The sequence below is a fragment of the Cupriavidus gilardii genome, assembly GCF_013314895.1.
Classification (GTDB): Bacteria; Pseudomonadota; Gammaproteobacteria; order Burkholderiales; family Burkholderiaceae; genus Cupriavidus; species Cupriavidus gilardii_C.
Window position 1 is genome coordinate 226550 of record NZ_JABTYE010000001.1, and the last position, 56342, is coordinate 282891.

Annotated in this window: 51 protein-coding genes (1 of these 51 cut by a window edge); 22 read left to right on the forward strand and 29 right to left on the reverse strand. The window is 67.5% G+C overall.

The annotated features are described in order from the left end of the window. The 3 genes from dnaJ to HTY53_RS01055 form a co-directional block, all read right to left on the reverse strand. Positions 1–875, reverse strand: partial view of a molecular chaperone DnaJ gene (gene dnaJ / locus HTY53_RS01045; RefSeq protein ID WP_006575623.1) — the 5' portion only. The gene continues 259 nt to the left of window position 1, outside the view; only the first 875 of its 1134 coding nucleotides appear in the window; it begins with the start codon at positions 873–875; its stop codon lies off the left edge, out of view. Positions 876–1060: 185 nt separating this feature from the next. After that, entirely contained in the window at positions 1061–3016 is a 1956-nt protein-coding gene (gene dnaK / locus HTY53_RS01050) for a molecular chaperone DnaK (protein WP_174104531.1), read from the reverse strand. 197 nt (positions 3017–3213) lie between these two features. Further along, the gene (locus HTY53_RS01055) at positions 3214–3765 is read right to left on the reverse strand and encodes a cob(I)yrinic acid a,c-diamide adenosyltransferase (RefSeq protein ID WP_053822473.1); all 552 of its coding nucleotides are present in this window, start codon (positions 3763–3765) and stop codon (positions 3214–3216) included. 198 nt (positions 3766–3963) lie between these two features. On the opposite strand from HTY53_RS01055, the gene HTY53_RS01060 reads away from it, so the two are divergent. From HTY53_RS01060 to HTY53_RS01095, 8 genes are all read left to right on the forward strand, one after another. Further along, positions 3964–5382 carry an FAD-binding oxidoreductase gene (locus HTY53_RS01060; RefSeq protein ID WP_174104532.1) on the forward strand — a complete coding sequence of 473 codons (1419 nt, stop codon included), beginning with the start codon at positions 3964–3966 and terminating at the stop codon, positions 5380–5382. Between the two features lie 10 nt (positions 5383–5392). Continuing rightward, entirely contained in the window at positions 5393–6283 is an 891-nt protein-coding gene (locus HTY53_RS01065) for a LysR substrate-binding domain-containing protein (RefSeq protein ID WP_174104533.1), read from the forward strand. A 169-nt stretch (positions 6284–6452) separates the two neighbouring features. After that, the gene (locus tag HTY53_RS01070; RefSeq protein ID WP_174104534.1) at positions 6453–7976 is read left to right on the forward strand and encodes an FAD-linked oxidase C-terminal domain-containing protein; all 1524 of its coding nucleotides are present in this window, start codon (positions 6453–6455) and stop codon (positions 7974–7976) included. Positions 7977–7993: 17 nt separating this feature from the next. Next, positions 7994–8938 (forward strand): ion transporter, encoded by a 945-nt coding sequence (locus tag HTY53_RS01075; RefSeq protein ID WP_174104535.1) that lies wholly within the window; start codon positions 7994–7996, stop codon positions 8936–8938. Positions 8939–9059: 121 nt separating this feature from the next. Continuing rightward, entirely contained in the window at positions 9060–10166 is a 1107-nt protein-coding gene (gene glcE / locus HTY53_RS01080; protein WP_174104536.1) for a glycolate oxidase subunit GlcE, read from the forward strand. A 122-nt stretch (positions 10167–10288) separates the two neighbouring features. Next, positions 10289–11533 (forward strand): glycolate oxidase subunit GlcF, encoded by a 1245-nt coding sequence (gene glcF / locus HTY53_RS01085; protein ID WP_174104537.1) that lies wholly within the window; start codon positions 10289–10291, stop codon positions 11531–11533. A 67-nt stretch (positions 11534–11600) separates the two neighbouring features. After that, entirely contained in the window at positions 11601–11999 is a 399-nt protein-coding gene (locus HTY53_RS01090; RefSeq protein ID WP_174104538.1) for a CidA/LrgA family protein, read from the forward strand. Further along, the gene (locus HTY53_RS01095) at positions 11996–12718 is read left to right on the forward strand and encodes an LrgB family protein (RefSeq protein WP_006578593.1); all 723 of its coding nucleotides are present in this window, start codon (positions 11996–11998) and stop codon (positions 12716–12718) included. Before HTY53_RS01090 ends, HTY53_RS01095 begins: the two co-directional genes overlap by 4 nt. A 36-nt stretch (positions 12719–12754) precedes the next feature. On the opposite strand, the gene HTY53_RS01100 is transcribed toward HTY53_RS01095, so the two are convergent. Further along, positions 12755–13249: a glutathione peroxidase gene (locus HTY53_RS01100; RefSeq protein WP_174104539.1), complete on the reverse strand. Its 495-nt coding sequence runs from the start codon at positions 13247–13249 to the stop codon at positions 12755–12757. A 91-nt stretch (positions 13250–13340) separates the two neighbouring features. Here HTY53_RS01100 and HTY53_RS01105 point away from each other — a divergent pair, with 91 nt between their 5' ends. Together HTY53_RS01105 and proC are read left to right on the forward strand one after the other, a co-directional pair. Beyond that, positions 13341–14039 (forward strand): YggS family pyridoxal phosphate-dependent enzyme, encoded by a 699-nt coding sequence (locus HTY53_RS01105; protein WP_174104540.1) that lies wholly within the window; start codon positions 13341–13343, stop codon positions 14037–14039. 55 nt (positions 14040–14094) lie between these two features. Beyond that, complete coding sequence (gene proC / locus HTY53_RS01110; protein WP_174104541.1) at positions 14095–14934, forward strand: pyrroline-5-carboxylate reductase; 840 nt, start codon at positions 14095–14097, stop codon at positions 14932–14934. A gap of 81 nt (positions 14935–15015) precedes the next feature. Here the strand turns inward: proC and ubiA are convergent, their stop codons facing one another. From ubiA to recG, 5 genes are all read right to left on the reverse strand, one after another. Continuing rightward, positions 15016–15873, reverse strand: coding sequence for a 4-hydroxybenzoate octaprenyltransferase (gene ubiA / locus HTY53_RS01115; protein WP_174104542.1), 858 nt, complete (start codon positions 15871–15873; stop codon positions 15016–15018). Between the two features lie 200 nt (positions 15874–16073). After that, positions 16074–16559, reverse strand: a complete 486-nt coding sequence (locus tag HTY53_RS01120) for a Dps family protein (protein ID WP_006577618.1) — start codon at positions 16557–16559, stop codon at positions 16074–16076. A gap of 159 nt (positions 16560–16718) precedes the next feature. Beyond that, positions 16719–18182: a catalase gene (locus tag HTY53_RS01125; protein ID WP_174104543.1), complete on the reverse strand. Its 1464-nt coding sequence runs from the start codon at positions 18180–18182 to the stop codon at positions 16719–16721. 455 nt (positions 18183–18637) lie between these two features. Continuing rightward, positions 18638–19588 (reverse strand): LysR substrate-binding domain-containing protein, encoded by a 951-nt coding sequence (locus HTY53_RS01130; protein ID WP_174104544.1) that lies wholly within the window; start codon positions 19586–19588, stop codon positions 18638–18640. A 282-nt stretch (positions 19589–19870) separates the two neighbouring features. Beyond that, positions 19871–22081 carry an ATP-dependent DNA helicase RecG gene (gene recG / locus HTY53_RS01135; RefSeq protein WP_174104545.1) on the reverse strand — a complete coding sequence of 737 codons (2211 nt, stop codon included), beginning with the start codon at positions 22079–22081 and terminating at the stop codon, positions 19871–19873. Between the two features lie 277 nt (positions 22082–22358). On the opposite strand from recG, the gene queA reads away from it, so the two are divergent. From queA to secF, 5 genes are all read left to right on the forward strand, one after another. Next, positions 22359–23396 (forward strand): tRNA preQ1(34) S-adenosylmethionine ribosyltransferase-isomerase QueA, encoded by a 1038-nt coding sequence (gene queA, locus HTY53_RS01140; protein ID WP_174104546.1) that lies wholly within the window; start codon positions 22359–22361, stop codon positions 23394–23396. A gap of 78 nt (positions 23397–23474) precedes the next feature. Beyond that, the gene (tgt, locus tag HTY53_RS01145) at positions 23475–24605 is read left to right on the forward strand and encodes a tRNA guanosine(34) transglycosylase Tgt (protein ID WP_174104547.1); all 1131 of its coding nucleotides are present in this window, start codon (positions 23475–23477) and stop codon (positions 24603–24605) included. 134 nt (positions 24606–24739) lie between these two features. After that, positions 24740–25069 carry a preprotein translocase subunit YajC gene (yajC, locus tag HTY53_RS01150; protein WP_149316660.1) on the forward strand — a complete coding sequence of 110 codons (330 nt, stop codon included), beginning with the start codon at positions 24740–24742 and terminating at the stop codon, positions 25067–25069. Between the two features lie 209 nt (positions 25070–25278). After that, complete coding sequence (secD, locus tag HTY53_RS01155; RefSeq protein ID WP_174104548.1) at positions 25279–27153, forward strand: protein translocase subunit SecD; 1875 nt, start codon at positions 25279–25281, stop codon at positions 27151–27153. Between the two features lie 86 nt (positions 27154–27239). Next, entirely contained in the window at positions 27240–28211 is a 972-nt protein-coding gene (secF, locus tag HTY53_RS01160; RefSeq protein ID WP_174104549.1) for a protein translocase subunit SecF, read from the forward strand. A gap of 114 nt (positions 28212–28325) precedes the next feature. Here the strand turns inward: secF and HTY53_RS01165 are convergent, their stop codons facing one another. The 10 genes from HTY53_RS01165 to purB all read right to left on the reverse strand — a co-directional run bounded on the left by HTY53_RS01165 (position 28326) and on the right by purB (position 38093). Next, on the reverse strand, positions 28326–29312 hold the full coding sequence (locus tag HTY53_RS01165) for a response regulator (protein WP_174104550.1): 987 nt from the start codon (positions 29310–29312) through the stop codon (positions 28326–28328). Next, on the reverse strand, positions 29309–30457 hold the full coding sequence (locus tag HTY53_RS01170; protein WP_174104551.1) for a hybrid sensor histidine kinase/response regulator: 1149 nt from the start codon (positions 30455–30457) through the stop codon (positions 29309–29311). Before HTY53_RS01170 ends, HTY53_RS01165 begins: the two co-directional genes overlap by 4 nt. 7 nt (positions 30458–30464) lie before the next feature. After that, on the reverse strand, positions 30465–31796 hold the full coding sequence (locus HTY53_RS01175; RefSeq protein WP_174104552.1) for a sensor histidine kinase: 1332 nt from the start codon (positions 31794–31796) through the stop codon (positions 30465–30467). Positions 31797–31816: 20 nt separating this feature from the next. Then, entirely contained in the window at positions 31817–33208 is a 1392-nt protein-coding gene (locus tag HTY53_RS01180) for an SAM-dependent methyltransferase (RefSeq protein WP_174104553.1), read from the reverse strand. Positions 33209–33714: 506 nt separating this feature from the next. Beyond that, positions 33715–34305, reverse strand: coding sequence for a YceI family protein (locus HTY53_RS01185; RefSeq protein ID WP_174104554.1), 591 nt, complete (start codon positions 34303–34305; stop codon positions 33715–33717). Positions 34306–34438: 133 nt separating this feature from the next. Next, positions 34439–35011 carry a YceI family protein gene (locus tag HTY53_RS01190; RefSeq protein ID WP_174104555.1) on the reverse strand — a complete coding sequence of 191 codons (573 nt, stop codon included), beginning with the start codon at positions 35009–35011 and terminating at the stop codon, positions 34439–34441. 94 nt (positions 35012–35105) lie between these two features. Next, positions 35106–35654 carry a cytochrome b gene (locus HTY53_RS01195; RefSeq protein ID WP_174104556.1) on the reverse strand — a complete coding sequence of 183 codons (549 nt, stop codon included), beginning with the start codon at positions 35652–35654 and terminating at the stop codon, positions 35106–35108. A 170-nt stretch (positions 35655–35824) separates the two neighbouring features. Further along, on the reverse strand, positions 35825–36226 hold the full coding sequence (locus HTY53_RS01200; RefSeq protein WP_174104557.1) for a type II toxin-antitoxin system VapC family toxin: 402 nt from the start codon (positions 36224–36226) through the stop codon (positions 35825–35827). After that, on the reverse strand, positions 36226–36468 hold the full coding sequence (locus HTY53_RS01205; RefSeq protein ID WP_174104558.1) for an antitoxin: 243 nt from the start codon (positions 36466–36468) through the stop codon (positions 36226–36228). The genes HTY53_RS01200 and HTY53_RS01205 overlap by 1 nt, the downstream gene beginning before the upstream one ends. Positions 36469–36701: 233 nt before the next feature. Next, positions 36702–38093: an adenylosuccinate lyase gene (gene purB, locus HTY53_RS01210; RefSeq protein ID WP_174104559.1), complete on the reverse strand. Its 1392-nt coding sequence runs from the start codon at positions 38091–38093 to the stop codon at positions 36702–36704. 437 nt (positions 38094–38530) lie between these two features. Between purB and HTY53_RS01215 the strand changes: the two genes are divergently transcribed. Then, entirely contained in the window at positions 38531–39145 is a 615-nt protein-coding gene (locus tag HTY53_RS01215; RefSeq protein WP_174104560.1) for a glutathione S-transferase family protein, read from the forward strand. Between the two features lie 60 nt (positions 39146–39205). On the opposite strand, the gene mnmA is transcribed toward HTY53_RS01215, so the two are convergent. Together mnmA and HTY53_RS01225 are read right to left on the reverse strand one after the other, a co-directional pair. Further along, positions 39206–40354, reverse strand: a complete 1149-nt coding sequence (mnmA, locus tag HTY53_RS01220) for a tRNA 2-thiouridine(34) synthase MnmA (protein WP_302480460.1) — start codon at positions 40352–40354, stop codon at positions 39206–39208. Then, positions 40351–40854, reverse strand: a complete 504-nt coding sequence (locus tag HTY53_RS01225; protein ID WP_170265882.1) for an NUDIX hydrolase — start codon at positions 40852–40854, stop codon at positions 40351–40353. The genes mnmA and HTY53_RS01225 overlap by 4 nt, the downstream gene beginning before the upstream one ends. A gap of 230 nt (positions 40855–41084) precedes the next feature. On the opposite strand from HTY53_RS01225, the gene HTY53_RS01230 reads away from it, so the two are divergent. The 6 genes from HTY53_RS01230 to HTY53_RS01255 all read left to right on the forward strand — a co-directional run bounded on the left by HTY53_RS01230 (position 41085) and on the right by HTY53_RS01255 (position 47023). Continuing rightward, on the forward strand, positions 41085–42206 hold the full coding sequence (locus HTY53_RS01230) for a Re/Si-specific NAD(P)(+) transhydrogenase subunit alpha (RefSeq protein WP_174104561.1): 1122 nt from the start codon (positions 41085–41087) through the stop codon (positions 42204–42206). A 156-nt stretch (positions 42207–42362) separates the two neighbouring features. Then, positions 42363–42725: an aspartate 1-decarboxylase gene (panD, locus tag HTY53_RS01235; protein ID WP_006577190.1), complete on the forward strand. Its 363-nt coding sequence runs from the start codon at positions 42363–42365 to the stop codon at positions 42723–42725. Positions 42726–42729: 4 nt separating this feature from the next. Next, positions 42730–43917, forward strand: coding sequence for an HAD family hydrolase (locus HTY53_RS01240; protein ID WP_174104562.1), 1188 nt, complete (start codon positions 42730–42732; stop codon positions 43915–43917). A 76-nt stretch (positions 43918–43993) separates the two neighbouring features. Continuing rightward, the gene (locus HTY53_RS01245) at positions 43994–44338 is read left to right on the forward strand and encodes an NAD(P) transhydrogenase subunit alpha (RefSeq protein WP_174104563.1); all 345 of its coding nucleotides are present in this window, start codon (positions 43994–43996) and stop codon (positions 44336–44338) included. Further along, a complete protein-coding gene (locus HTY53_RS01250) occupies positions 44335–45798 on the forward strand; it encodes an NAD(P)(+) transhydrogenase (Re/Si-specific) subunit beta (protein WP_174104564.1) in 1464 nt (487 codons plus the stop codon). Before HTY53_RS01245 ends, HTY53_RS01250 begins: the two co-directional genes overlap by 4 nt. Before the next feature lie 187 nt (positions 45799–45985). Further along, a complete protein-coding gene (locus HTY53_RS01255; protein WP_174104565.1) occupies positions 45986–47023 on the forward strand; it encodes a response regulator in 1038 nt (345 codons plus the stop codon). 52 nt (positions 47024–47075) lie between these two features. On the opposite strand, the gene HTY53_RS01260 is transcribed toward HTY53_RS01255, so the two are convergent. From HTY53_RS01260 to dapB, 8 genes are all read right to left on the reverse strand, one after another. Then, positions 47076–48332: a THUMP domain-containing class I SAM-dependent RNA methyltransferase gene (locus tag HTY53_RS01260; protein WP_174104566.1), complete on the reverse strand. Its 1257-nt coding sequence runs from the start codon at positions 48330–48332 to the stop codon at positions 47076–47078. Between the two features lie 129 nt (positions 48333–48461). Then, on the reverse strand, positions 48462–49067 hold the full coding sequence (locus HTY53_RS01265) for a 2-hydroxychromene-2-carboxylate isomerase (RefSeq protein WP_174104567.1): 606 nt from the start codon (positions 49065–49067) through the stop codon (positions 48462–48464). A gap of 73 nt (positions 49068–49140) precedes the next feature. Further along, positions 49141–49563, reverse strand: coding sequence for a CopD family protein (locus HTY53_RS01270; RefSeq protein WP_174104568.1), 423 nt, complete (start codon positions 49561–49563; stop codon positions 49141–49143). Positions 49564–49587: 24 nt separating this feature from the next. Then, the gene (locus tag HTY53_RS01275) at positions 49588–50868 is read right to left on the reverse strand and encodes a glutamate-5-semialdehyde dehydrogenase (RefSeq protein WP_174104569.1); all 1281 of its coding nucleotides are present in this window, start codon (positions 50866–50868) and stop codon (positions 49588–49590) included. Between the two features lie 159 nt (positions 50869–51027). Next, entirely contained in the window at positions 51028–52068 is a 1041-nt protein-coding gene (gene holA, locus HTY53_RS01280) for a DNA polymerase III subunit delta (RefSeq protein WP_174104570.1), read from the reverse strand. A gap of 60 nt (positions 52069–52128) precedes the next feature. Further along, positions 52129–52635 carry an LPS-assembly lipoprotein LptE gene (locus tag HTY53_RS01285; protein WP_174104571.1) on the reverse strand — a complete coding sequence of 169 codons (507 nt, stop codon included), beginning with the start codon at positions 52633–52635 and terminating at the stop codon, positions 52129–52131. 64 nt (positions 52636–52699) lie between these two features. Next, complete coding sequence (leuS, locus tag HTY53_RS01290) at positions 52700–55324, reverse strand: leucine--tRNA ligase (RefSeq protein WP_174104572.1); 2625 nt, start codon at positions 55322–55324, stop codon at positions 52700–52702. Between the two features lie 176 nt (positions 55325–55500). Next, on the reverse strand, positions 55501–56298 hold the full coding sequence (dapB, locus tag HTY53_RS01295) for a 4-hydroxy-tetrahydrodipicolinate reductase (RefSeq protein WP_174104573.1): 798 nt from the start codon (positions 56296–56298) through the stop codon (positions 55501–55503). Positions 56299–56342 lie beyond the last annotated feature (44 nt).

The window sequence follows — 56342 nt, forward strand, 5'->3', positions numbered from 1 at the left end:
TTCAGCGTCGGCACTTCGAGGTCACCGCCCAGTGCGGCGGTGGCGTACGAGATCGGCATCTGGCAATGCAGATCGTCGCCGTCGCGCTCGAACACCGGGTGCGGCTTGATATGGACTTCGACATAGAGGTCGCCCGGAGGCCCGCCGTTGATGCCGGGTTCGCCGTTGCCGGTCGAGCGGATCCGCATGCCTTCGTCGATGCCGGCCGGGATCTTGACCTCGAGGGTCTTCTGCGTCTTGATCTTGCCCTGGCCGTGGCATTTGACACACGGCTTGGGGATGTACTTGCCGGTGCCGTGGCACTTGGGGCAAGTCTGCTGCATCGTGAAGAAGCCCTGCGACACGCGGACCTGTCCGATGCCTTTACACGTGGGGCAGGTCTCGACGTGCGAGCCGGGCTCGGCGCCGTTGCCGTGGCAGTGGTCGCAGTCGTCCCAGTGCGGCACGCGGATCTGCGCCTCGTGCCCGTGCGCGGCCTGCTCGAGCGTGATCTCCATGCTGTAGCGCAGGTCGGCGCCGCGATAGACCTGCGGACCGCCGCGTTGCCGCCCGCCGGCCGCCTGGCCGAAGATGTCGCCAAAGATATCGCCGAAGGCCTCGGCGAAGCCGCCGTAGCCCTGGGCACCGCCGAAGCCGCCCGCCATGTTCGGGTCCACGCCCGCGTGGCCGTACTGATCGTAGGCCGCCTTCTTTTCGGGATCGGAGAGCATCTCGTAGGCCTCCTTGGCCTCCTTGAATTTCTCCTCCGCATCCTTGCTGTCGGGATTGCGGTCCGGGTGGTACTTCATCGCGAGCTTGCGATACGCCTTCTTGATGTCGTCGTCGCTCGCGTTCTTGCCCACCCCGAGCACTTCGTAGTAGTCACGTTTTGCCATGGTGGCTCAAACCCTGATTGGCCGGCCGGTGCGCACATGCGCGCCGGCCGACGAATAGCAAAAAGCCGAGCGGGGAAATCCGACGGCGCCGGCCCGCAGGTCCGCGCTTGGTCCGATATCCGCCGCCCGGCGTCGGGACAGGCATGGCGCCGGCGCAAGGCCCGCGCCATCCCATGTCCGTCGCATTACTTCTTGTCGTTGACTTCCTTGAACTCGGCATCCACGACGTTGTCGTCCTGCGGCTGCGCTTCGTGCGCCCCGCCAGCCGCGCCAGCGCCGGCAGCAGCACCGGCGGCGCCGGTTTCGCCGGCCTTGGCCTGCATGTCGGCGTAGACCTTCTCACCGAGCTTCTGGCTGACCTCGGACAGCGCCGCGACCTTGGCGTCGATCTCGGTCTTGTCGCCGCCGCGTGCGGCGTCTTCCAGTTCCTTGATCGCAGCCTCGATCTTTTCCTTCTCGCCCGACTCCAGCTTGTCGCCGTACTCGGTCAGCGCCTTGCGGGTCGAGTGCACCAGTGCGTCGGCCTGGTTGCGCGCGTCGGCCAGTTCACGGGCCTTGCGGTCTTCCTCGGCGTTGGCCTCGGCGTCCTTGACCATGCGCTGGATCTCTTCTTCCGACAGGCCCGAGTTCGCCTTGATCGTGATCCGGTTTTCCTTGCCGGTCGCCTTGTCCTTGGCGCCGACGTGCAGGATGCCGTTGGCGTCGATGTCGAACGACACCTCGATCTGCGGCATGCCGCGCGGCGCCGGCGCGATGCCTTCCAGGTTGAACTCGCCCAGCAGCTTGTTGCCGCTGGCCATCTCGCGCTCGCCCTGGTAGACCTTGATGGTCACCGCCGGCTGGTTGTCGTCGGCCGTCGAGAACACCTGTGCATGCTTGGTCGGGATCGTGGTGTTCTTGCTGATCATCTTGGTCATCACGCCGCCCAGCGTCTCGATGCCCAGCGACAGCGGGGTCACGTCGAGCAGCAGCACGTCCTTGCGGTCGCCGGACAGCACCGAGCCCTGGATCGCGGCGCCGACGGCAACGGCTTCATCCGGGTTCACGTCCTTGCGCGCCTCACGGCCGAAGAACTCGCGCACCTGCTCCTGCACCTTGGGCATGCGGGTCATGCCGCCGACCAGGATCACGTCGTCGATGTCGCTGACCTTGACGCCCGCGTCCTTGATCGCGATGCGGCACGGTTCGATGGTGCGCGTGATCAGTTCCTCGACCAGCGCTTCGAACTTGGCGCGCGTGATCTTCAGGTTCAAGTGCTTCGGACCCGAGGCATCGGCGGTGATGTACGGCAGATTGATTTCGGTCTGCTGCGAGCTCGACAGTTCGATCTTGGCCTTCTCGGCGGCTTCCTTCAGGCGCTGCAGTGCGAGCACGTCCTTGGAGAGGTCGACGCCCTGCTCCTTCTTGAACTCGGCAATGATGTAGTCGATCAGGCGCTGATCGAAATCCTCGCCGCCCAGGAAGGTGTCGCCGTTGGTCGACAGCACCTCGAACTGCTTCTCGCCGTCAACGTCCGCGATCTCGATGATCGAGATGTCGAAGGTACCGCCACCGAGGTCATACACCGCGATCTTGCGGTCGCCCTTCTCGTTCTTGTCCATGCCGAAGGCCAGCGCAGCCGCGGTCGGCTCGTTGATGATGCGCTTGACCTCCAGGCCGGCGATGCGGCCCGCGTCCTTGGTGGCCTGGCGCTGCGCGTCGTTGAAGTACGCCGGCACGGTGATGACCGCTTCGGTCACCGGCTCGCCCAGGTAGTCCTCGGCGGTCTTCTTCATCTTGCGCAGCACTTCGGCGGAAACTTGCGGCGGGGCCAGCTTCTGATCGCGCACCGACACCCAGGCGTCGCCGTTGTCGGCCTTGACGATCGAGTACGGCATCAGGCCGATGTCCTTCTGGACTTCCTTTTCCTCGAACTTGCGGCCGATCAGCCGTTTGACGGCGTACAGGGTGTTGCGGGGATTGGTCACTGCCTGGCGCTTGGCGGGGGCGCCGACCAGGATCTCGCCGTCTTCCATGTAGGCGATGACCGAGGGGGTGGTACGCGCCCCTTCCGAGTTCTCGATCACCTTGGGCGTGTTGCCCTCCATGATCGCGACGCAGCTGTTGGTGGTACCGAGGTCGATACCGATGATCTTACCCATTTATTCTCTCCTCTTGAGCCATCGCTATCCGCGCGGCCTCAACTCAACCTGAGGCCGAAGTGTGGCCGGCCGGCACCTTTTCAAGGGCGGAACCGGCAAATCCGAGTAATTTTGTTGGTTTTTAGGGCGCCAGGCTTGGCAGAAACCCGTGGCACCGCCGGAGGCGAGAATCCGCCCCAACCGTCACTTATGTCAAATCAATTCTTGCGGCCGCGTTGCCATTGCACGTCGGTCTGCCCGCCGGCCCGGTTCGCCACGCGGGCCAGCACGAACAGCAGGTCGGACAGGCGGTTCAGATACTGGCGGGGCGCCTCGTTGACCGCTTCCACGGCGCCCAGTGCGACCAGCGCCCGCTCGGCGCGCCGGCAGACGGTGCGGCAGACATGGGCCAGCGCCGCCGCGCGGGTGCCGCCCGGCAGGATGAATTCGGCCAGCCGCGGCAGATCGGCGTTGTAGTGCGCCAGCCAGTCGTCGAGCTGGGCGACCTGCTCGGGCTTGACCAGGGTGTAACCGGGGATCGACAGCTCCCCGCCCAGATCGAACAGGTCGTGCTGGATATGCAGCAGCGCGGCGCGGATGTCGTCGGGCAACGCCTCGGTCAGCAACACGCCGAGCTGCGCGTTCAGTTCGTCCACCTCGCCGATCGCGGCGATGCGCAGGCTGTCCTTGCCGGTACGGCTGCCGTCGCCCAGTCCGGTGGTGCCCGCATCGCCGGTACGGGTGGCGATCCGGCTCAATCGATTGCCCATGGCAGTTCTCCCTGTCGATCCCGCATTATGGCGCGGCATGCACGCGGCGTAGAATAACGGGATCCGCAACACCGGGCCGCGCACGCCGCGCGGCCGCACCGAGACACCGGGTAGCGGCTCGCCGGGTCGCCGTAAAGGCCCACCGCCGGGGAACACCCGAACAGAGCGCAGCCCGCCCAAGCCCCGCCGGAGACCAGCATGAACCATCCCACGCCCCACGCCGCCCTGACCCGCCGTCCGCTGCCGCCGGAAGTGGCCGACGCCCTGCAGGCGCGCTTCGGCGATCGCTTCACCACCTCGGCCGGCGTGCGCGAGCACCACGGCCGCGACGAGTCGCCGTTTCCGCCGGCCGCGCCCGATGCGGTGGTGTTCGCCCACAGCACCGAGGAAGTGGCCGAGGTGGCCAGGCTGTGCAACGCGCATGGCGTGCCGCTGATTCCCTACGGCGCGGGCTCGTCGCTGGAGGGACATCTGCTGGCGGTCGCGGGCGGCATCAGCCTGGACCTGTCGCAGATGAACCAGGTGATCGCGGTCCAGCCGGAGGACCTGACCGTCACCGTGCAGCCCGGCGTCACCCGCAAGCAGCTGAACCAGGAAATCAAGGACACCGGCCTGTTCTTTCCGATCGACCCGGGCGCCGACGCCTCGCTGGGCGGCATGTGCGCGACGCGGGCGTCGGGGACCAACGCCGTGCGCTACGGCACCATGCGCGAGAACGTGCTGGCGCTGACCGTGGTGACCGCCGACGGCCGCGTGATCAAGACCGGCACCCACGCCCGCAAGTCGTCGGCCGGCTACGACCTGACCCGGCTGTTCGTCGGCAGCGAAGGGACGCTCGGCATCATCACCGAGATCACGGTGCGGCTGTACCCGCAGCCCGAGGCGATCTCGGCCGCGGTCTGCGCCTTCCCGGACATGGGCAGCGCGGTGCGGGCCGTGATCGACACCATCCAGCTCGGCGTGCCGGTGGCGCGCGTCGAATTCGTCGACGCGCTGGCGATCCGCGCGATCAACCGTCACGACCGCCTGACGCTGCCCGAAAGCCCCCATCTGTTCTTCGAATTCCACGGTACCGAGGCCGGCGTGCGCGAGCAGGCCGAGACCGTGCAGCAGATCACCGCCGAGCATGGCGGCCAGGGCTTCGAATGGGCGACGCGGCCGGAAGACCGCAGCCGGCTGTGGAATGCCCGCCATACCGCCTACTTCGCGATGCTGCAGCTCAAGCCCGGCTGCCGGGCAGTGACCACCGACGTCTGCGTGCCGATCTCGCGGCTGGCCGACTGCGTGGTCGAGACCGAGCGCGACCTGATCGCCTCGGGCCTGCCCTGCCCGATCGTCGGCCATGTCGGCGACGGCAATTTCCACGTGGCGATCCTGACCGATCCCGACAAGCCCGAAGAACTGGAACAGGCCGAGGCACTGAACGCGGCAATCGTCTCGCGTGCGCTCGCCATGGGCGGCACCTGCACCGGCGAGCACGGCGTCGGCCTGCACAAGATCGACTTCCTGATCAGCGAGCATGGCGAGGACGCGCTGGACGTGATGCGCGCGATCAAGCGGGCGCTGGACCCGAACGGCATCCTGAACCCGGGCAAGATCTTCCGCCCGAACCGCTGAGCCGATCCCCATGGCCGCGCTGTTCAACCGCATCCCGCCGCTCCATCTGCTGATCGCCTTCGAGGCGGCGTCGCGGCTGGGCAGCTTCGCCCGCGCCGCCGAGGAGCTGTCGGTGACGCCCAGCGCGGTGTCGCACCGGATCAAGAATCTCGAAGAGCTGTGGGGCGAGGACCTGTTCGTGCGCGCCAACACCGCGCTGCGGCTGACGGCGGCCGGCACGCGCTATCTGCGCAATGTCCAGGACGCCCTCAAGTCGCTGAACGAGCTGGCGCGCCCCGAGTACAACAAGATGCGCACCCGGCTGCGGGTCGCGACGCCGCCGACCTTCGGCCGCCAGCATCTGGTGCCGCGGCTGCCCGAGTTCGGGGCGCTCTATCCGCATATCGACCTGGAACTGCAGCTGGCGATCCCTTTTCTCGACGTGAAGGCCGAGGACGCCGACGTGGAGGTCCGCTATGGCACCGGGCGCTATCCGGACCTGAAGACCACGCGGCTGCTGGTCGAGCCGGTGTTTCCGGCCTGCGGGCGCGAGTACTATGAACGAATCGACGGACGCTCGATCACGCGCCCCGAGCACCTGGCCAATCTGGTGCTGCTGCGCAGTCCGCTGGAGCCATGGAAGCCGTGGTTCGAGACCGCCGGCCTCGATTGGCCCGAGCCGCAGAGCGGCCCCCAGTTCAACGACATCGGCTTCATGCTGGAGGCGGTCGCCTCGAACCAGGGCGTGGCGCTGGTGCGCCAGCGCATGGCACGGCACTGGCTGTCGCTGGGCCAGATGGTGCGGCTGCTCGATATCGAATCGGAGTCGCCGCATGGCTACTACATCGTCGAGCGCGAACAGGCGCCGCTCAAGCCCGAGGCCCGCTACTTCGTCGACTGGCTGCTCAGCCTGGAGTGGTAAGGCGGCCCGGCCGGCGCAGCAACCACCTTGTCGCGGCATGAGCATTTTTGATCGGCGCGGCGCGCCGAATTCACGTGCGGCGGCGGCTGCGCGGCCATCGGCTGCGCTATAGTCTGCCGTCCCCGCCTCGCCTGCGCCGCCAGGGCCGCGAGGCCATACAGGAGTCGCCATGAACGCCCCGCAAGACGCTGCCATCCCAGCGGCCTCCTCGGCCGCGCTGGCCGCCGCGCTGTCGCCCGAGCAGACCGCCGAGCTGTTGCGCGAACTCGCGCGCATCCTTCCCGAGCCGGCGCTGCTGACGCGTCCCGAAGACACCGTGCCCTATGAATGCGACGGCCTGGCGGCCTATCGCCAGGTGCCGCTCGCGGTCGTGCTTCCCGATACTGAGGACCAAGTGATCGCGATCCTGCGGCTGTGCCACCGGCTGCGCGTGCCCGTGGTGCCGCGCGGCGCCGGCACCAGCCTGTCGGGCGGCGCGATGCCGATCGCCAGCGGCGTGGTGCTGTCGCTGGCCAAGTTCAAGCGCATCGTGTCGATCGATCCGCTGTCACGCACCGCGGTGGTCCAGCCGGGCGTGCGCAACCTGGCGATTTCCGAAGCCGCCGCGCCGTACGGCCTGTACTACGCGCCCGATCCCTCGTCCCAGATCGCCTGCACCATCGGCGGCAACGTCGCCGAGAATTCGGGCGGCGTGCATTGCCTCAAATACGGTTTGACCGTCCATAACGTGCTGCGCGTGCGCGCCATCACCATGGAAGGCGACGTGGTCGAGTTCGGCAGCGCGGCGCCCGACGCGCCCGGCCTGGATCTTCTGGCCGTGCTGATCGGCTCGGAAGGCATGCTGGCGGTCACCACCGAGGTCACCGTCAAGCTGGTGCCGCGGCCGCAGCTGGCGCAGGTCATCATGGCCAGCTTCGACGACGTCGAGAAAGGCGGCAACGCAGTCGCCGACGTGATCGCCGCCGGCATCATCCCGGCCGGGCTGGAGATGATGGACAAGCCGGCGACCGCCGCGGTCGAGGAATTCGTCCATGCTGGCTACGACCTCGATGCCGCCGCGATCCTGCTGTGCGAGTCCGATGGCACGCCCGAGGAAGTGGCCGAGGAAATCGAACGGATGAGCGAGGTGCTGCGCGCCTCCGGCGCGACCCGAATCGCGGTGTCGCAGAGCGAGCCGGAGCGCCTGCGCTTCTGGAGCGGCCGCAAGAACGCCTTTCCCGCCGCGGGCCGGATCTCGCCCGACTACTATTGCATGGACGGCACCATCCCGCGCAAGCACATCGGCACGCTGCTCAAGCGCATCGAGCAGATGGAGCTCAAGTACGGCCTGCGCTGCATCAACGTGTTCCATGCCGGCGACGGCAACATGCATCCGCTGATCCTGTTCGATGGCGCGGACCATGACGAATGGCAGCGCGCCGAGCTGTTCGGCGCCGACATCCTGGAGACCTGCGTGGAGCTCGGCGGCACCGTGACCGGCGAGCACGGCGTCGGCGTCGAGAAGCTCAATTCGATGTGCGTACAGTTCGCGCCGGAGGAGCGCGAGGCGTTCCTGCGCGTGAAGGCGGCCTTCGACCCGGCCCGGCTGCTCAATCCGGACAAGGCCATTCCGACGCTGGCGCGCTGCGCCGAATACGGCAAGATGCACGTGCGCCGCGGCGTGCTGCCGCATCCGGACCTGCCCCGCTTCTGAGCAAAGCCCGCACGCCGATGGCCAACTACCGCCAAGCTCCCCGCAACGACGGCCCCCGCCAGGCGCAGCGCGACGATCCGCGCCGCCGCCAGGAAGCGTATGTGCGCCAGTATCTGGGCAAGCCGGACACCGGCTGGCGCCAGCGTTGGTACACCATCATCTTCGAGGCCGATACGCGCGAGGGCCGGCAGTTCGATGTCGCGCTGCTGCTCGCCATCGTCGCCAGCGTGCTGGTGGTGATGTTCGACAGCGTGCCGGCGATCCACGCGCGGCTCGGTGTGGGCTTCACCGTGCTCGAGTGGATGTTCACGCTGCTGTTCACCGCCGAATACGTGATGCGGATCCTGGTGGTACGGCGGCGCCTGCGCTATGTGTTCAGCTTCTTCGGCATCATCGACTTCATCTCGATCATGCCGACCTGGCTGGCCTTCTTCATGCCCGAGCTGGCCTTCCTGATCGACGTGCGCCTGCTGCGGCTGCTGCGGGTGTTCCGGATCCTGAAGCTGACGGTCTACTTCGAAGAGGCGCAGATCCTCTACCGCGCACTGGCCAACAGCCGGCGCAAGATCTCGGTCTTCCTCGGCACCGTTTTCATCATCACCGTGATCCTCGGCACCGTGATGTATGTGGTCGAGGGGCCCGAGAACGGCTTCGTCAGCATTCCGCGCAGCATGTACTGGGCAGTCGTGACGCTGACCACCACCGGCTACGGCGACATGGTGCCGAAGACCGCCGTGGGGCAGTTCATCACCTCGCTGACGATCCTGCTCGGCTACGGCATCATCGCCTTCCCGACCGGCATCGTCGGCGCGGAACTCGCCGCCAGCATCATCCGCCGCCCGCTGACGACGCGCACCTGCGTGCATTGCCTGACCGAGGGGCACGACCCCGACGCCTCCTATTGCAAGCATTGCGGCAAGAAGCTGCCGCCGTATCAGGTCGAGGTCGGCGACAACGCCTGACGCTGCGCGACGACGAACGACCGGACAAGAGAACCAGAGCGCCCGCCGGCGCGGCCGCGTGCCGCGCGCAGGGCGCCCCGAACCACAGAAAGCCAGAACCCCAGCCATCCCTGCCAACGCCATGCAAGACAAGCTCGACGCCTTCCGCGATGCCATCCGGCACGCCGCCGCCAGCCGTACGCCGCTGCGCTTCACCGGCGGCGGCAGCAAGGACTTCTACGGCCAGCCGCCCGAGGGCGAGGTGCTGGACACGCGCGGCCACGCCGGCATCGTCGACTACGACCCCGCCGAGCTGGTGATGACCGCGCGCTGCGGCACGCCGCTGGCCGAGATCGAGGCGACGCTGGCCGAACGGCGCCAGATGCTGGCCTTCGAGCCGCCGCACTTCGCCGGCGCCGACGGCGTCAGCCGCGCGACGCTGGGCGGCGCGGTCGCGGCCGGCCTGTCCGGCCCGCGCCGGCAGTCGGTCGGCGCGCTGCGCGATTTCGTGCTCGGTGTGCAGATGATGGATGGCCGCGGCGATACGCTGCAGTTCGGCGGCCAGGTGATGAAGAACGTCGCGGGCTACGATGTCTCTCGGCTGATCGCCGGGTCGCTCGGCACGCTCGGCCTGATTCTCGAAGTCTCGCTGAAGGTGCTGCCGGTGCCGTTCGACGACGCCACGCTGCGCTTCGAACTGAGCGAGGCCGAGGCGCTCGAGCGCCTCAACGATTGGGGCGGACAGCCGCTGCCGATCGCGGCGTCGGTCTGGCACGACGGCGTGCTGCATGTCCGGCTGTCGGGCGCATCGGCGGCACTGCGCGCGGCCCGTGAGCGCCTCGGCGGAGAAGCGATCGAACAAGGCGACGCGCAGGCCCTGTGGCAGGCGCTGCGCGAGCAGACCCATCCGTTCTTCGCGCCGTGCCACGCCGGCGCGCCGCTGTGGCGTCTGGCGGTGCCGACCACGGCGGCACCGCTGGCCCTGCCTCCGGCGGCGGGCGGCACGCAGCTGATCGAATGGGGCGGCGGCCAGCGCTGGTGGATCCCCGCGCAGCCGGTGCCCGCCGCGCAGGTGCGGGCGATCGCGCAGGCCGCAGGCGGGCACGCGACGCTGTTCCGCAACGGTGACAAGTCCGAGGGTGTGTTTACGCCGCAGTCGGCGCCGCTGATGGCGATCCATGCGCGGCTGAAGGCGGCCTTCGATCCGGCCGGCATCTTCAATCCGGGGCGGCTGTACCCGGACCTTTGAATCCGCGCCCCTCCCCGATTCGCTAGACAAACGCCCCGGCAAGTCCCCACGACAAACACAGGCGACAAGCCAGACGACAAGCCAAACGACAAGCCGGCGCGACAACCACTCTGGTCCCAATCATGCAAACGACCCTGGCCGATTTCCTCCGCGACACGCCCGATGGCGAAGAAGCCAAGTCCATCGTCGGCAAGTGCGTGCACTGCGGCTTCTGTACCGCGACCTGCCCGACCTACCAGCTGCTCGGCGACGAGCTAGACGGACCGCGCGGGCGCATCTATCTGATGAAGCAGGTGCTGGAGGGCAACCCCGTCACCGAAAGCACGCGCCTGCATCTGGACCGCTGCCTGACCTGCCGCAACTGCGAATCGACCTGCCCGTCCGGCGTGACCTACGGCCGGCTGGTCGACATCGGCCGCCAGGTCGTCGACGAGCGGCTGGCCGAGCAGGGCCTGCATCGCCCGGCGCGCCAGCGCATCGCGCGCTGGGTGCTGCGCGAAGGGCTGACGCGTCCTCGCCTGTTCGGCGCCGCGATGCGCATGGGGCAGCTGGTGCGCCCGCTGCTGCCCGAGGTGCTGCGCAACAAGGTGCCGGTCGCCGCGCCGGCCGGCGCATGGCCGCAGCGCGAGCATGCGCGCAAGATGCTGCTGCTGGCCGGCTGCGTGCAGCCGTCGATGTCGCCCGACATCAATGCCGCGACTGCGCGCGTGTTCGATCGTCTCGGCGTGCAGATGGTGGTCGCGCCCGAGGCCGGTTGTTGCGGGGCAATCCGCTATCACAATGGCGACCATCCGGGCGGCCTCGACAATATGCGCCGCAATATCGATGCATGGTGGCCGCATGTCGAAGCGGGCGCCGAGGCGATCGTGATGAACGCGTCGGGCTGCGGCGTGATGGTCAAGGAGTACGGCCATCTGTTGCGCCACGACCCGAAGTACGCCGAACGCGCGGCGCGCATCTCGGCGCTGACGCGCGACGTTTCCGAGCTGCTGCCGGCGTTCGCCGAACCGCTGAAGGGGCTGGCCGAGGCCGCGCCGCCGCCCGAGCAGCGGGTCGCGTGGCACCCGCCCTGCACGCTTCAGCACGGCCAGCAGATCCGCGGCAAGGTAGAGGCGCTCTTGACCGCACTCGGCGTGGAGGTCAAACTCTGCGCTGACAGCCACCTGTGCTGCGGCTCGGCGGGCACCTATTCGGTGCTGCAGCCGGACCTGGCCTATCGCCTGCGCGACGACAAGCTCGCGAAACTGCAGGTCACGCAGCCGGACACCATCGTGTCCGCCAATATCGGCTGCATCACCCATCTGCAAAGCGGCACGCAGACGCCGGTGCTGCACTGGATCGAACTGGTGGATCGCATGCTCGGTTGACGGTGCGCGGGGGCTGCCGCCGGCGGAATCGCGGTGATTCCGCCTGGCCGACCAACCTGCCCCTCGCATGCTCCAGACGCTTGCCATCCTGCTGGTATTCCAATCCGTGGGCGAGGTGTTCAGCTACGCGCTGCGCCTGCCCGTGCCCGGTCCCGTGATCGGCATGATCCTGCTGTTCTGCTGGCTCGCGATCGACGATCGCCTGCTGGCGATCATCCAGGGCACCACTGCCGAGCTGCTCAAGCATCTGTCGCTGCTGTTCGTGCCGGCCGGCGTCGGCATCATGGTGCACGGCAGCCGCATCGGCGGCGAATGGATGCCGATCATCGTCGCGCTGGTGCTGTCGACCTGGCTGGCCATCGCCACCACGGCGCTGGTCACGCGCGCGCTGATGCGCAAACCCCCGTCCTCCCCCACCGGCCCCGCTGGGGACCCTGCCGCAACCGGCGCGGGAGAGACGCGATGACGCCGCGCCTGAACGAGATCTGGGTCTATCTGGCCGCCAGCCCGCTGCTCGGGCTGACCGCGACGCTGCTGGCCTATGTGTTCGCCTTTCGCATCTACGAACGCGCGCGTTTTTCGCCGCTCGCCAATCCCGTGATGATCTCGGTGGCGCTGCTGGTCGCGGTGCTGACCGTGACCGGCACGCCGTATCAGACCTATTTCGACGGCGCGCAGTTCGTGCACTTCCTGCTGGGACCGGCCACGGTGGCGCTGGCTGTGCCGCTGTACCAGCAGTTGCCGAAGCTGCGCGCACACGTGCTGCCGCTGCTGGGCGGGCTGCTGGCGGGCTCGCTGGTCGCGGTGGTGTCGGCGGTCGGCATCGCCTGGCTGCTGGGCGCCTCGCCGGAGGTGGTGCGCTCGCTGGCGCCAAAGTCGGTGACCATTCCGATCGCGATGGGCGTGGCCGAGAAGATCGGCGGCCTGCCGTCGCTGACCGCCGTGCTGGTGATGGGCACCGGCATCATCGGCGCGATCAGCGCGACCAAGATCCTGAACCTGCTCGGCATGCGCGACTACAGCGTGCGGGGCTTCGCCACCGGGCTGGCGGCGCACGGCATCGGCACCGCACGGGCCTTCCAGGTCAACCAGGAGGCCGGCGCCTTCGCCGCGCTCGGCATGGGCCTGAACGGCGTGCTGACCGCGGTGCTGGTGCCCTTGCTGGCGACGTGGATGCCGCGCTGATGCAGGACTGAGCGCCGCGCGCCGGCCGGTGCCGCTTCAGCGCGCCGGCTCGGCCAGCAGCGTCTCGATATCGGCCTCGATGTCCTCGGGCCTGGTGGTCGGCGCATAGCGCTTGAACACCGTGCCGTCGCGGCGCAGCAGGAACTTGGTGAAATTCCACTTGATCGCCTCGATGCCCAGCAGGCCGGGTTTCTGCGCGGTCAGCCAGCGATACAGCGGATGCGCGTTGGCGCCGTTGACGTCGATCTTGGCGAACATCGGAAAGCTGACCTGGAAGCGCGATTCGCAGAACTGGCCGATTTGCTGCGCATCGCCGGGCTCCTGCTTGCCGAACTGGTTGCACGGAAAGCCGAGCACCGCGAAACCCCGCCCCGCATGACGCTCATGCAGCTTCTGCAGGCCGGCGTATTGGGGCGTGAAGCCGCATTCGCTGGCGGTATTGACGATCAGCAGCACCTTGCCCTCGAACTGCGAGAGCGACACCGGTTGGCCGGCCAGCGATTCGGCGGTGAACTGGTAGACGTTGTCCATGGCGTGTTCCTGTCGGCGAAGGGGTTGGGGAGCAAACACTATAATGGCCTACCCCTTGTTGCCAACCGTTTCTTTTGATGTTTGCCGAACCATGTCGGTCATAGCCGCGAATCTGCAAGCCGTGCGCCGGCGCCTTGCCGCCGCCGAACTCCAGGCGGGCCGATCTGCCGGCGAGGTCTCGCTGCTGGCGGTGTCCAAGACCTTTCCCCCCACGGCGGTACGCGAGGCCTTCGACGCCGGCCAGCGGGCCTTCGGCGAGAACTACGTGCAGGAAGGCCTGGACAAGATTGCCGCGCTGGCATCGCTGCGCGAGCAGCTGTCGTGGCACTTCATCGGTCCCCTGCAAAGCAACAAGACGCGCGCGGTGGCCGAGCACTTCGACTGGGTGCATTCGGTCGACCGGCTGCGCATCGCCGAGCGGCTGTCGGCGCAACGCCCGGCCTCGATGGGACCGCTGCAGGTCTGCATCCAGGTCAATATCAGCGGCGAGGCCAGCAAGAGCGGCGTGGCGCCGGCCGACGTGCTGCCCCTCGCACGGGCCATCGCGCCGCTGCCCAATCTGCATCTGCGCGGGCTGATGGCGATTCCCGAACCTGCGGACGATATCGCGGCGCAGCGCCGGCCCCTTGCCGCGCTGCGCGCGCTGCTGGCCACGCTGCGCGAGGACGGGCTGGCGGTCGACACGCTGTCGATGGGCATGTCCGGCGACCTCGAAGCGGCGGTGGCCGAAGGCGCGACCATCGTGCGCGTCGGCACCGCGATCTTCGGTGCCCGCCCGCGCCCGGCATGAAGCAGGCCGTTCAAGTTCCGACTGTTCGATTCCCGACTCACAGCGAGACCCACCCATGCTCACCACTCTGACCTTCGGCTTCGTCGGCGGCGGCAATCTGGCCACCGCCCTGATCGGCGGCCTGATCGCGCGCGGCGTGCCGCCTACGTCGATCCGAGTCGCGGACCCGTACGCGCCGGCGCGCGAACGGCTGGCCCGCGAGCAGCGCGTGCATACCGTCGAGGCGCCCGATGTCGAACTGGCCGGCAGCGATGTGATCGTGATGGCGACCAAGCCGCAGCAGTTCCGCGAGGCGGCCGAACAGCTGCTGCCGCATCTGCGCACCGCCGGCAGCCATAGCCTGGTGATCAGCGTGGCCGCCGGCATCCGCCTGCAGGACATCCAACGCTGGCTCGGCGGTCATGCGCGGGTGGTGCGCTCGATGCCGAACACCCCGGCGCTGGCCGGCAAGGGCATGACCGGCTTGAGCGCGCCGGCCAGCCTGTCGGCGGAGGACCGCGCCATCGCCACCGCGCTGGCCGAGGCAGTCGGCCAATGCGTGTGGCTGGACAACGATGCGCAAATGGACGCGGTCACCGCAGTCTCGGGCAGCGGCCCGGCCTATGTGTTCTACGTGATCGAAGCGATGGAGCGCGCCGCCACCGAGCTGGGCCTGAGCGCCGCGCAGGGCCGCCAGCTGGCGATCGAGACGTTCCGCGGCGCGGCCGCGCTGGCGGCGCAATCGAGCGAGCCGGTGTCGACGTTGCGCGAGCGCGTGACGTCGAAGGGCGGCACCACCTACGCGGCGTTGACGGTGCTGGAGCAGTCCGGGGTCGGCGACGCCTTCGTCAAGGCAGTGCATGCCGCCGCGGCGCGCGGCGCGGCAATGGGCGAGGAGTTCGGCAAGGAAGGCTGATATCGCTGTCGTCCCCGCGCAGGCGGGGGTCCAGCGGCGTGGAAAGTCGCCGGGTTCCCGCCTGCACGGGAACGACAAGCGCTACCGCAGCGCGTACGCCAGCGCAGTGCCGGCAAACACCCAGGCGCCGAGCCAGTTGTTGTGGCGGAACGCCGCGAAGCACTGCATGCGGTCGCGCGCGCGGATCAGCGTGTAGTGGTACAGCGCCGTAACGGCGGCCGCCGCCAGGCCGAGCCAGTACGGCCAGCCCAGCCCGAGCATGCTGCCCGCCACCGCCATCAGCGCCAGGAAGCCGGCGTAGCAGATCATGATCGCCGCCACGTCGAAGCGGCCGAACGTGATCGCCGAGGTCTTCATGCCGATCAGCAGGTCGTCGTCGCGGTCGACCATCGCATAGGCGGTGTCGTAGGCGACCGACCAGAACACATTGGCCAGCAGCATCAGCCAGGCCACCGGCGGCACCTGCTGTTGCACGGCGGCGAAGGCCATCGGGATGCCGAAGCCGAACGCGATGCCAAGGTACGCCTGCGGAATCGCGAAAAAGCGCTTGAAGAAGGGATAGGTCGCGGCGACGATCACCGCCACCACCGACAGCCATTTGGTCAGCGCGTTCAGCGGCAGGATCAGCAGGAAGGCAAGCACGGCCAGCGTGCCGGCCACCGCCAGCGCCTCCCAGGGCTGGATGCGCCCCGCCGTCAGCGGTCGTTCGCGGGTGCGCTTCACGTGCCTGTCGAAGTCGCGGTCGGCCCAGTCGTTCATCGCGCAGCCCGCCGAGCGCATCAGGAAGGTGCCGACCACGAAGATCCAGAAGATCGGCCATGGCGGCGGCCCGCCGGCGGCCATCCACAGCGCCCACAAGGTCGGCCACAGCAACAGCAGCGTGCCGATCGGCTTGTCGATGCGCACCAGGCGTGCGTACAGGGCGAGACGTTCGAGCATCGGGGTCGGTCGGTGGGGGCGGGACAGCGGCACGGCGGGCGGCGGAGCAAGCGGGATCGAGAGATCAGGGGACCAGAAGAGGAGGCCGAGGGGGTACGAGTCGTGTGGCTCGATTGCCTCTGGCGAGGCGCCCCCCCTGCGAGGCCGTCGACAACGCGCCGCCGCACACGCGGCGGCACATCGTCACGACGCCAGTCCGCTCAGGCGAGCATCGAACGCAGCATCCATGCGGTCTTTTCGTGCGTCTGCATGCGCTGGGTCAGCAGGTCGGCGGACGGCTCGTCGGCGGCGGCCTCGACCAGCGGGAAGATCGAGCGCGCGGTACGGACCACGGCCTCCTGGCCTTCGACCAGCTTGCGGATCATCTCGGTGGCCTCGGGCACGCCCTCTTCTTCCTGGATCGACGACAGCCGCGCGTATTCCTTGTAGGTGCCCGGTGCCGGATAGCCCAGCGCGCGGATGCGTTCGGCGATCGAGTCCACGGCCAGCGCCAGTTCGTTGTACTGCGTCTCGAACATCAGATGCAGCGTGTTGAACATCGGGCCGGTGACGTTCCAGTGGAAATTGTGCGTCTTCAGATAAAGCGTGTAGGTGTCCGCCAGCAGCTTGGACAGGCCCTCGGCGATCTTCTTGCGGTCCTTGTCCGAAATCCCGATGTTCACGCTCATCTCGTTCTTCTTCGCCATGATCGATACGCTCCGTTCTGATGTGGCCACGACTAACTGCGGAAAAAATGCGATGGGGGCCGCCAGCGTATTCGCCAGCGGCCCCGGCTTCGCATTATGGCATCCCAACGGGAGCGCGGACAAACCCGCGCCACCCGTTCGAGCGCCCTGCGCCTGCCTTCAGCGTACGTTCAGCGCCCGCTCCACCCCTGCCGCGTAGGCCGGATCGATCCGGCGGAAGTGCTCGAGCTGGACCTGCACGATATCGGCCGGCACGCCCTGCATCGCCGCCGCGATATTGCCGAACAGGCGCTGGCGCTGGCCGTCGTCGAACAGCTGGAACAGCGCGCGCGGCTGGCTGTAGTAATCGTCGTCGTCCGCGCGGTGGTCGAAGCGGTCCGCGACCGCGCCGACCGACAGCGGCGGCTCGACCGCGCGCTCGCCGGCCGCGAAGGCGCCCTGCCGGTTCGGCTCGTAGTTCAGCTTGCTGCCCTGGTTGCCGTCGACGCGCATCGCCCCGTCGCGATGGAAGCTGTTGTGGAACGGGCATTTCGGCGCGTTGACCGGAATCTGGTGATGGTTGACGCCCAGCCGGTAGCGCTGCGTGTCGCCGTACGAGAACAGCCGGCCCTGCAGCATCCGGTCCGGCGAGAAGCCGATGCCGGGCACGATGTTGGACGGGTTCATCGCGACCTGTTCCACCTCGGCGAAGTAGTTGTCCGGATTGCGGTTCAGCTCCAGCACGCCGACGTCGATCAGCGGATAGTCGGCATGCGGCCAGACCTTGGTCAGATCGAAGGGGTTGATGCGATACGTCGCCGCGTCGGCCTCCGGCATGATCTGCACCTGCAGCTTCCAGCGCGGGAAATTGCCCTGCTCGATGTTCTCGTACAGGTCGCGCTGCGCGCTCTCGCGGTCGCCGGCCACCACCTTCGCCGCTTCCTCGTTGGTCCAGTTGGCGATGCCCTGCTGCGACTTGAAGTGGAACTTGACCCAGAAGCGCTCGCCCGCCGCGTTGATGAACGAGTAGGTGTGCGAGCCGAAGCCGTGCATTTGCCGGTAGTTCTGCGGCAGGCCGCGATCGCTCATCAGGATCGTGACCTGATGCAGCGATTCGGGATGGCGCGACCAGAAGTCCCACACCGCAATCGGATCGCGCAGATTGGTGCGCGGATTGCGCTTCTGCGTGTGGATGAAGTCCGGGAACTTGAGCGGATCGCGGACGAAGAACACCGGCGTGTTGTTGCCCACCACGTCCCAGTTGCCCTCGTCGGTATAGAACTTGATCGAGAAGCCGCGCACGTCGCGCTCGGCATCGGCGGCGCCGCGCTCGCCGGCCACGGTCGAGAAGCGGATGAACAGCGGGGTCTGCTTGCCGACCTCGGCAAAGATCGACGCCTTCGTGTACTGCGTAATGTCATGCGTCACGGTGAAGGTACCGTGGGCGCCCGAGCCCTTGGCGTGTACCCGGCGCTCGGGAATGACCTCGCGGTCGAAGTGCGCGAGCTTCTCGAGGAACCAGACGTCCTGCAGCAACATCGGGCCGCGCACGCCGGCGGTCAGCGAATTCTGGTTGTCGGCGACCGGCGCGCCGGCGGCGGTGGTGAGGATGTCCTTGGTGTCCTTGTCCTTATCCTTGCTCATCGTGACCTCTGCTTGTGGGGGGTGCGGGAAGACGGAAACGCCATGAAACCGGTGCGGCTGACTGCCAGGGCCGGCCGTGAGACTACGCGGCCATTGCGATGCCACCGTGACGGCGGCTGCCGCAGACGGTCTCGCTGGCCCGCCGTCAATAGACGGTGGCGAAACAGGCCAGGCAGTCGGTCAGTTGACGGCGCAGGTCGCGCCAGACGGTGCCCGGGACGGGCAACGGCGAGGGACGATTGCGGTTCATGCTGACTCCTTCTGCGAGCGGTATCGTGCGTCGATGGAAGGAGTCTAACAATCACCTATTGGTATAGGAATTTAATTATTTAAAACTATGATATAGCGAAAAGCTAACAGCGGCAGCGGCGTCGGCAGTCATGGCGCGTCGGCCAGCAGCGCGCGGCGCGGCATTGCACCGCGCCGGTCGACGACACCCGGGAGGGAGAGAAGGGTCAGGCCGCCTTGGCCAGCGCGTCCGGCGTCAGCTTGCGCACGCCCGGCAGTTCGCACGCGGCCACCGCCGCGCACAGCGCTTCCATCGCCGGCAGCCGGGTGAAGCTCTTGCGCCAGGCCAGCACCACGCGGCGATCGGGCACCGGCTCGGCGAACGGCACATAGGACAGCAGGTCGTTGCTGGCATGCATGTCCGGCACCGAGGTACGCGGCAGCACGGTAATGCCGACGCCGCTGGCGACCATATGGCGAATGGTTTCGAGAGACGAGCCCTCGAAGGTCTTCTGGATGCCGTCGGCCGCCTGCGAGAACCGCGACAGTTCAGGGCAGACGCCCAGCACATGGTCGCGGAAGCAGTGGCCGCTGCCCAGCAGCAGCATGGTCTGCTGCTTCAGTTCGTCCGGCGCGACATGCTCGGCCTTTTCCAGCTGATGGCCGCGCGGCACCGCGACGACGAAGGGCTCGTCGTACAGTGGCCGCACCGTCAGACCGGAGTCGGGGAACGGCTCGGCCATGATCGCGCAGTCGATCTCGCCCTGCTTGAGCAGCTCGATCAGCTTGACCGTGTAGTTCTCCTGCAGCATCAGCGGCATCTGCGGCACGGTGTGGATCATCTGCTTGACCAGCGCCGGCAGCAGATACGGCCCGATCGTGTAGATCACGCCGACGCGCAGCGGCCCGGCCAGCGGGTCCTTGCCCTGCTTGGCGATCTCGCGGATCGCCATGGTCTGCTCCAGCACCCGCTGCGCCTGCGCGACGATCTGCTCGCCGACCGCCGTCACCGAAACCTCGGAGGTGCCGCGCTCGAAGATCTGCACGTTCAGTTCGTCCTCCAGCTTCTTGATCGCCACCGACAGCGTGGGCTGCGACACGAAGCAGGCCTCGGCGGCACGGCCGAAATGGCGCTCTCGCGCGACGGCAACGATGTACTTCAATTCGGTCAGCGTCATGTCGTATCGGCTTGGGAGGTTGCGGTGGAGCGGGCGACAGCGTGAAGGCTGTGACGGCGTCTCGGCACGGCTGGGCCGGGGGCGAGACCGTCGAATCGCCGCGAAAGCACGTCACAGAAGTGCTTCGCAAATTATCGCCTTTTCAGAAGCGATAGATTTTACCTTCGAATCGACGTTCTGTCAGAGCCGCGCGGCAATGCGGCGCAGGAGGCTCTTCTGCTGTTGCCGCGCAAGTGCGGCCCCGGCGGGCGACGGCCACGGCCTCGGCCACGGCGGCCGATCTCACGCCTTGAGGTAATGCTCGCGCCCACCAAGCCAGCGCGACAGATGCGCCTGCGCGGCCTCCGGATAGCGGCTCAGCAGCAGCTCGGCCGCCTGCTGCGCCGGCTCGACCAGCCAGGCGTCGGTCTCGAGGTCGGCAAAGCGCAGCATCGCCTCGCCCGATTGGCGGGCGCCGAGGAATTCGCCCGGGCCGCGGATCTGCAGGTCGCGGCGCGCGATCTCGAAGCCGTCTGTGGTCTCCCGCATCGTCGCCAGCCGCTGCTTGGCGGTCGGCGACAGCGGGGCCTGGTACATCAGCAGGCAGACCGATTCGGCGCTGCCCCGGCCGACGCGGCCGCGCAGCTGGTGCAGCTGCGCCAGGCCGAAGCGCTCGGCATGCTCGATCACCATCAGCGAGGCGTTGGGCACGTCGACGCCCACTTCGATCACCGTGGTCGCCACCAGCACCTGCAGCTGGTTGGACGAGAAGGCGTCCATCACCGCGGCCTTCTCGGCCGGCGGCAGCCGGCCATGGACCAGTCCGACCTTCAGATCCGGCAAGGCGGCGGCCAGCGTCTCGTAGGTCTCCTGCGCGGTCTGCAGCTGCAGCGCCTCGCTCTCCTCGATCAGCGGACAGACCCAATAGACCTGCCGACCCTGCGCCGCGGCATGGTGCACGCGTTCGATCACCTCGTCGCGGCGCGCATCGTTGACCAGCCGGGTGACCACCGGGCTGCGGCCGGGCGGCAGTTCGTCGATCACCGACACGTCGAGGTCGGCGTAATAGGTCATCGCCAGCGTGCGCGGGATCGGCGTGGCCGACATCATCAGCTGGTGCGGCACGGTGGCGCGTTCGTCCGTGCCGGCGCCGCCCTTTTCCGATCCTTCCGCCCCTTCTGCCTTGCCGCGCAGGGCCAGCCGCTGCGCCACGCCGAAGCGATGCTGTTCGTCGACGACCGACAGCCCGAGCTTCGCGAACCGCACCGCGTCCTGGATCAGCGCATGCGTGCCGATCGCCAGTTGCGCCTGGCCCGACTCGACGCGCGCCACCGCCTCGCGCTTGTCCCGGCTCTTGAGGCTGCCGGCCAGCCACACCACCTCGACGCCCAGCGGCGCCAGCCAGCCCGACAGCTTGCGGTAGTGCTGCTCGGCCAGGATCTCGGTCGGCGCCATCAGCGCGGCCTGGTAGCCGGCGTCGATCGCCTGGCAGGCGGCCAGCGCGGCGACGATGGTCTTGCCGCTGCCGACATCGCCCTGCAGCAGCCGGTGCATCGGGTGCGGCGCGCCCATGTCGGCGGCGATCTCCTTGACCACACGCTGCTGCGCGCCGGTCAGCGCGAACGGCAGCGCGGCGAGGAAACGGTCCAGCAGGCCGCCGGCGCGGCGCGGCATCGGCGGCGCGTTGCGGGCGCGGCGGGCCGCCTGCGCGCGCTTGAGCGACAGCTGCTGGGCCAGCAGCTCGTCGAACTTGATGCGGACCCACGCCGGGTGCGAGCGGTCGATCAGCGCGGCCTCGTCGACCTGCGGCGGCGGCGCGTGCAGCAGCCGCAGCGATTCGGCCAGCGGCTGCAGCTTCAACGGCGCCAGCAGGCCGTCCAGCAGCGGCCGCGGCAGCGTCTCCGGCAGCGGCGTGCGCTGCAGCGCCCCGCCGATGGCCTTGCGCAGATAGCCCTGCGAGATGCCGGCGGTGGCCGGATAAACCGGGGTCAGCCGGTCCGGCAGCGGCTCGTCGGGGCCGACCGGGCGCACCACCGGATGGATCATCTCGGCGCCGAAGAAGCCGCCGCGCACCTCGCCGCGCACGCGCAGCCGCACCCCTTCGGCCATCTGCTTGGCCTGGCTGCCGTAGAAATTGAGAAAGCGCAGCGTCAGCTCGCCGCTGTCGTCGGCGATGCGGACCACCAGCTGCCGGCGCGGCCGCAGCGTGACCTCGCTGGAGACCACCTCGCCCTCGACCTGCACGGCCAAGCCCAGCCCCGCCCGATGCACGGCCTCACGGATCGGCAGCAGCGTGGTCTCGTCCTCGTAGCGCATCGGCAGATGCAGCACCAGGTCGACGTCGCGCTTCAGTCCGAGCTTGGCGAGTTTGGCCATCGCCGATGACGGCGCGGCGGGCTTGCCGGACTTCGCGGGCTGCGCGGCCCTGGCGGGCTGGGCGGACTTGCCGGCCGGCGTTGGCGATGGCGGCTGGTCGTCTGGCTCGGGCTTGCGTTCGCTGGCGGTGACGGGCATCGAGGCGGTGGTGGCCGGGGCGCGGCGGCGCCCCTGACGTATCGGATCGGATCGTGGGAAACGGCTGAGCCGTCGGTGCTCCGGGGTTGCCCCGGCGGAATACTCGCCATCACGGCAACCGCGGCAAGCCTGGCGGCCGAAGCCTTACAATAGCGGGTCCGCCGATTGTACCCATGCCTGCGCCGCGCGCTGCAGGCGCCACCGGCGGTTTCCCGACTGCTGCCGTCCCGTTTCGTATGCGCCGGCCTCGTTTCGAGGCGCCGGCCCCTGTCCATTTATGCTGACGCTGTCCGATTTCGATTTTCCGCTGCCGCCCGAACTGATCGCCCAGACCGCGCTGCCCGACCGCAGCGCGAGCCGGCTGCTGGTCGTGCGCACCGGCGCGGACGGCGCCACCGAACTGGACGACCGTGCCTTCGCCGACCTGACCGACTATCTGCGCCCGAACGACCTGCTGGTGTTCAACGACACCCGCGTGATCAAGGCGCGCTTCTTCGGCCACAAGGCCAGCGGCGGCAAGATCGAGGTGCTGGTCGAGCGCGTGCTGGACACCGACACGGTGCTGGCGCAGGTGCGCGCCTCGAAGACGCCGGCCGAAGGCAGTACGCTGCGGCTGGCCGACGCGTTCGACGTCACGGTCGGCGCTCGCGTGGACCAGTTCTTCACGCTGCGTTTCCCCGAGCCGGCGCTCGATCTGATCGAGCGCTTCGGCCGCCTGCCGCTGCCGCCGTACATCACGCACGATCCCGACGCCTACGACGAAAGCCGCTACCAGACCGTCTATGCCCGCCATCCGGGCGCGGTGGCGGCGCCGACCGCGGGGCTGCATTTCGACGACGCGCTGTTCGCGCGGCTCGACGCCCACGGCGTGCGGCGCGCCTTCCTGACGCTGCACGTCGGTGCCGGCACGTTCCAGCCGGTGCGCACCGAGAACCTGGCCGAGCACAAGATGCACTCGGAGTGGTACGCGATCTCGGAGGAACTGGCGCAGGCGGTGCGCGACACCCGCGCCGCCGGCGGCCGCGTGATCGCGGTCGGCACCACGTCGCTGCGCGCGCTGGAATCGGCCGCGACGCCGGAGGGCGAGCTGCTGGCCGGCAGCGGCGACACCGACATCTTCATCACGCCGGGCTATCGCTTCAAGCTGATCGACGCCCTGATCACCAACTTCCACCTGCCCAAGTCGACGCTGCTGATGCTGGTCTCGGCGATGGCCGGCATCGAGCCGATCCGCCTCGCCTATCGCCATGCGGTCGAACAGCGCTATCGCTTCTTCAGCTATGGCGATGCGATGCTGCTGCATCGCCAGCCCTGAGCCGCTGCCCCGCGCTCGCGCCCTACCGCTCCGTCCGCCGGCACGTCACCACCCACCGAATCTCCGCCACCGTACGCCATGCTCCAATTCGAACTGATCACCACCGACGGCAACGCCCGCCGCGGCCGCGTCACCCTGAACCACGGGGTGGTCGAGACGCCGATCTTCATGCCGGTCGGCACCTATGGCTCGGTCAAGGCGATGTCGCCGCTGGAGCTGAACGAAATCGGCGCGCAGATCATCCTGGGCAATACCTTTCATCTGTGGCTGCGGCCGGGGCTGGAGGTCATCGACACGCATCAGGGCCTGCACCGCTTCGTCGGCTGGGACAAGCCGATCCTGACCGACTCGGGCGGCTTCCAGGTGTTCTCGCTGGGCGAGCTGCGCAAGATCACCGAGGACGGCGTGACCTTCGCCTCGCCGGTCAATGGCGACAAGCTGTTCCTGTCGCCGGAAATCTCGATGCAGATCCAGCGCACGCTGAACTCGGACATCGTGATGCAGTTCGACGAATGCACGCCGTACGAGATCGAGGGCCGGCCGGCCACGCACGAGGAGGCGGCGCGCTCGATGCGGATGAGCCTGCGCTGGGCCAAGCGCTCGCGCGACGAGTTCGAGCGGCTGGCCAATCCGAACGCGCTGTTCGGCATCGTGCAGGGCGGCATGTTCGAGGACCTGCGCGACGAGTCGCTGGCGGGCCTGTCGGAGCTCGGCTTCCACGGCCTGGCGATCGGCGGGTTGTCGGTCGGCGAGCCCAAGGAAGACATGATGCGGGTGCTCGAACACGTCGGCCCGCGGCTGCCGGCGGACAAGCCGCACTATCTGATGGGCGTCGGCACGCCGGAGGATCTGGTAGCCGGCGTGGCGTCCGGGGTCGACATGTTCGACTGCGTGATGCCGACCCGCAATGCGCGCAACGGCTGGCTGTTTACCCGCTTCGGCGACGTCAAGATCAAGAACGCGGCGCACCGCAACGACCCGCGCCCGCTGGACGAAAGCTGCGCCTGCTACACCTGCCGCAATTTCTCGCGGGCCTATCTGCACCATCTGCACCGGGTCGGAGAAATTCTGGGCGCGCGGCTCAATACGATCCACAATCTGTATTACTACCTGCAGCTGATGCGCGAAATCCGCGAGGCGATCGAGCAGCACCGCTTCGACGCCTTCCGCCGCCAGTTCGCCGCCGACCGCGCGCGCGGCACGCAGTAGACCGGCCTGTGGGACCGCGCCCGCCGACCGTGCGAGACCGGCCCGTCCAGGCGGGCGACGCCAGCGTCAGAACCGGCCGAAGCGGGTGATAGAATGCCCGATTCCTTGAATCTAATTTGTGACGGAGAAGCAACGTGCTGATTTCGAACGCATTTGCCCAGACCGCCGGCGGGGCCGGCGGCGCGGCGGGTGGCCTGATGAGTTTCCTGCCGATCATCCTGATGTTCGCGGTCCTGTGGTTCATCATGATCCGCCCGCAGATGAAGCGGCAGAAGGAAGCCAAGGCGATGCTGGAAGCGCTGGCCAAGAACGACGAAGTCGTCACCGCCGGCGGCATCCTGGGCCGGGTCACCAAGGTCAACGAGCAGTACGTGACGCTGGAAATCGCCGAAGGCACCGAGATCACGGTGCAGAAGAACGCCGTCACCGCAGTGCTGCCGAAGGGTTCGCTGAAGGCGCTCTGAGCCCCTCGCTCTCTCAGGCCTTGCGGATTTTCCGCAGGGTTCCGGCACGCCGCCAATAGCGTGCCCGCACAGCCGCCTGGCCCCGCCCCGGGAAGTCTCCGGTCGGGCCAGGCGGCTGTTTGCCAACCGGTTGCCGGCGCGACACGCCCGCGGATTCCCGTCCGCGTGCCGCGCCGGCCGTAGAAAGACCGTAGAAAGACTGGCCGAAGATGAATCGCTATCCGCTTTGGAAATACCTCGTGATTCTGGTGGCACTGACCATCGGCATCCTCTACACGCTGCCCAACTTCTTCGGCGAGGCGCCTGCGGTGCAGGTCTCGTCGGGCAAGGCCACGGTCAAGGTCGATCTGGCGATGCAGAAGCAGATCGAACAGGTGCTGGCGCAGAACGGCTTGCAGCCCGACGGCGTGTTCTTTGACGTATCGGGGCAGTCCGGCTCGGTCAAGGCGCGCTTCCGCACCACCGACGAGCAGCTGCGCGCGAAAGACGTGCTGTCGCGCTCGCTGAACCCTGACCCCAACGACCCGACCTATGTGGTCGCGCTGAACCTGCTGTCCGGCTCGCCGAAGTGGCTGACGTCGCTGCATGCGCTGCCGATGTACCTCGGTCTGGACCTGCGCGGCGGCGTGCACTTCCTGCTGCAGGTCGACATGAAGGGCGCGGTCGACAAGAAGCTCGACAGCCTCGCCGGCGACGCCCGCACGGTGCTGCGCGACAAGGGCATCCGCCACGGCGGCGTGGACCGCAACGGCGACCGCGTGACGGTGCGCTTCAACAATCCCGAGGACGCCACCCGCGCGCGCGGCGTGCTGGCTGACAGCCTGCCCGACCTGACCTTCGCGATGGAAGGCAACAACGTGATCGGGACCTTCACCGAGGCGGCGCGCCGCGCGGTGCAGGACGCCGCCGTGAAGCAGAACATCACCACGCTGCACAACCGCGTCAACGAACTGGGCGTGGCCGAGCCGGTGATCCAGCAGCAAGGCGCCGAGCGGATCGTCGTGCAGCTGCCGGGCGTGCAGGACACCGCCAAGGCCAAGGACATCATCGGCCGTACCGCCACGCTGGAGGCTCGCCTGGTCGATCCGGACGCGCCGCGCGCCCCGCGTCAGGGCGACCCGATCCCGTTCGGCAGCGAGCTGTTCCTGCACGGCAACGGCGCCCCGGTGGTGCTGAAAAAGCAGGTGATCTTCACCGGCGACCGCATCGAAAGCGCGTCGGCCGGCTTCGACCAGAACCAGCGCCCTTCGGTCAACATCAAGCTCGACGCCCAGGGCGGCCGCGTGCTGCGCGACGTCTCGCGCGAGAACATCGGCAAGCCGATGGGCATCGTGCTGTTCGAGAAGGGCAAGGGCGAAGTGCTGACGGTGGCGACGATCCAGTCGGAACTGGGTTCGAGCTTCCAGATCACCGGCTCCTACTCGACCGAGGCCGCCAACGACCTGGCGCTGCTGCTGCGCGCCGGCTCGCTGGCCGCGCCGATGGAGATCATCGAAGAACGCACCATTGGCCCGTCGCTGGGCGCCGACAACATCGAGAAGGGCTTCGATTCGGTGGCCTACGGCTTTGCCGCGATCGCGGTCTTCATGGTGCTGTACTACCTGCTGTTCGGCGTGTTCTCGGTGATCGCGCTGGGGGTCAACCTGCTGCTGCTGATCGCGGTGCTGTCGATGCTGCAGGCCACGCTGACGCTGCCCGGCATCGCCGCCATCGCGCTGGTGCTCGGCATGGCAATCGACGCCAACGTGCTGATCAACGAGCGGATCCGCGAGGAGCTGCGCGCCGGGGTATCGCCGCAGATGGCGATCGCAGTCGGCTTCGACCGCGCCTGGGCCACCATTCTGGATTCGAACGTGACCACGCTGATCGCCGGCCTGGCGTTGCTGGCCTTTGGTTCGGGCCCGGTGCGCGGCTTCGCGGTGGTGCACTGCCTGGGCATCCTGACCTCGGTGTTCTCGGCGGTGTTCTTCAACCGTGGCCTGGTCAATCTCTGGTACGGCCGCAAGAAGAAGCTGCAGAGCGTGTCGATCGGCCAGATCTGGCGGCCCACGCCGGACAACAAGGGCACCGTGGCCAACAAGTGAATGCGAGCCGCGCGTGGCCCTGCCCCGCGGCTCCGGTTTGAAGAAACACCCGAACGCAGCACGCTGCAGCAGATACAGGATTCACCATGGAATTCTTCCGCATCCGGCGCGACATTCCGTTCATGAAGCACGCGTTGATCTTCAACGTGATCTCCTTCGTGACGTTCTTCGCCGCCGTCTTTTTCCTCTGGCAGAAGGGCCTGCACCTGTCGATCGAGTTCACCGGCGGCACGGTGATGGAGGTCAGCTACCAGCAGCCCGCCGACCTCGAACGGATCCGCGGCCAGGTCGGCAAGCTCGGCTACTCCGACGTGCAGGTGCAGAACTTCGGCACCTCGCGCGACGTGATGATCCGCCTGCCGCTGCAGAAGAGCGCCGACGGCAAGCCGATCAGCTCGGCCCAGCAGAGCGAGCAGGTGATGGGCGCGCTCAAGGCGGTCTCGCCCGATGCCAATCTGCAGCGCGTCGAATTCGTCGGCCCGCAGGTCGGCAGGGAGCTGGCCACCGACGGCCTGCTGGCGCTGCTGTTCGTGATCGCCGGCATCGTGATCTACCTGTCGATCCGCTTCGAATGGAAGTTCGCGGTGGCGGGCATCATCGCCAACCTGCACGACATCGTGATCATCCTGGGCTTCTTCGCCTTCTTCCAGTGGGAATTCTCGCTGTCGGTGCTGGCGGCCGTACTCGCCGTGCTCGGCTATTCGGTCAACGAGTCGGTGGTGATCTTCGACCGGATCCGCGAGAACTTCCGCAAGTACCGCAAGATGACGACCCACGAGGTCATCGACAACGCGATCACCAGCACGATGTCGCGGACCATCATCACGCACGGCTCGACCGAGATGATGGTGCTGTCCATGTTCTTCTTCGGCGGCCCGACGCTGCACTACTTCGCGCTCGCGCTGACGGTCGGCATTCTGTTCGGCATCTACTCGTCGGTGTTCGTCGCCGCGGCGCTGGCCATGTGGCTGGGCGTCAAACGCGAGGACCTGATCAAGGGCGAAAAGAAGGCCGGCGGAGCCGACCGCGACGATCCGAACTACGGCGCGCAGGCATGACGAGCCGGTAGTCAGGAAGCACGCATAAAAAAACGGGGCCCAGGCCCCGTTTTTTTATGCGCCCGCTCCGCGAGGGGGGCGAGAGGGAGCCGGCGGACCGGCATCCTTCATCCTTCAGAACTGCTCGATCCAGACCGCCACCCGATCGGCGCCGAACTGGGTCGACGCCGGCGCCAGGCGGGAGACGATGGTGTTGCCGTCGCGCAGCATCTCCAGCGCATTGCCGCTGCGATCGAGCCACAGCAGCGCGGCAAACCACGCCGCGTGCTGCTCCGACACCGTCGTTCCGACCGGCGTGCCAAGGAATTCGGACAGTACCGGCGACGACAGCCACACCAGAGCGTCACCATCGCGGCGCACCGCCTCCCCCAGCTGCTGCGCGATCACGCCCAGCGCATCGGCGCCGGTGTCATGCGTCGCACGCAGTTGCGCCAGGCGATTTGCCACCGCATGGCCGAAGGCGCCGCTGCGCTGGCTCTCGGCGCCTACCAGATCGGCGTAGTCCATCCTCGCCCAATCGGGCTCGGGACCCCTGGCGCCCGCCAGCACGGCGGCAGCCAGATAGGTCTCGACCGGCTGGAAGCGCTCGGGACCGATCAGGCTGGCGCACAGCGCGCGCACCATGCCGATGCGGGCGGCCAGCGTCTGGCGCTGGATCACGCTGAGCTTCTCGCGCACCAGCTGGTCGCGCTCGCGGCGCAGGCCGGCGATCTCCAGCGCCTGCTTGAGCTCCATGCGCAGCGCGGTGATGTCCCACGGCTTCTTGATGTAGCGGTGGATCTGCCCTTCGTTGACCGCCTGCACGGTGGACTCGAGTTCGGAATACGCGGTCGTCAGGATGCGGACGATATGCGGATAGTGCTCGCGCGCGTGGCGCAGCAGCTCGTTGCCGTATTCGCCCGGCATGCGCTGGTCGGAGACCAGCACGGCCAGCGTGTCGCCATGCGCTTCGAGCAGCGCCTTGCCCTCCTCGACCGAACCGCCGGTGACGACGGGCGCCAGCCCGCCGATCGCCCTCTGGAAATACTTGACCGCGGTGGCCTCGTCGTCGACGAACAGAATCGCGGGCGGCGATGCCTGGTTGTCGTTCGGTTCGTTCATTGACCGCTCCTATTGCTGTGCATTCGATTCTTCGTGTGAGGGAATTCCAGCGTCACGGTGGTGCCGGCGCCCGGAATCGACTCGATCCGGATGCCGCCGCCGAACGACTGCATGACGCGGTTGCAGAAAATCATGCCGAGGCCGTTTCCGCCGGCGGCGGCATGCGTGGTGACCGGATCGACCAGCAGGCGCTCCATCACATCGGGCGGAATGCCTGGGCCGTTGTCGCTGATGCAGATCACGGGGTCGGGCTGCGCCACCACACGGAAGCGCAGCGACGGCTTGGGGACATCGGTCAGCGCCCGCAAGCCATTGTTGAGCAGCGACGACAACACCAGCGACACGCAGTTCGGCAACGTATGGACGATGAAATCGCCATGCAGTTCGACCTCGACCCAATTGCGCTGCGCACCGGTGAACGGATAGCTGTCGAGCAGCGCCATGATCAGGCTGCCGGCGGTGATGTCGCGATCGTTCTCGCTGGTCAGCGGCCGCTCCCCATTGCCGCGCACCGATTGCAAGAACGACGAGATCACCGCCAGGCAGTACTGCGCATTGCTGTGCATCACCGCAGCCGCTTGCCCGATCTCGGCCTGGCGCTGCGGATCGTATTCGGCGCTGCTGCGGCTTTCAACACCGCGGGCGAAATTCGCGATAGCCGCCAGCGGGGTGTTAAGTTCGTGCGCCAGGAACGCCAGCGTCTCGTCGATCGCGGTCAGCCGCTGGTGCCGCGACTGCCGTTCGCGATGGCGCTCGCGCGCCAGCGCCAGCACGTCGCGCACCGCCTGCAGGCCAAGCGGCTTCTCGAGGATGCGAAACACCTCGCCGCTGTTGACCGTCTGCAGCAGCATGTCCTTGTCGGCGTACGCCGTCACCAGGATCCGCACGATCTGCGGATACTCGGCGGCGACCTGCCGCAGCAGATCGGCCCCGTTGCGGCCCGGCATGCGGAAGTCGGTGACCAGCACCGCGGTGCGGCCGCTGTCGTTGCGCAGCATCTCGATGGCCTGATCCGCGCCCTGGGCGACCAGCACTTCGTACTCCGCGCCCGCCGCCCGGGCAAAGTACTTGCAGGCCATCTCCTCGTCGTCGACGTAGAGCACGGTCAGCCGCGCCTGGCGCAAATCGATCCGCTGTTCCGTCATGGCGCGCTCATTCCGCCCGCGGCAGATCGAAGCTGAACGCGGCCCACTGGCCCAGTTCGCTTTCAGCGAACAGCACGCCGCCATGCCGCTCGATCACCGCATAGCTGATCGACAGCCCCAGGCCCAGCCCCTGCCCGACCTCGCGCGTGGTGAAGAAGGGCTCGAACACGCGCGCCAGATTTTCGCTGGGGATGCCGGGGCCGTTGTCGCGTACGTTGACATGCAGCCGGCCGTCCTTCCACACGACGGTGGTATGGATCGCCGGTGCGGCCGTGCCGGCCTTGCGCATCGCCAGCGCCGCGTTCGAGAACAGATTGATCAGCACGCCGATGATGGCCGCCTCGTCGCCGAACACCAGGGTGTCGGGCGGCAGCTCGCGCGTCATCCGCACGCCGCGCAGTTCGTGCGCGGTCAGCCGGCTGGCCGAGTCGAGCGCCTTTTCGAACAGGAAGGGCCGGCCCTCGACCTCCGCGCCGGGCTGCCGGTAGGCAAAGATCTTCAGGTCCGAGACGATATGCTGGATCCGCTGCATCCCCTGCCGGGCATCGATCAGGCATTCCTGCAGCGAGGCGCTTTCCTTGGCCTCCGGCTCCTCCAGCGCGATCTCGATTGCCATCAGGCAGAAGTTGACCGGGTTGTTGACCTCGTGCAGCAGTCCCGCGGCCAGCGTACCGACCGCGGCCATCTTCTCCTGCTGCAGCAGCTGGCCCTTGATCTGCGCCAGGTTCTCGTTGATGCGCGCGAGCTCGTCGTTCTTGTTCGCCAGTTCTTCCTTCAGCCGGAACAACTGGAAGCGGCCCTTCTCGTTGAAGTAGGTGTAGACCGCGCTGGCCGCGCCGGCAAACAGCACGAACAGCGAATTGACGAGGAAGGTGCCGACCGGATGCAGGCCATCGGGATGCAGCAGGCAGGCCACCAGGTAGCACAGGTACGACAGGCCGCCGAACACCACGTTCTGCCACAGGCCGAACGGCAGCGCGATGCCCGACGCGAAGATCGCCAGATTCAGGCCGACGTAGTACGGCGAGGCAACGCCGTCGGTCTCCCAGATCATCCACGCGATCATCAGCTGCGGCAGCAACAGCCATGACAGCGTCAGCCAGGGGGCCAGCCTGCGTCCGTGCTGGCTGTACAGCACCAGCACGATGCCGGCGATCAGCATCGAGACGATGATGCGCGCGACCGCGAACGGCACCTGCCACTCCGGATACTGGCCGTAATCGAGCCCCATGCCGAGCAGCACCAGCACGATGGCGGTGTAAGCCCCGCCGCGGCTGAACGCCAGGCGAAAGTCGGCCAGTTCGGCCTGGTATCCGGCATAGAGTCGGTTGACAGTCATGGCAGATCGGCGGCGCCGCCTCAGGAGATGGTGGCTTCAGCGAATACGTTGACGCCCGTGGCGTCGACATAGACCTGGTGGTCGGTCGACTGCTCGGGCAGCAGACTCAGCATCTTCGCTTCATCGCGATAGATCAGGTACCACTCGAGCAGATGCTCCATCCCGTATCGCTCCGGATTGCTCGAATGGACGTTGGTGACCAGCACCCGCCCGCCCGGGCGCGTGCGCGCGGCGAAATGGTTCAGCAGCCGGGCGCAGACCTTGTCGGACAGATAGTCGAACAGGCCGGCGCAATAGACCGCGTCGAACTCGCGTACCGAGGGGTCCTCGACCGCGATACGGCGCTTGAGCAGCTCGTGCACCGACTCGTGCACCATCTCGACCTGCATGGTGCGGCCCGCCTCCCGGGCGGCCCGATGGATCGAACCGCGAGTGAATTCGAGCGTCTCTTCGCTGAAGTCGACCAGCTGGAACGACAGCCGCTCCGGCTCGCCGTATTCGCGCGCAAAGCGCTGGATTTCGAAGGCCGGGCCGCAGCCGACGTTGAGCACCCGGAACGGGCGCCCCGCCGCACGGGCGCTGTCCGCCTGTCGGCTGAGGAACTCGACCAGCAGGTCGATGCGGTTGCGGTGCGCGGTGGCGACCGCCGCCTTCAGGAAGGCCGTATTGACGATCTGGAAGTAGGTGGTGGGCCCTTGCTGCGGATCGCTCAGGATCTGGTTGACCATCTCGTAGTCGCCGGCGTAGCCCAGCGGCTTGGTGAAGGTGCGATAGACGAAGGGCGCGCGCAGCAGCAGCGGATGCAGCGCCGATTGCGCATAGGTGCGATGCACCGGCGCGAGCTCGACATCGACGCGCTCCGCCTCCCCTTCCAGCCGGTCCAGGTACGACTTGACCTTCACCATGATTGGCGTGGCCAGCTCCTGGAACACGTCCTCGCGCAAGCGGCCGTCCACCTTGGGCAGGCTTTCGGTCAGGTCCACCTGCTCGACCCAGCGCGACACCTCGGACAGGAAGGCGCGCATCTCGTTGACGGCGATCTGGTAATCGCGGCGGATGTTGAAGCGCGTGTCCCAGTCGCTGACGAACAGCTCCGCCTCGCGGCCCACCGAGCGCGGCTCGTTGGGCAGGTCGCTCAGCTCGCGCCATTCGTCGATCAGCGTCAGCGAGACCACCGCCGTGAGACCGGTATTGACCAGGCTCATCACCACCGCTTTGCCAAGATAGGCGTTCTTGGCCCCGATCCTCACGCTCAGGTCGCTCAATACCTCGCTGACCTGGACAATCGAGTACGGGTTATAGACTTCCATCACCAGAGATTTTCTCTGGAGATTAATGATCGTGCCCCGCACCTGCTCGCCCTGCGAGTTGCGGAAGCTGACCACCGGATCAATTTGCGTTTGGGAGTACACGGTTTTGCGCCAGGGAAAATCCGAAGAATGCGGCTGGCTCATGCCGACACAGGGGTCGGAACGGTCCGGCGCGGCATGGGCGAAGGAACTCGCGAACGGCTCGGCGAAGGCGATGCGCGGAAACTAGGGGTTGGGCATACGCTTGCGATCCTGATCGGGAAGTGAGCGGCGAAGGGCAGGCTGCGGGACTGCCGCGGGGCCAACGACAGGCCGATGCGGGCCAGCAGCCTGACCGAAAGCCGGCCGGCAGCGGCCTCGAACGCGAGCGGGCGACGGCGGCCCCGGTCTCGCTCCCGGGGCCGCCAGGTGCGAATCAGCGACCGATTGTACTGTGGGCCCCTGTCACGGACAACGACCCTCATCCCAACGAGGGGGAGCCGCCCCACATGCCCCCCACCGCGGGAGGGTTGCCGCCAATGAAAAAGGGCCGGATGAAACCGGCCCTCGAACGGCAATGATGGCAATGCCGATGCGGGAATGCGGATGCGCACCGGGGCGCCCCGGCATCAGTCGGCCCGCACGCCCTCGACCTGGATCGCCAGCTTGACCTCGGGCTTGAAGCCCATCTTGATGCCGTAGTCGATGCCGAAGTCGGCGCGGTTGAAGGTGGCATAGGCGTCCGCACCGCAGGCCTCGCGCTTGAGCATCGGATGCTGGATGCACTTGAACTCGCGGATCTCCAGCTTGACCGGCTTGGACACGCCGCGCAGCGTCAGCACGCCGTCGACCTCGGTGGGCACATCGCCGGCGAACTTCGAGAACTTGCCCTTGTAGGTCGCCTCGGGATAGGCCTGCACGTCGAACATGTCGGGACTCTTGGCGTGCTCGTTCATCTTGCCGTGGCCGAAGTCGATCGACGCGGTATCGATCTTGATGTCCAGCGTGCCGGTCCTGGCGGCGCGGTCCAGCGTGACGACGCCGCTGGACTTCTCGAACTTGCCGCGCCACTTGGACAGCCCGCCCAGGTGATCGGCCTCGAAGCTCGGATACGTATGGGTCGGATCGAGGTTGTAGGTCACGGCGGCAGCCGAGGCAAGGCCAGCGAAGGCGGTGGCGGAAGCGGCGGCGAGGATGGCGGCGGCGGTACGCAGTTTCATGGGTTCTCCGGTAAGCGGTTGGGTTCGCCGGGTTGGTCCGGCGACGATGGTAACGGTGGTTTCAGGGTGAGATCGCGAATCCGGGACAATGCCGGGGACAATGCCTCGGGGCAGTGCTTCGGGCGGTGCGGGTTCAGGACCGGGCGTTCGTGACGAGACGGAACTTGATCTGGACCTCGTCGGCGACCACCGAGGTGTCCTTCCACTCGCCCTCGCCGATATTGAAGACGCTGCGCTTGATCGGCAGGACCCCCTCGAAGACCTGGTTGGCACCTTCCTGGCGATAGGTCGCGGGCACCACCACGTCCACGGTCTTGCCCTTGATGGTCAGCTTGCCCGCGACATCGAACTTGCCGGCCGCGGCGGGCTTGATGCCGGTCGATTCGAACACTGCCTTGGGAAAGCGCGCAGCATCGAACCAGTCCTTGCCCTTGACCTCCTTGGTGGTAGCGGCATCGCCGATCTCGAAGCTCGCCACGTCGATCTCGACCTTGGCGCTGGAGGCGGCCAGCTTGGCCGGATCGAAGTCCACCGCGGCGGCAAATCGCTTGAACTTGCCTTCCATCGGCACGCCGATCTGGCGCGCGACGGCGGTCACCGAGCTCTTGCCGGCATCGAGTTGCGCGGCGGCGAGATTGGCGGCAAATCCGGCGCAGGCCAGCGACGCGGCCAGCAGCAAGGCACCGGGACGGGGAATACGTTTCATCGAGGGCTCCTCGTTTTGATTCGGTCAATGCGGAACAACGGGAATCGGGCGGCTTCTCACGGATTCTGGGGATTCTCGCGGTTTTTCGCCGGACTCAACGCAGGAACGGCAGCATGCGGCCGAGCGTGCCGTCGCGGTCGAGCCACTGGTGCTTCAGCGCGGCGGCGGCATGGACGACGACGATCGCGGCCATCAGATAGTTCAGCCAGATATGGGCCAACTTCAGCGTTTCCTTCAGCGCGTCGTTCGGCTCGATCAGCTGCGGCAGCGGCCACACACCCAGATAGACGACCGGCACGCCGGCGGCGAGGCTGTACAGATAGCCGGTCACCGGTACCACCAGGATCAGCAGATAGAGCAGCCAGTGGGCGGCCTTGGCCGCGCCGGCCTGCCAGGCCGGCATGCCGGCCACCGGCGCCGGGGCGGCATGGGTCAGGCGCCAGAGCACGCGCAGCACCGCCAGCGCGAACACCGTCACGCCCAGCCATTTGTGCCAGGAGTACAGCTTGAGCTTGGTCGGCGTGAAGCCCGGGATGTCGGTCATGTAAAGACCGAGCCCGAAGGCTGCGAAGATCAGCAGTGCGATGATCCAGTGCAGACCGATCGCGGTCGCGCCATAGCGCGCGGGGGGAGTGGAACGCATCGATGAAATCCGGCTTCGGTCTTTATTCTTTCGGCAGACGCTGTTAATTCTCGCATTATTGCGTCCGGAAAGTGACGTCGGGAAGGCGGAAGTTCATTGAGTCGTTCAAAGCATTTGAAGGCTATGTCTGTGCGGAACTTGCGGGCGATCCATCAAGACCGTGAATTTCCTCAGGCCAGCCAGTTTTCATACCGCAAATCCGGCACGCGGGAAAACTCGGACACGTTGTCGGTCACGAGCACAGCGTCGATCGCGAGGGCATGCGCGGCGATCAACATATCGTTGGCGCCTATCGGCTGGCCGCAACGCTCCAGACCGGCACGCAAGCGGCCATAGTGGCGATCGACGTCGCCATCGAGCGGCAGCACGCGAAGGGTGCTCAGGGCCTGTTCCACTCGGCGTGCCAACTCGGCAGAGCCTTTCTTGGCAACACCAAAGCGCAATTCAGCGGCCACGACAATGGACGTGCACAACGCCGCGGCGTCCATCGTCCCGATACGCGCGGCACAAGCGCCGCGCGTATCTCGCAGGGCGACCGACACGATGTTCGTGTCGAGCAGATAAAAGGGCATCAGAGATCTACCGGTTCGGCAGGCCGGTCATCAATGTCCGGCCACGTCTCGTCCAGCGGCTCCCATTGCGCCAGAAGCGCGCGAAACGAGGTCACGGGAATGGGTTCGATAATCAATTTGTCGCCCTCTCGACGCATGATGGCCTCTTCTCCAGGTAGCTCGAATTCGCGCGGTATCCGGACGGCCTGATTGCGGCCATTGCGGAAAAGCCGCACATGCCGGGCTTCGGTGTTCGTGGTCATGCTGCACTCCTTGGCATATGGCAAAGCATATGCCAATTGCAGCGGCGGCGCCAGGCTTCCGGCCATCTGTGCGATGGTATCGACTCGGCCCGGTTGTGAAATAGGAGGCGCGGACATCATTCGACGAAGTCCCGTAACGGTGCGTTATAGCCGGCAGGAAGCAAAAAGCCGCCCCATGGGCGGCTCGGTGGAACAGGACGCGAGGCGCGATCCGATGCCGCGACCCTATTCCATCATTTCAACCGCTCCGCCAGCTCCACCGCCGCTCCGATATAGCTGCCCGGCGTCATCGCCAGCAGGCGGGCCTTGGCCTCGTCGGGGATCGCCAGCCCTTCGATGAAGGTGCGCAGCGCCTCGCGCGAGATGCCCTTGCCGCGGGTCAGTTCCTTCAGTTGTTCGTACGGATTGGCGATGCCGTGGCGGCGCATCACGGTCTGCACCGGTTCGGCCAGCACTTCCCAGCAGTTGTCCAGATCCTCGGCCAGCCGCTCCGGGTTGGTTTCGAGCTTGCCCAGGCCGCGCAGGCAGGCCTCGTAGGCCAGCAGGCTGTAGCCGAAGGCGACGCCGATATTGCGCAGCACCGTCGAGTCGGTCAGGTCGCGCTGCCAGCGCGAGACCGGCAGCTTCTCCGACAGGTGGCGCAGCAGCGCGTTGGCCAGGCCCAGATTGCCCTCGGAGTTCTCGAAGTCGATCGGATTGACCTTGTGCGGCATCGTCGACGAGCCGATTTCGCCGGCCTTGGTCTTCTGCTTGAAGTAGCCCAGCGAGATATAGCCCCAGACGTCGCGGTCCAGGTCCAGCAGGATGGTGTTGGCGCGGGCCACCGCGTCGAACAGCTCGGCCATGTAGTCGTGCGGCTCGATCTGGATCGTGTACGGATTGAAGGCCAGGCCCAGCCGGTTCTCGATGACATCGCACGAGAAGGCTTCCCAGTCGAACTCGGGATAGGCGGACAGGTGGGCGTTGTAGTTGCCGACGGCGCCGTTCATCTTGCCGAGCAGCTCGACGCGCTCGATCCGCTCGATCGCGCGCGCCAGGCGGGCGGCCACGTTGGCCATCTCCTTGCCCAGCGTGGTCGGGCTGGCCGGCTGGCCGTGCGTGCGCGAGAGCATCGGCTCGCGGGCGTTGGCGTGCGCCAGTTCCACCAGCCGCGCATGCACGCGCCGCAGCGTCGGCACCAGCACGCTGTCGCGGGCGCCCTTGAGCATCATGCCGTGCGAGGTGTTGTTGATGTCCTCGGAGGTGCAGGCGAAGTGGATGAACTCGCTGGCCGCAACCAGTTCCGCGTTGTCCTGCACGCGCTCCTTCATCCAGTACTCGACCGCCTTGACGTCGTGATTGGTGACGGCCTCGATCTCCTTGATCCGCGCCGCGTCGGCCTCGCTGAAGTTGTCGACCAGCGCCAGCAGCGCGGCTTCGGACTGCGCCGAGAACTTCGGCATGTCGGGCAGGCCGGTGCGGGCGAGCGCGATCAGCCAGTGGACTTCGACCTTGACGCGATGGCGCATGAAGGCGGCCTCGGACAGCCATTCGCGCAGCGGGTCGGCCTTGGCGGCATAGCGGCCATCGATCGGGGACAGGGCGGTGAGCGGCGAGAGCGCGGCGGGGGAGGCGGTAGCAGACATGCTGGCAGACGGCGGGAGGGAATCAAGAGGGAAACCTGGAACGGTGTCGGCAGGCGCAGTTGGCGCACGCGATAGCGGCGAGCTGCGCTGGCACATCCCATGTACTTGAGCGCATGCAAAGCCGGGCGACCGTTCCGGAGCGATCCGGGGCACCGGCCTGGCAGCCGGCGCTGGAAAGCCGCGATTTTACCACCGCCCTCCCCGCTGCGCCGCGCCATCGTGGCCAGTGTTGCAGGGCTGTCCCGCCGGGCCGGCCTCGTGCGCCGGCGCCGCGCCGGAACGGCCTCACGGGCGGTTATACTCGCCACGCCGAGCCAGTAGCCTGTTACGAAGTGCATCAAGGCAGACCGGACCCGCGCGCCACCGCCGGCGCACGAGGCCAGCCGCTCCCGCCGCGGAGCGCCCGATGCACTTCATAACGAGCTCAAGGGGAGAACATGAAGCTGTACGCATCGCAGACCAGCCCTTACGCGCGCAAGGTGCGCGTGGTGATGGCCGAGAAGAAGATCGACTATCAGATGGTCGAAGTCGACGTGTGGTCGCCGGACACGGAGATCGGTCAATTCAATCCCCTCGGCAAGGTGCCCTGCCTGGTGATGGAAGACGGCGGCGCGGTATTCGATTCACGCGTGATCGTCGAATACGTCGACACGCTGACGCCCGTCAGCCGCATGATCCCGCAGGGCAGCCGCGAGCGGCTCGAGGTGCGCTGCTGGGAGGCGCTGGCCGACGGCCTGCTGGACGCGGCGCTGCTGGCGCGGCTGGAACACACCCAGCGCGAGCCCGCCGAACGCAGCGAGCGCTGGGTGCGCCGTCAGCTCGGCAAGATCGAAAGTGCACTGGTGGCGATGGCCAACGGCCTGGCCGATCGCAGCTGGTGCGCCGGCAACCATTACTCTCTTGCCGACGTCGCGGTCGGCTGCGCCCTGTCCTATCTGGACTTCCGCTTCCCGGACATCGCCTGGCGCGAGCGCCATCCCAATCTGGTCGCCTTCCACGACAAGGTCAGCAAGCGCCAATCGTTCATCGATACGGAGCCGCCGCGGGGCTGAACACCTCCGGGCCCACGAACGCCACGATCGCGCCGTCGCTCGACGACGGCGTGGGCGGCATCACTGGATGATGCCCCCGCCCAGGCAAACCTCGCCGTCGTACAGCACCGCGGATTGCCCGGGCGTGACGGCCCACTGCGCCTCGTGGAAGCGCAGCCGCAGGTTGTCGCCATCGACCGCGTCGACCACGCACGGCGCATCGCTCTGCCGATAGCGCGTCTTGGCGCTGAGCGCCGTGCCCGCGAGCGGCGCTTCGCCGGCAACCCACGACAGGTCGGCCGCGCGCAACGTCGACGACAGCAGCCACGGATGATCGTGCCCCTGCACCACGTACAGCGTGTTCGATGCCATGTCCTTGCGCGCGACGTACCAGGCATCGCCGCTGCCATCGCGGCTGCCACCGAGGCCGATGCCCTTGCGCTGGCCCAGCGTGTAGAACGCCAGGCCGATATGCTCGCCCACCACCTTGCCGTCAGGCGTTTTCATCGGACCGGGCTTGGTCGGCAGATAGCGATTCAGAAAATCCCGGAATGGACGCTCGCCAATAAAGCAGATCCCGGTGGAATCCTTCTTCTTTGCATTGGGCAGGCCGATTTCCGCAGCGATCTCGCGGACCTGGGTCTTCGGGATCTCGCCCAGCGGGAACAGCGTGCGCGATAGCTGCACCTGGTTCAGCCGGTGCAGGAAGTAGCTCTGGTCCTTGGTATGGTCCAGCGCCTTCAGCAGTTCGAAGCGGCCGTGCTCGCCCTGGCGCACGCGCGCATAGTGGCCGGTGGCGATGCGCTCGGCGCCGAGCGACATCGCATGGTCCAGGAAGGCCTTGAACTTGATCTCGGCGTTGCATAGCACGTCGGGATTGGGCGTGCGCCCGGCCGAATACTCCCGCAGGAAATCGGCGAACACGCGGTCCTTGTACTCGGCGGCGAAGTTGACCGCCTCGACGTCGACGCCGATCAGGTCGGCCACCGACACCACGTCGAGCCAGTCCTGGCGCGTCGAGCAGTACTCGCTGTCGTCGTCGTCCTCCCAGTTCTTCATGAACAGGCCGACCACCTCGTAGCCCTGCTGCTTGAGCAGCCAGGCGGTGACCGACGAGTCCACGCCGCCCGACATGCCGACCACCACGCGTTCGCCGCGGCCGATGCCGGGATTCAGTTCGGGGCGGGCCGAAGTGACGTCGCTCGTGACGGCGCTCGTGACGGCGCTCATGGCAGCGCTCCCTGCATCAACGCCGACGGATGCGTGTACAGCGCGTCGAGCGCGAAGCGCTTGCCGGCTAGATAGTCCTCGACACAGGCCAGCACCAGCGGCGAGCGATGGCGTTCCGGGCAGGCGCGGATCTCGTCGGCGCTGAGCCAGACGGTGCGCACGATGCCGGTATCGAGCGGGCGGCCGCTGTCGAGCGGACCCAGATCGCCGGTAAAGGCGAAGCGCACATAGGTGATGTCGCCCTCGGGATGCTGGCCGGTCGGCGAGGTCACCGAGCCCGCCAGATAGCAACCGAGCAGCGCGCGCGGCTCGAAGCTGTGCGCCGTTTCTTCCAGCGTTTCGCGGATCACGGCGCGCACCAGGCTCTCGCCCGGATCCAGATGGCCGGCAGGTTGGTTCAGCTTCAGGCCGTCGCGGGTTTCTTCTTCGACCAGCAGGAAGCGGCCGCCGCGTTCGATCACGGCCGCCACGGTGACGCTGGTTTTCCAGTCTTGGGACATGATGCACAAGTTTTAGGCAATCCGGCATTCTACCGGCTGGCGCTGCGCGCTGCAGCGGGGCGCACCGCACCGGGCCCCGCGGCGAGCGTATCCCGATCGCACCCATTGCCGTCAGATTCCTGTAAGCTGCGGAAAAATTGTGCGCTGCGCTGGACAGCGGCGCCGACAAGCGAGCCCGGATGCCTGCCCGGCCGTAGCCCGGAGCGGCACCGCAACAGGAGAAGCTGACGATGCAGATCGGTATCCCGCTGGAGACACGGGCCGGCGAAGCGCGTGTCGCCGCCACCCCCGAGACCGTCAAGAAGTACGTCGCCCAAGGCCATCAGGTGCTCGTGCAAAGCGGTGCCGGTATGCGTGCCAGCTGTCCGGACGCGGCCTACGAGGCAGCCGGCGCCAGCATCGTCGATGCGGCCCGCGCGTTTGGCGCCGAACTCGTGTTGAAGGTGCGCGCGCCCGACGCGCAGGAACTCGCGCAGATCCGGCCCGGCACCGCGCTGGTCGGCATGCTCGACCCGTTCGATGCCGACAACAATGCGCGCATGGCCGCCGCGGGCATCGTCGCCTTCGCGCTCGAGGCCGCGCCGCGCACGACCCGCGCGCAAAGCATGGACGTGCTGTCCTCGCAGGCCAATATCGCCGGCTACAAGGCCGTGCTCGTCGCCGCCAATCACTACCAGCGCTTCATGCCGATGCTGATGACCGCCGCCGGTACGGTCAAGGCCGCGCGCGTGCTGATCCTCGGCGCCGGCGTGGCCGGGCTGCAGGCGATCGCGACCGCGAAACGGCTGGGCGCGGTGATCGAGGCCTCCGACGTGCGGCCCGCGGTCAAGGAACAGATCGAATCGCTGGGCGCGAAGTTTCTCGACGTGCCATTCGAAACCGACGAGGAGCGCGAGATCGCGCAAGGCGTCGGCGGCTATGCGCGGCCGATGCCGGCGGGCTGGATGCAGCGCCAGGCGGCGCTCGTGCACGAGCGCGCGAAGCAGGCCGATATCGTCATCACGACCGCGCTGATCCCGGGCCGACGCGCGCCGGTGCTGCTGAAGGAAGAAACCGTGCAGGCGATGAAACCGGGCTCGGTGGTGGTCGACCTGGCTGCCGCGCAAGGCGGCAACTGCCCGTTGACCGTGGCCGACGAAGTGGTCGAGCGCCATGGCGTGACGCTGGTCGGCTACACCAATCTGGCCAGCATGGTCGCGGCCGACGCCTCGGCACTGTACGCGCGCAACGTGCTCGACTTCCTCAAGCTGATCGTCGACAAGGACGGCAAGCTGACAATCAACCCGGAAGACGATATCGTCGCGGCCTGCCTGATCAGCAAGGACGGGGCGCTGGCCCGCCAGGCCGCCTGAGCGGCTGCCGGCGCGGCGCTGCCTGTGCGATCGGCGCGCCGGCCGCGCCGACCCTCCAATCGATTCAACCCGCGCCCATCCCGGGCGCGTTTTCACGGTGCCGCGGCCAACGTTCGAGCCGTCGCGGCGCCAGCATCAACGAAGGAAAGCAACACCATGCAACGCATCATTCTGCGCGCCAAGCTGCATCGCGTCACCGTGACGCAGGCCGACCTGCACTACGAGGGGTCGTGCGGCATCGACGAGGATCTGCTCGACGCGGCGGACATGAAGGAGTACGAGAAGATCGAGCTCTACAACGTCAACAACGGCGAGCGTTTCTCGACCTACATCATCAAGGGCAAGCGCGGCACCGGCGAGATCTCGCTGAATGGCGCCGCCGCGCGCCGCGCCCATCTGGGCGACCACCTGATCATCTGCACCTACGCGCCGATGAGCGACGCGGAACTGGCCGACTACAAGCCGAAGATCGTGCTGGTCGACGACAACAACCGCATCAAGGAAATCAAGAAGGTGTGATCCCATGATCGCCGCGCGCAGGCAGTCTCGCCCGCAGTCCCGGCATGCCAACGGTGGCCTTGGCGCATGGCGCCGCTGGCTCGCCGTTGCCGTGGCGGCGGGTTGTGCGGCCTGCGCCGGCGTATCGGCACCGCGCGATAGCGGTGCCGCGGCTACTGCGGCTACTGCGGCTACTGCGGCTACTGCGGCCACTGCGGCCGCGGCGGCTCCCTCCCCCGCCAACGCCACGATCGCGGCCGACCCGCTGCCCTCCTGGCGCGACGGCGCGGCCAAACAGGCGATCCTGCGCTTCGTGCGCGACACCACCACCGAAGGCGGCCCCGACTTCGTCGCCCCGGCCGACCGCATCGCCCTCTTCGACAACGACGGCACGCTGTGGCGCGAGGACCCGCGCGCGGAGTTGCTGTTCGTCGCGCATCTGGCTCGCGCGCGCACCGAGGCGGACCCCACGCTGGGCGCGCAAAGTCCCTATCGCGAATTCCTCGCCGATCCGCGCGGCTATCTGCAGCGCGGCGACGCCGCGGCGCTGCAGCTGCTGCACGCGGTGTACGGCAACACCGCCGTCGAATCGTTTCAGGACGAGGCCCGGCGCTTCCTTGCGGTCGCCCGCCATCCCCGCAGCCGCGCGCCGCTGCGCGACGGCATCTACCAGCCGATGCTGGAACTGCTCGGCTATTTGCGCGCAAGCGGCTACCAGACCTGGCTGTGCGCCGGTTCCACCGCCGACTTCATGCGCGCCTTCGCCGCGGACTACTACGGCATCGCGCCACAGCAGGTGATCGGCTCGCGGCTGGCACTGCGCTTTCGGGAGACCGCACAGGGCAATGCGGTCTGGCGCGAGCCGCGCGTGGACAGCTTCAACGACAAAGAGAACAAACCCGCCAATATCGCGCTGCAGATCGGCAAGCGGCCGGTGTTCGCGGCCGGCAATGTCGGCGGCGCCGGCGATATCGCGATGCTGGCCTACAGCCAGGGACGGCGCGGGCCGTCGTTCCAGCTGCTGATCGACCATGACGACGCGCAGCGCGAGTCCGCCTACACCGAGCCCGACGGCGCGTCGCTGAAGGCGGCCGCCGCGCACCGCTGGACCGTGGTCAGCATGCGGCGGGACTGGGAGCGCGTGTTCGTGGCGCCGTCGGCGCCGACGCGGTCGCTGGCCGGCGAGCCAATGGCAAGGCCGGCCGCGCCATAGCGGGCCACAGCGAGCCGCAGCGGATCACAGCGGGAAGCCGCGGGCAACCGAATTCAAGCAACGGGAGGAGAAGTCGATGGAGATGGTGAACCACACGGTGATCAACCTGATCATCTTCGTGCTGGCGATCTACGTGGGTTATCACGTGGTCTGGACGGTCACGCCGGCGCTGCATACCCCGCTGATGGCGGTCACCAACGCGATCTCGGCGATCATCATCGTCGGGGCGATGCTGGCCGCCGGGCTCACCGAAGGCGGCGTCGGCCGCGCGATGGGCACGCTGGCCGTCGCACTGGCCGCGGTCAACGTGTTCGGCGGCTTCCTGGTGACCCAGCGCATGCTGGAGATGTTCAAGAAGAAGGAGCCGAAGAAGGCCGCGGGCCAGGCAACGCAAACGGGCAGCAAGGAGGGCGCGCAATGAGCATGAACGTCGTCACGCTGCTCTACCTGGTGGCCTCGGTCTGCTTCATCCAGGCCCTGAAGGGGCTCTCGCACCCGGCCACCGCGCGCCGCGGCAATGCCTTCGGCATGATCGGCATGGCGATCGCCGCGCTGACCACCGTCGCGCTGATCGTCAAGCTGAAGAACGAGTTCCTGGCCGCCGGCATCGGCCAGTCGTCGATCGGCACCGGACTCGGCCTGATCCTGGCCGGGCTGGTGGTCGGCGGCGGCATCGGCGCCTACGTCGCGAAGAAGGTCGAGATGACCAAGATGCCGGAACTGGTCGCGGCGATGCACTCGCTGATCGGCCTGGCGGCGGTCTTCATCGCCATCGCGGCGGTGGCCGAACCGGCGGCCTTCGGCATCACCGCGGCCGGCTCGCACGAGATCCCGCTGGGCAACCGCATCGAGCTGTTCATCGGCTGCTTCGTCGGCGCCATCACGTTCTCCGGCTCGGTGATCGCCTTCGGCAAGCTGGCCGGGCGCTACAAGTTCCGGCTGTTCCAGGGCGCGCCGGTGGTGTTCTCCGGCCAGCACTGGCTGAACCTTGCGCTGGCGGTCGCGATGGTCGGCTTCGGCATCGCCTTCTTCATGACGCAGGAGTGGGTGCCCTTCCTGGTGATGCTGGCGATCGCCTTCGTGCTCGGCGTGCTGATCATCATCCCGATCGGCGGCGCCGACATGCCGGTGGTGGTGTCGATGCTGAACTCGTATTCGGGCTGGGCGGCCGCCGGCATCGGCTTCTCGCTGAACAACCCGATGCTGATCATCGCCGGCTCGCTGGTGGGCTCCTCCGGTGCGATCCTGTCGTACATCATGTGCCGGGCGATGAACCGCTCGTTCTTCAACGTGATCCTCGGCGGCTTCGGCGGCGAAGCCGGCAGCGCGGCCACGGCCGGCGCTCAGGCGCAGCGCAACGTCAAGTCGGGCTCGCCGGACGACGCGGCCTTCCTGATGGGCAATGCCGAGACCGTGATCATCGTGCCCGGCTACGGCCTGGCGGTGGCGCGCGCCCAGCATGCGCTCAAGGAGCTGACGGAGATGCTGTCGGAGAAGGGCGTCACGGTCAAATACGCGATCCACCCGGTCGCGGGCCGCATGCCGGGCCACATGAACGTGCTGCTCGCCGAGGCCGAGGTGCCGTACGACCAGGTCTTCGAGATGGAGGACATCAACAGCGAGTTCGGCCAGGCCGACGTGGTGCTGGTGCTCGGCGCCAACGACGTGGTCAACCCGGCGGCCAAGACCGACCCGAACTCGCCGATCGCCGGCATGCCGATCCTCGAGGCCTACAAGGCCAAGACCATCATCGTCAACAAGCGCTCGATGGCCGCCGGCTACGCCGGGCTGGACAACGAGCTGTTCTACATGGACAAGACGATGATGGTGTTCGGCGACGCCAAGAAGGTGGTCGAGGACATGGTCAAGGCGGTCGCCTGAGCGAGCGGTCCCCGCTGCGTTCCCGCATTGCCGGCCCCCCGCGGGGCCGGTTGCGCCCCCGCACCGCCGCGCTATACTGGCCCTCGGCCGCGGGCCGGCATGCGCCGGCCATGACGGCCCTGGCGCCGGCCCCCGCGTTCCCTTCCGCAGCCGGACCCGCTTCTCGCCTCCCGGGGTCGCACGCGACATGACATTCAATCCGCAGGACAGGCATCTGCCGGTCTTCCAACATCCGATCCTGACCGTGCTGGTCGACGACAGCCGCTCCTTCATGGACAGCCTGGTCTTCCAGATGGACCGGACCCGACCGGTGATCACCTTCACCGACCCGCGCGAGGCCCTGCAGTGGATCCGGGAGGCCTACACCACGCGTTTCACCGGCTTCCTGCCGGTGCGCGTCACGCACGACGACCTGACCTTCCTTACCGAGCGCCGTACCGTGCAGCTCGATATCGACCGCATCCACCGGCAGATCCACGACATTCACCGCTTCGTGCAGCCGGGCGTGATCGTGGTCGACTATTCGATGCCGCAGATGGATGGGCTGGAGTTCTGCCGCGCGCTGCAGGACCTGCCGTGCAAGACCATCCTGCTGACCGGCACCGCCGATGAAGGCGTCGCCGTGCAGGGCTTCAACCACGGCCTGATCGACCGCTACGTCAAGAAGCACGACAGCAACATGGTCGAGCGGCTGGACCAGGAGATCGACGCCCTGCAGCAGCAGTACTTCACCACGCTGTCGCACACGCTGCGCGACCTGCTGACGCGGCACTCGTTCTCGTTCCTGTCCGATGCCGCCATGGCCGAGCGCGTGCGCCAGCTGGCGGCGCGCTACGGCTTCGTCGAGTACTACCTGTACCCCAATCCGGCCGGCATCCTGCTGCTGACCGCACAGGGGCAGGCCACGCTGATGGTGATCGAAACGCGCACCAGCCTGGCCAGCCAGGTCGAGTCGGCCGAGGCCTACGACGCGCCGGCGGCGCTGACTGAAGGCCTGCGCGAGGGCCGCATCGTGCCGTTCTTCTGGCCCGGCAACGGCATGTACACCCCCGCCTGCGTCGACTGGGAGCAGTACTGCCTGCCGGCCGAGCGCGTCGAGGGCCGCGAGGAATTCCTGTATGCGCTGTTCGACCTGCCGCGCCACCTGCTCGACGAACCGGTGGTCAGCCTCAAGAGCTTCCTGACCGAGTTCGAGCGCAACGAAGGCAGCCTGACGGGGCGCTGAGCCTGCTTGCTCCTTCTCCCGCTTGCGGGAGAGGGAGAACACCATCACGCGGTTACGACCCCGCCCGATTGCCGCCCTTCACCATCTCGAACCGGAACAAGCGGCATTCGATCGCACCGTTATACAGCGGCACGCGCCGTGATTCCTTCAGCCGCAGCCGGCGCGGCAGCGACAGGTCGCCCGTGAAGATCCACGCCTCCCAGCCGGCGAAATGCTGCTTCAGCGTGGTGGCAAAGGCGGTGGCGAACTGGTTGGCGGCCTCCTCCTCGGCGCTGTCCACCGGCGCCTCGTCGAAGGCCGGGCGGCGCTGGCCGCGCACCGCGATACGCTCGCCGTAGGGCGGGTTCAGCAGCAACAGGCCCGGTTCCGCGAACGGCGGTTGCACGTGCCGCGCGTCGACCTGCTTGGTGCGCAGCTCGCCCGGCAGGCCGGCACGCTGCCAGTTGGCGCTGGCCATCGCCAGCATGTCGGTCGAGATATCGCTGCCGGCGATGGCGAGGTCCGCCGGCGCGGTCGCGGCGGCGCGCTCGCCGGCGGCCTGGGCCTCGCCTTTGAGCACCTTCCACGGCTTGCGGTCCATCCCCTTGAGCCATTCGAAGGCGAAGCTGCGCCCCGCGCCCGGCGCCAGTCCCAGCGCGACCTGCGCCGCCTCGACCAGGAACGTGCCGCTGCCGCACATCGGGTCATAGAACGGCCGCCCGGTCTTCCCGGGTGTCCAGCCGGCGAGCCGCAGAATGCCGGCAGCGAGGTTCTCCTTGAGCGGCGCCTCGCCCTTTTCCATGCGCCAGCCGCGCTTGAACAGCGGCTCGCCGGTGGTATCGAGGTACAGCGTGCAGTCGTGCTCGGTCAGGTGCGCGTAGATCCGTACGTCGGGACTGGCGGTATCGACGCTGGGCCGCGCGCCCAGGCGCTCGCGCATCGCGTCGCAAACCCCGTCCTTGACCCGCAGCGCCGTGAAGTTCAGGCTGCGCAGCGGCGAGCGGTGCGCGGTCATCTCGATCTTGATGGTCTCGTCCGGGCCGAACCATTGGTCCCAGCGCTGCGCGCGTGCCAGCTCGTAGATATCGTCCTCATGACGGTACCCGCGGGCGGCGATCCGCAGCAGCACGCGGCTGGCGATGCGCGAATGCAGATTGACCGCATAGGCCGCGGCCATGTCGCCCGAGAAGCTGACGCCGCCCGGCACCTCGCGATGCACGTCGAACGGGGCCACGGCATCCACATCGGGCCGCACGGCAATCTCGCGCAGCTCGTCGGCGAGCGCGCTCTCGAGGCCGCGCGGGCAAGGGGCGAAGAAGGTTTGGGTCATCACAGCGGTCCGGCAAAAGGGTCAAATAAACAGCAGGCGAAACGGTGGCACAGCCGCTTCAAACAAAAACGTCCGCCGTGGCGGACGGGGGGGCCGGCATCAGCCGCTATCAGCCACGATCAGCCACAATCAGGCGGCAGCCAGCGCGCGATCGAGGAAGTCGAGCCGGTCCTGACCCCAGTACGGCTGGCCGTCGTAGACATACCACGGCGCGCCGAATACGCCGGCCGAAATGGCGTCCTGCGTGTGGCCCGCATATTCCTCCTGCACGCCCTGCCCTTCGCTGGCCTTCAGCAGCGCCGCGCCATCCAGGTCCAGACGGTCGGCCAGCTCCGCCAGCGTGGCGGCATCGGCGATATTACGCTCCTCGGCCCACAGCGCCTGGCCGATCGCACCGAGCAGCGCCATCGCGCGTGCGGTCCCGTGCGCCAGCCGCGCGGCGATGATCAGCCGGCTGGCCGGATCGCCCGAGACCGGAAAGTACCTGGGCTCGGGATTGAGCGGCACGCCCAGATAATCGCGCCAGCGCGCCAGTTCGACCAGCCGGTAGGCCTGGCGCTGCGGCGGCCGCTGGGCCAGCGGCAGACCGCCCGAGGTCGCGAACACCTTGCCCAGATCGCAGGGCTTCAGATTGACCTGCGCACCGTGACGGGCCGCGATCTCGGTAAAGCGGGCATGGCCGAGATAGACATACGGCGACTGCGGCGAGAAGTAGTAGTCGATCTGTTTGCTCATCGGTTCCTCGGGAGTAGGTTCAGCGGGGAAAGCCTGGCGACGGTGCCATGCCGGTCGGCGCCGGCACCTCGGCTCAGAACGGCTTGACCACCACCAGCACCACGATCGCCAGCAGCACCAGCACCGGCAGTTCGTTGAACCAGCGGTAGAAGCGATGCGAGCGCGTATTGCGGCCGGTCTCGAACTTGCGCAGCAGCACCGCGCAGCCATGGTGGTAGCCGAGCAGCACCAGCACCAGCGCCAGCTTGGCATGCATCCAGCCCTGCCCCGGCCCGCGCCCGATGCCGTAGCCCAGATAGAGCCACAGCCCGAACGCCAGCGCCGGGATCGCCAGCATCGTCATGAAGCGCAGCAGCTTGCGCGCCATCGCCAGCAGCCGCGCCGCCGCGGCGGAGTCGGTCTCCATCGCCAGATTGACGAAGATGCGCGGCAGATAGAACAGCCCGGCGAACCAGGAGACGACGAAGACGATATGCAGCGATTTGACCCAGAGCATCGGCGATCCGTATGACTCGGTGATTTACGTGCGAATCTCGCCGTGGCCGAACACCACGTACTTCAGCGAGGTCAGCCCTTCGAGGCCGACCGGGCCGCGTGCGTGCAGCTTGTCGTTCGAGATGCCGATCTCCGCGCCGAGGCCGTATTCGAAGCCGTCGGCGAAACGGGTCGAGGCGTTGATCATCACGCTGGCCGAATCGACCTCGCGCAGGAAGCGCATGCCGGCCGAATAGTTCTCGGTGACGATCGAATCGGTATGGGCCGAGCCGTACGTGTTGATATGGGCGATGGCCTCGTCCAGGCCTGACACGGTGCGGATCGCCAGCACCGGCGCCAGATATTCGAGACGCCAGTCTTCCTCGGTGGCATCGACCAGGTCCTTGAAGCCGGCGGCTTCCAGCGTGGCGCGCGTGGCCGGGCAGACCCGCAGTTCGACGCCCTTCTGCTGATAGATCTTGCACAGCGGCGGCAGCACGCGGGCGGCGATCGATTCGGCGACCAGCAGCGTCTCCATCGTGTTGCACGGCGCATAGCGCTGCGTCTTGGCGTTGTCGCAGATGCGCACGGCCTTGTCGAGGTCGGCATCGCCGTCGACGTAGACATGGCAGATGCCGTCCAGATGCTTGATCATCGGCACGCGCGCCTCTTCCATCAGCCGGGCGATCAGGCTCTTGCCGCCGCGCGGCACGATCACGTCGACATATTCGGTCATCGTGATCAGGCGCCCGACCGCGGCACGATCGGTGGTTTCGATGACCTGCACCGCCTCGGCCGGCAGACCGGCTTCGGCCAGGCCTTCGGCGACCAGCTTCGCCAGCGCGGTGTTCGATTCGATCGCTTCCGAGCCGCCGCGCAGGATGGTGGCGTTGCCTGACTTCAGGCACAGCGCCGCGGCGTCGATCGTCACGTTGGGGCGCGACTCGTAGATGATGCCGATCACGCCCAGCGGCACGCGCATCTGGCCGACCTGAATGCCGGTCGGCCGATATTTCATGTTGCCGATCTCGCCGATCGGATCAGGCAGCGCGGCGATCTGCTCCAGGCCCGCGGCCATGGTGGCGATGGCCTTGTCCGACAGCGTCAGGCGATCGACGAAGGCGGCATCCTGGCCGTTGGCGCGGGCGCGCTCGACATCGCGCGCATTGACGGCCTTCAGCTGCTCGGCGTCGCGGCGGATTGCGGCTGCGATGGTCAGCAGTGCGCGGTTCTTGTCGGCGGTGGAAGCGCGCGCCATCGCGCGCGATGCGGCGCGGGCCTGTCGGCCGACGCGGTCCATGTACTGGTAGAGATCGAGCTCGTTCATATCGGGGGCCGGTCGGTGCGGCCAGGCAATCTTGTATTTGGCGGGGCGCGCAGCAGGAGGCGCGACGTCGCGTGTTCCGGCAGCGATCGGCGGAGATCGGCGGGCCATCGGTGGGCGGCCAGCGGGCAATCAGCGCGCCATCGGCAGCATCTGCACCAATCAGCGCGCAATCATCAGGGCCAGTTGCAGCAGGCCGTCCCACGGCTCGGCCGGCATGCCGTCGACGCGCAGGCCCTTGGTCTGCCGGTCCAGCTTCGCGGCCATCGCCAGCGCGGCTTCGAGCCGTTCGATCGACAGCCGCTGCGCGGCCTGCGGCACCAGCTTCTCGCGCGGTCCCCAGATACGCAGCTCACGCGTCAGCACGCCTATCGGCTTGCCGGCGGCCAGCCCTTGCCGGACCTTGGATAATACGCGAATTTCCTCGGTCAGCGCCCACAGCACCAGCACCGTGGCTTCGCCCTCTCCGCGCAGTCCTTCGAGCATCCGCACCAGCCGCGGCACATCGCCGCCGAGCATCGCCTCGGACAGCTTGAAGACGTCGTAGCGGGCCACGTTCAGCACCGCGTCGTGGACCTGGTCGAACGTCAGCACGCCGGCCGGGTACAGCAGGCCGAGCTTCTGGATTTCCTGATGGGCGGCCAGCAGATTGCCCTCGACCTTGTCGGCGATGAACTGCAGTGCGCGGCGGCCCGGCTCACCGGGTTCCACGCGCTGGTTCTGCAGCGCCAGCCGTTCGCCGACCCAGGCCGGCAGCCGGCTGCGATCGACGCTGTCGACCTTGATCGAGACGCCGGCGCCATCCAGCGCCTGAAACCACGCCGACTTCGACGCGGCAAAGTCCAGCCGCGGCAGCGTGATCAGCATCACCACATCGGGCGACGGCTGCGCGGCGACCGCGCGCAGCACCTCGCCGCCTTCCTTGCCGGGCTTGCCGGACGGAATGCGCAGCTCGACGATCTTGCGGTCGCCGAACAGCGACATCGACTGCTGCGCCTCCAGCAACTGGCTCCATTGGAAGCCGCGCTCGGACACCAGCACGTCGCGCTCGCTGTAGCCCGCCTCGCGCGCCGCCTGGCGCAAGCGGTCGACGGCCTCGAGCACCAGCAGATGCTCGTCGCCGTGCACCACATACAGCGGCGCCAGCCCGCGCGATTGGGCCTGGCGCAGGTGACCGTCGAGGGCGTCGAGCTTGAGCTGCATCCGTAGCCGGTGGGGGGAGCCTGTCGGGGTCGGGGCCTGTGCCGGTAGCAGATGCCGCCTTCAGGCCGGCTTCGCGGCGGCCAGCCGGCGCATCAGCTGCTGCACGATGTCGCGCTGCATGTCGCGATACAGCTGTTCTTCTTCGTAGCCCTTGGCCAGCGCGTTAGCCTCGTTGTAGGTCAGGTCGCGGAACAGCACCATCTGCGACGGCGCGATCATCTCGCGGCCGGCCGCATCGCGCAGCCGGAACGTGAAGCGCTGCGTCAGCCGGTATTCGCGCACCACGCCCGCCGTCGTGATCGACAGCACGGTCCTGGTGCGGCTGTCCTCGAGCACGTCTAGCAGCGCATCGGCCTGCTTCGGATCGGTAACGACGATGGTGTCGGAACCGCCCTGGATGGCGCGCGTCAGTTCGGCGCCCATCAGCGAATTCTTCGGGATGCCGACATACAGCCGCTTGAAGGCGAAATCCGAGCTGCCGCGCAGATGGAAGCCGCAGCCGGCCAGCGCACCGGCGGCCAGCAGCGCGGCCAGCACGGCGCGGCGATTCGGGTTCGGTCTAGTCATGGCGCGATTCCTTTGATTGGGACGTTGGCGCGGCGGCGGGATGCCATTGCAGCGGCGGCCCGCCTCAGATCACCACATTGACCAGGCGGCCGGGCACCACCACGATCTTCTTCGGCGCAGCGCCGTTGGCGAATCTGGCGACGGTCTCGCTGGCCGCGGCCATCGCTTCGATCGCGGCACGGTCGGCATCGGCCGGCACGGTCAGGCTGCCCCGCACCTTGCCGTTGACCTGCAGCACCAGTTCGATCTCGCTCTGCACCAGCGCGGCTTCGTCGACCTGCGGCCACGGCGCATCGAGCAGATCGCCGTGGGCCGCGACATAGTCCAGTTCCTGCCACAGCACGTGGGTGATGTGCGGCACCACCGGGTACAGCACGCGCAGCAGGATGCCGAAGCCTTCGCGACGCGCCGCCGGCGACGCCGACCTGGCGTCTTCCAGCGCGTTGAGCATCTTCATCGCGGCCGAAACCACGGTGTTGTACTGGATGCGCTGGTAATCGTAATTGGCCTGGCGCAGGATGCCATGCACCTCGCGGCGAAGCGCGCGATCGGCGTCGCCGGCAGCGTCGCCGGAGCCGGCCGCACGAATTGCCTCGGCGTTGGCGTGGCCAAACGTCCAGACGCGGCGCAGGAAGCGCGAGGCGCCTTCGACGCCGGAACTGCTCCACTCGAGCTGCTGCTCGGGAGGCGCGGCAAACATCGTGAACAGACGCGCGGTGTCGGCACCGTACTGGTCGATCAGCGCCTGCGGGTCGATGCCGTTGTTTTTCGACTTCGACATCTTCTCGACGCCGCCGATTTCCACCGGCTGGCCGTCGGCCTTCAGCGTGGCGCCGACCGGGCGGCCGCGCTCGTCGGTCTTGACGTCGACGTCGGCCGGATTGAACCAGTGCTTCTTGCCGCTGGCATCCTCCCGATAGTACGTTTCGTTCAGCACCATGCCCTGCGTCAGCAGGTTGGTGAACGGCTCGCCGAACTTGACCAGGCCCAGGTCGCGCATCACCTTGGTCCAGAAACGCGCGTACAGCAGGTGCAGGATCGCGTGTTCGATGCCGCCGATGTACTGGTCCATCGGCATCCAGTAATCGTTGCGCGCGTCGACCATGGTGGTTGCGTCCGGGCACGTATAGCGCATGTAGTACCAGCACGAGTCGATGAAGGTATCCATCGTGTCGGTCTCGCGCCGCGCGGGCTTGCCGCAGGACGGGCAGGTGCAGGCGAGAAAGCGCGGATCCTTGGCCAGCGGGTTGCCGCTGCCGTCCGGCACCAGGTCCTCGGGCAGCACCACCGGCAGGTCCTTCTCGGGCACCGGTACCACGCCGCAGCTGTCGCAGTGGATCAGCGGGATCGGCGTGCCCCAGTAGCGCTGGCGCGAAATGCCCCAGTCGCGCAGGCGCCACGTTACCTTCTTCTCGCCCAGACCCTTGGCGGCCAGGTCGGCGGCGATCGCGTCGACGGCGGCACGATAGTCCAGGCCGTCGTACTTGCCGCTATGGACGCAGCGACCGCGCTCCTTGTCGGCGTACCAGTCCTGCCACGCTTCGGCCGAGAACGCCTCGCCCGCGACGTCGATGACCTGCCTGATCGGCAGGCCGTACTTGCGCGCGAAGGCGAAGTCGCGCTCGTCGTGCGCCGGCACGCCCATCACCGCGCCGTCGCCGTAGCTCATCAGCACGTAGTTGCCGACCCAGACCTCGACCTGCTCGCCGGTCAGCGGATGCACGACCTTCAGGCCGGTCGGCATGCCCTTCTTTTCCATGGTCGCCATATCGGCTTCCATCACCGAGCCGCGCTTGCATTCTTCGATGAAGGCGGCCAGTTCGGGATTGGTGGCGGCGGCGTGCGTGGCCAGCGGATGCTCGGCCGCGACCGCGCAGAAGGTCACGCCCATGATGGTGTCGGCGCGCGTGGTGAACACGTACAGCTTGCCGCCGCCGATCAGCTCGCCGTCGTCGCCGACGATCGCGTGCGGGAAGGCAAAGCGCACCCCCTCGCTCTTGCCGATCCAGTTCTGCTGCATCACCTTGACGCGCTCGGGCCAGCCCAGGGCATCGAGCTCGCTCAGCAGCTCCTCGGCGTACTGGGTGATGCCCAGGTAGTACATCGGGATCTCGCGCTTCTCGACCACGGCGCCGGAGCGCCAGCCGCGGCCGTCGATCACCTGCTCGTTGGCCAGCACGGTCTGGTCGACCGGGTCCCAGTTGACGGTGCCGGTCTTGCGATAGGCGATGCCCTTCTCCAGCATCTTCAGGAACAGCCACTGGTTCCAGCGGTAGTAGTTGGGATCGCAGGTGGCGACCTCGCGCGACCAGTCGATCGCCAGGCCCATCGACGCCATCTGCTTCTTCATGTACGCGATGTTGTCGTAGGTCCAGGCGGCCGGCGCCACGCGGTTGTTGATGGCGGCGTTCTCGGCCGGCATGCCGAAGGCGTCCCAGCCCATCGGCATCAGCACGTTATGGCCGTTCATGCGCAGGTAGCGCGCCATCACGTCGTTGATCGTGTAGTTGCGCACGTGCCCCATATGCAGCTTGCCCGACGGGTACGGCAGCATCGAGCAGGCGTAGAACTTGGGCTTCTCCTTGCCGTCGGGGCCTACCGCGTGCTCGTCGACGCGATAGGCGTCGATGGCTTGCCAGTGCTGGCGGGCGGATTGTTCGACTTCGGCGGGGAGGTATTTGTCTTGCATGGTTGGGACAGCGGGGCGCGCGTGGCGCCCCGGCGTGTGGAATCTGGCTGCGGTTGGGAGATCCGGCACGGCAGGCGCACGTGCGGGAAGCGCCGATTATAACCGGCGCGGTGGCGGCGGGACGGCCCGAACAGGGCCGTCTTCCCTGCTGCTGGCCGGGAAGACGGCGCGGCGCCTTACTTCAGGCCCAGCACGTCCTGCATGTCGAACAGCCCGTTCGGCTTGTCGGCCAGGAAACGGGCCGCGCGAACTGCGCCATCGGCATACGACTGGCGGCTCGACGCCTTGTGCGTGATCTCGATGCGCTCGCCGATGCCGGCGAACATCACGGTGTGATCGCCGACGATATCGCCGCCGCGCACCGTGGCAAAGCCGATCGAATTCGGATCGCGCTCGCCGGTATGGCCCTCGCGCGCGAACACGCCGCAGGTCTTCAGGTCGCGGCCGAGCGCCTCGGCGATGACCTCGCCCATCTTCAGCGCGGTGCCCGAGGGCGCATCGACCTTGTAGCGGTGGTGTGCTTCGATGATCTCGATGTCGTAGCCGGAGGACAGCATCCTGGCCGCGACCTCGAGCAACTTGAAGGTCGCGTTGACGCCGACGCTCATGTTGGCGGCGAACACCACGCCGATCGACTGCGCGGCCTCGACCAGCGCGGCCTTGCCGGCGTCGTCGAAACCGGTGGTGCCGACCACCATCTTGACGCCGAGCCGGCGCGCCACCTGCAGATGGGCAAGCGTGCCTTGGGGACGGGTGAAGTCGATCAGGCAATCGGCGCCGGACAGCGCCGCCTCGATGTCCGAGGTGATCGCGACACCGGTTTCCCGCCCGAGCAACAGGCCCGCGTCCTGGCCCAGCGCGGCCGCGCCGGGCACATCGAGCGCGCCGGCCAGCGTCACGCCGTCGGCGTCCAGCACATATTCGATCAACATGCGGCCCATGCGGCCGGACGCCCCGGCAATAGCGAGTTTCATGGCGAGTCGGTTCCCCGGAAAGAGATCAGGCGAATAACAGAACA

Bases quoted from the DNA above. Each gene is read 5' to 3' on its own strand.
- dnaK (WP_174104531.1), bottom strand. From the start codon at position 3,016: ATGGGTAAGATCATCGGTATCGACCTCGGTACCACCAACAGCTGCGTC.
- HTY53_RS01055 (WP_053822473.1), bottom strand. From the start codon at position 3,765: ATGGGCAATCGATTGAGCCGGATCGCCACCCGTACCGGCGATGCGGGC.
- HTY53_RS01060 (WP_174104532.1), top strand. From the start codon at position 3,964: ATGAACCATCCCACGCCCCACGCCGCCCTGACCCGCCGTCCGCTGCCG.
- HTY53_RS01065 (WP_174104533.1), top strand. From the start codon at position 5,393: ATGGCCGCGCTGTTCAACCGCATCCCGCCGCTCCATCTGCTGATCGCC.
- HTY53_RS01070 (WP_174104534.1), top strand. From the start codon at position 6,453: ATGAACGCCCCGCAAGACGCTGCCATCCCAGCGGCCTCCTCGGCCGCG.
- HTY53_RS01075 (WP_174104535.1), top strand. From the start codon at position 7,994: ATGGCCAACTACCGCCAAGCTCCCCGCAACGACGGCCCCCGCCAGGCG.
- glcE (WP_174104536.1), top strand. From the start codon at position 9,060: ATGCAAGACAAGCTCGACGCCTTCCGCGATGCCATCCGGCACGCCGCC.
- glcF (WP_174104537.1), top strand. From the start codon at position 10,289: ATGCAAACGACCCTGGCCGATTTCCTCCGCGACACGCCCGATGGCGAA.
- HTY53_RS01090 (WP_174104538.1), top strand. From the start codon at position 11,601: ATGCTCCAGACGCTTGCCATCCTGCTGGTATTCCAATCCGTGGGCGAG.
- HTY53_RS01095 (WP_006578593.1), top strand. From the start codon at position 11,996: ATGACGCCGCGCCTGAACGAGATCTGGGTCTATCTGGCCGCCAGCCCG.
- HTY53_RS01100 (WP_174104539.1), bottom strand. From the start codon at position 13,249: ATGGACAACGTCTACCAGTTCACCGCCGAATCGCTGGCCGGCCAACCG.
- HTY53_RS01105 (WP_174104540.1), top strand. From the start codon at position 13,341: ATGTCGGTCATAGCCGCGAATCTGCAAGCCGTGCGCCGGCGCCTTGCC.
- proC (WP_174104541.1), top strand. From the start codon at position 14,095: ATGCTCACCACTCTGACCTTCGGCTTCGTCGGCGGCGGCAATCTGGCC.
- ubiA (WP_174104542.1), bottom strand. From the start codon at position 15,873: ATGCTCGAACGTCTCGCCCTGTACGCACGCCTGGTGCGCATCGACAAG.
- HTY53_RS01120 (WP_006577618.1), bottom strand. From the start codon at position 16,559: ATGGCGAAGAAGAACGAGATGAGCGTGAACATCGGGATTTCGGACAAG.
- HTY53_RS01125 (WP_174104543.1), bottom strand. From the start codon at position 18,182: ATGAGCAAGGATAAGGACAAGGACACCAAGGACATCCTCACCACCGCC.
- HTY53_RS01130 (WP_174104544.1), bottom strand. From the start codon at position 19,588: ATGACGCTGACCGAATTGAAGTACATCGTTGCCGTCGCGCGAGAGCGC.
- recG (WP_174104545.1), bottom strand. From the start codon at position 22,081: ATGCCCGTCACCGCCAGCGAACGCAAGCCCGAGCCAGACGACCAGCCG.
- queA (WP_174104546.1), top strand. From the start codon at position 22,359: ATGCTGACGCTGTCCGATTTCGATTTTCCGCTGCCGCCCGAACTGATC.
- tgt (WP_174104547.1), top strand. From the start codon at position 23,475: ATGCTCCAATTCGAACTGATCACCACCGACGGCAACGCCCGCCGCGGC.
- secD (WP_174104548.1), top strand. From the start codon at position 25,279: ATGAATCGCTATCCGCTTTGGAAATACCTCGTGATTCTGGTGGCACTG.
- secF (WP_174104549.1), top strand. From the start codon at position 27,240: ATGGAATTCTTCCGCATCCGGCGCGACATTCCGTTCATGAAGCACGCG.
- HTY53_RS01165 (WP_174104550.1), bottom strand. From the start codon at position 29,312: ATGAACGAACCGAACGACAACCAGGCATCGCCGCCCGCGATTCTGTTC.
- HTY53_RS01170 (WP_174104551.1), bottom strand. From the start codon at position 30,457: ATGACGGAACAGCGGATCGATTTGCGCCAGGCGCGGCTGACCGTGCTC.
- HTY53_RS01175 (WP_174104552.1), bottom strand. From the start codon at position 31,796: ATGACTGTCAACCGACTCTATGCCGGATACCAGGCCGAACTGGCCGAC.
- HTY53_RS01185 (WP_174104554.1), bottom strand. From the start codon at position 34,305: ATGAAACTGCGTACCGCCGCCGCCATCCTCGCCGCCGCTTCCGCCACC.
- HTY53_RS01190 (WP_174104555.1), bottom strand. From the start codon at position 35,011: ATGAAACGTATTCCCCGTCCCGGTGCCTTGCTGCTGGCCGCGTCGCTG.
- HTY53_RS01195 (WP_174104556.1), bottom strand. From the start codon at position 35,654: ATGCGTTCCACTCCCCCCGCGCGCTATGGCGCGACCGCGATCGGTCTG.
- HTY53_RS01200 (WP_174104557.1), bottom strand. From the start codon at position 36,226: ATGCCCTTTTATCTGCTCGACACGAACATCGTGTCGGTCGCCCTGCGA.
- HTY53_RS01205 (WP_174104558.1), bottom strand. From the start codon at position 36,468: ATGACCACGAACACCGAAGCCCGGCATGTGCGGCTTTTCCGCAATGGC.
- purB (WP_174104559.1), bottom strand. From the start codon at position 38,093: ATGTCTGCTACCGCCTCCCCCGCCGCGCTCTCGCCGCTCACCGCCCTG.
- HTY53_RS01215 (WP_174104560.1), top strand. From the start codon at position 38,531: ATGAAGCTGTACGCATCGCAGACCAGCCCTTACGCGCGCAAGGTGCGC.
- mnmA (WP_302480460.1), bottom strand. From the start codon at position 40,354: ATGAGCGCCGTCACGAGCGCCGTCACGAGCGACGTCACTTCGGCCCGC.
- HTY53_RS01225 (WP_170265882.1), bottom strand. From the start codon at position 40,854: ATGTCCCAAGACTGGAAAACCAGCGTCACCGTGGCGGCCGTGATCGAA.
- HTY53_RS01230 (WP_174104561.1), top strand. From the start codon at position 41,085: ATGCAGATCGGTATCCCGCTGGAGACACGGGCCGGCGAAGCGCGTGTC.
- panD (WP_006577190.1), top strand. From the start codon at position 42,363: ATGCAACGCATCATTCTGCGCGCCAAGCTGCATCGCGTCACCGTGACG.
- HTY53_RS01240 (WP_174104562.1), top strand. From the start codon at position 42,730: ATGATCGCCGCGCGCAGGCAGTCTCGCCCGCAGTCCCGGCATGCCAAC.
- HTY53_RS01245 (WP_174104563.1), top strand. From the start codon at position 43,994: ATGGAGATGGTGAACCACACGGTGATCAACCTGATCATCTTCGTGCTG.
- HTY53_RS01250 (WP_174104564.1), top strand. From the start codon at position 44,335: ATGAGCATGAACGTCGTCACGCTGCTCTACCTGGTGGCCTCGGTCTGC.
- HTY53_RS01255 (WP_174104565.1), top strand. From the start codon at position 45,986: ATGACATTCAATCCGCAGGACAGGCATCTGCCGGTCTTCCAACATCCG.
- HTY53_RS01260 (WP_174104566.1), bottom strand. From the start codon at position 48,332: ATGACCCAAACCTTCTTCGCCCCTTGCCCGCGCGGCCTCGAGAGCGCG.
- HTY53_RS01265 (WP_174104567.1), bottom strand. From the start codon at position 49,067: ATGAGCAAACAGATCGACTACTACTTCTCGCCGCAGTCGCCGTATGTC.
- HTY53_RS01270 (WP_174104568.1), bottom strand. From the start codon at position 49,563: ATGCTCTGGGTCAAATCGCTGCATATCGTCTTCGTCGTCTCCTGGTTC.
- HTY53_RS01275 (WP_174104569.1), bottom strand. From the start codon at position 50,868: ATGAACGAGCTCGATCTCTACCAGTACATGGACCGCGTCGGCCGACAG.
- holA (WP_174104570.1), bottom strand. From the start codon at position 52,068: ATGCAGCTCAAGCTCGACGCCCTCGACGGTCACCTGCGCCAGGCCCAA.
- HTY53_RS01285 (WP_174104571.1), bottom strand. From the start codon at position 52,635: ATGACTAGACCGAACCCGAATCGCCGCGCCGTGCTGGCCGCGCTGCTG.
- leuS (WP_174104572.1), bottom strand. From the start codon at position 55,324: ATGCAAGACAAATACCTCCCCGCCGAAGTCGAACAATCCGCCCGCCAG.
- dapB (WP_174104573.1), bottom strand. From the start codon at position 56,298: ATGAAACTCGCTATTGCCGGGGCGTCCGGCCGCATGGGCCGCATGTTG.